Raw genomic sequence first — 57671 nt, 5'->3', positions numbered from 1 at the left:
AGAGAGGAGTTTTTGGCGTCCCTGGCAGGAGTCGAACCTGCGACCTGCCGCTTAGGAGGCGGCTGCTCTATCCTACTGAGCTACAGGGACTTACGGGGCGCATAGTATAGCGTGTTGCTGCGCGACGGCCAACCGGGCCACTTTAAATCCATCCGACTAATCGCAGTGCAAAGATACCAAGCGTTACCGTTAAGCTCGCCATTAAAGTGGTAATCGCGATGATATTAGCCGCCAGGGCGACGTTGCCATTTATGGCTTTCACCATAACAAAGCTTGCCGCGGCAGTGGGGCTGGCGAAGAACAGAAAGAGTAGCCCAAGCTGGCTGCCTGAAAAGCCTATTAGCCATGCGGCTATTGTGGAAAGCACCGGTAAAATCACCATTTTCATACTGCTAGCGCTAAACGCTACTTGGCTTCCTTCACGCATGCTGCTCACAGAAAGCGTCGCGCCGATGCATATCAGCGCTAGCGGCAGCGTCAGGGAAGCAAAGTAGTTGCCAGAAGTCATCACCCAGCTAGGCAACGATATTGAAAATGCCGTGAATGGTAGCGCGGCAAAAACGGATAGGATCAGTGGGTTTTTGACAATATGCCCCAGCAGGCTGCGCCAATCGGTAGATTGCCCCGGTTGATAGGCGGCCAGCGCCACCACGGAAAGCGCGTTGTACATCACAATCACCACGCCCAGCAGCAGGCTACCCGCTGATAATCCATAGTTACCGTACATCCCTGCCGCTAGCGCCAGCCCCACCACTCCGCAGTTACCGCGAAATGCGCCTTGCACGTAGATGCCTCGATCTGCCACCGGCACCCGGAAATGCGCCCACCCCCAGCTGAACAGAAACTGGCCTAATGTGGCTACCGCAAAAAATAGCAAAAGCGGCACATCCAATGCGACGCTCAGGTCAGCTTTGACTAGACTCAGAAAAATCAGCGTTGGTAGCGTGGCTTTAAACACCAGTGCGGAGGCGGTCGATATGAACTCGCTATCAATCCACCCAAGTCGCTTAAGGGCAATACCGATGAACACCATAGCAAAGACTGGCAGGGTGACATCTAATGTGCGGGTAAACAGCTCAAGTAGGTCCACAAAAGCTCTCTCAGTCGAATAAGCATCCCCTTATGTTCTACCGTTGACAGAGATTTGTCGACTCGCTAGACAGTTACCGCGCCATAAGAGAAAGTAAGCACAAACGCGCATCGTCACTTATAGGTCACTTATGGTACTGCCAGGCAGCCCCGAATATGAAGAACAGCGCCTACTTACCCTCAAGCGCTATACTTTGGGTGATCTATCGGCTGACCAACACCTTGATCGTATTACTCGTCTAGCCGCTACTTACTGCGATGTTCCCCTTGCGATGATCACTCTGGTGGATAACGAGCAAGTATGGGTTAAAAGCAGCGTAGGCGACTTTCCCCGTACCCTCGTACGCCAACAATCTTTTTGCGCCACGGCGATCCAGCAGCAGCAGCTGTATGAAGTTGTTGATGCACGCAAAGATCCTATTCACAAGCACTCACCGCTGGTAACCGCATCGCCTCCTATTGTGTTTTATGCGGGCATGCCGCTTGTGGCAGATAATGGCAACGTCATCGGCACGCTTTGTGTGATGGATCGGCAGCCTCGCCAACTATCTGATGAACAGCGTGACTTACTGTTTCAGCTCGCCAAAAGCATCGTGCTTCAGTTTGAGCATTATTTGACCCTGCGTGCTTACCATGCGATTGGCAACGCGGCGATTGGCTTATGGGAAATGGATGTTCCCAGCCGTGCCACGCATTGGAATGAGGTGGTGAACGAGCTGTACGATGTCGATAAGCGCGATACCCGCACATTTGAACAGCGGATGCAGGCCTATACGCTAGAGGACCGTGCGCGCTTAACCAATGCCATCGACGCAGCCATTGAGCAACGCAAAGCATTTAACGATACGTTTCAACTAATCACTGTCTCGGGTGAACCGCGCTGGGTTCGCATTACGGGCAACCCATTAGTGGTCGAGGGCAACGTGGTGCAGCTTATTGGCACCATGCTGGATGTGACACCACGCAAACGGGTGGAAACGCAGCTGCTACGGCAGCAGGCGTTAGAGCGCGCGATTATGCGCGCCCAGGCCAGTTTTATCGATGAACAGGGCAATGCCAAAGCGCTTAACCCGTTGCTGGATGATCTTCTTGCCCTCACCTCAAGTGAGTATGGCTTTATTGGCGAAGTGCTCTATGAGAGCGCTGACAGCCCCTATTTGGTCGCCCATGCGATTACCGATATCACTTGGGATGAACCATCGCGGCTTTTTTTCGCTAAAAACGCCCCAGAAGGCATGATCTTTAGCAATCTCGATACGCTGTTTGGCCATGTCATGCGCCATGAAGAAGTGGTGATTTCAAATACCCCCGCTAGCGACCCAAGGAGCGGAGGATTGCCACCTGGGCATCCTGCGTTAAATGCATTTCTTGGCGTACCAATACACTCCCATGGCCAGTGTATTGCCATGATCGGACTCGCTAACCGCCCAACTGGCTATGATACGGCCCTAGTAGATTTTCTTGCCCCATTGCTAGGCAGTATTGGGCAATTCATTAACAATTTACGTCACTCTCGCCAACAGCACACCGATCAGCAGGCTATCGCTCGTCTTTCGATGGTGGCTAAAAACACCAGCAATGGGGTGGTGATTACGGATGCCCATGGAAAAGTGGAATGGATTAATGATGGCTTCACACGGCTAAGCGGTTACTCGTTTGAGGAAATTGTAGGTAAAAAGCCAGGCCAGCTTGTCCAGGGTAAAGCAACAGACCGCTCGACGACTCAGCGCATTGCCCACGCTATTCGTCATCGCCAGCGCTTTGAGGAAGAACTACTGAATTACCGTAAGGACGGCACGCCTTATTGGGTGCATATTAGCTGTAATCCCCTACCGGCAACCGAACAAACCGGTGGTGGTTTTATTGCTATTCAATCGGATATTACAGAAACGAAGCGCCACGAAGAAGCGCTTTACAAAGCAGCGAATATTGATGAGCTCACCGGCTTGCCTAATCAGCGTTTAGCGCGCGCACAGCTTGAAAAGCTCACTCAGCAGTCCGAGCCAATGTCAGTGTATGTGCTAAACATTGATGACTTTAAGCGGCTTAATGACCTATTTGGCTACCCTGCCGGGAACGATATTTTAAAGCGCATTGCAAAGCGACTTGAAGCACTGGTGGAACCTCTAAAAGAGCTAGGTATGGCAGGTCGGCTAAGTGGTGATGAGTTTGTTATAGCTGCCCCCACCCACCGCATGAGTGAAGCAGCGCTTCATCGAGCCATTAAACAACCACTTCATGTGCATGGGCACACGCTAAAACTGACTACCTGTATTGGTATGACGTGCTATCCAGAGGATAACGCCGACCCAGACACCCTATTCCGCCATGCCTACCAAGCACTGTATCAAGCGAAAACCTTAGGGGTAGCCCAGTGTGTGCGTTACAGCACCGACGAAGAGCACCTAGTGCGTTTACGGCAGCAAGAGCGAAACGCTATTCAACATGGACTAAGCGACAACGAATTTCGACTTTATTATCAGCCCCAGGTAGACCTTAACTCACAAACGGTCGTGGGTGCTGAGGCGTTAATCCGTTGGCAGCATCCCACCTTGGGCCTTCGCTCACCGGCCGAGTTTTTACCGCTATTAGAAGGTAGCGAGCTGGAGTTCCGTTTAGGTGAATGGGTCATCGAAGCCGCTCTTAAACAGCTGCAACACTGGCAAGCACTGGGTGTTGAGATACAAGTGAGTGTGAACATAAGCCCACAGCATTTGCTGCATCAGGGCTTTTTACCCCAGTTAGAACAGTTATTGAATCGCTATTCAGACGTGCCACCTGAGCTGTTGGCTATCGAAATCCTCGAGTCTGCCACTCTTGATGATATGCAGGCTGCACTCCATGTACTCGAAAACTGTCAGCGGTTGGGCATTGACGTCGCTCTGGATGACTTCGGCACGGGCTATTCGTCTCTTGCCTACTTTCGCCACCTGCCCGTGCAGCTCATCAAAGTTGATCGAGATTTCGTGCGCGACATGCTCGATAGCAAAGACGACCGCGCTATTGTTGAAAGCATTGTGTTTTTAGCTAAAAAATTCTCACGGCCTGTGTTAGCAGAGGGGGTAGAAACCTTAGAACATGCACAAGCTCTGTTAGCCCTTGGTTGCCATTTAGCCCAAGGTTACGGAATTGCACGCCCCATGCCTGCCGAACAGTTGCCCGGCTGGTTAAAAACGTGGCGTTTAGATGGCTTTCCTAAAACGCATTAATCAAAAAGCGCCATGGGGTCAAACTCGCTGGGCAGCTTGACTACCACACCGTCCCGGCCTTGCCCTTTCGCTTCGTAGCTTGCTGCATCTGCCCGCGATAAAGCAGATTCTACGGTTTCATCAGACTCATCAAAGGTAGTGACACCAAGGCTCAAGGTAACGGTATATTCTTTGCCTTCATGGGTAACCGATACTTCGCTTACCGCTTGGCGTAACGACTCAGCAATCGTCTGAGCTTGCCCTAACGTACAACTGGGCAGCAGCACGCCAAATTCATCGCCCCCCTGACGGGCCACATGGTCACTTCGGCGCACCTCCCAAGCCACTACCTGCGCAATACGGCGCAGCATTTCATCGCCTAATGCATGGCCACCTTCATCATTAATCGGCTTAAAGTGGTCTAGGTCGAACAGTAGTAGTGCTGAAGGCGTACTGGTCTTCTGGTAGTCAGCAAACGCTTCTTCAAGGCGGCGATCAAACCCACGCCGATTAAGCAGCCCAGTCAACGGATCATGCTCGGCCTCCCAACGCTGCAAGGCTTCCTGCTGGCGGCGTTCGGTGATATCTTTCACTACCCCGACCAACCCTAGCGAATGCCCCCCCTTAGAGAGCATGACAACCCGTGCATGAACATCCAACCAGAGGGTTTCTTTATCGCTACGAATAAAACGTAGTTGGCGCACAAAATCGTTGCCTGTTTTTAAACTATGAGCCCACATATCTTTGGCACCTTCACGGTCATCTGGATGGATTTGATGTATCCAGATATCCGCCTGCGCATCCGCTTCAATCGCTAACATGTGCAGTAACGCTGGGTTCATATAAGTAATGATGCCACCAAAGTTAGCAACAAACATACCTTGTGGGGTGGCACTAAGCACAGAATCCAAAAACGCTTCACGCTCCTGTAAATGACCAAACAGTTGCTGGCGCTCGTTTTCCACGCGATTAAACGTTTCGGCCACCTGCTGCAGTTCCTGCATATTAGTGGCTAAATCCAACCGGGTTCGTTGCCCAACTCCCACCTCACCAATTTGCGTCTCGAGATGTTCTAACGGCTTTAAAATGCGAGCTAATAGCCACCAGAGCAGCGGCATTATCATTAGTGCAAGAACTACCCAAATTCCAAAAAGCTTATAAATAAACCCGGAGAGCGGAAGATACGCTTGGTTGGCCGGCAGAAAAAGGCCCACGACCCAGTCGGCGGGCCATACCTGAGCATATGCCTGCAGGCTTGTGCGACCGTCTGCCAACTCGGTCACTCCCTCTCCCTGCCAGCCATCCAGAGCAAGGTCTAGCAAGGGATTAAGCTGGATTTCATCAACATGCTTGTTTACCAGCTGGTGGTCTGGGTGATAAAGGACTTTTCCATTGGACGTCACCACTGCTGCGTACCCTTCTCGGCCCAGACGTATGGTGTTTAGCCGGTTAAAGAGGCCGCCACTGTCAAGACTAACCATTCCTCCTATTACCCCAGCAAAACGCCCCTCTTCGTCTAGCCTTGGCACGCTTATTATCACTAGGGGTACCCCTCTAGCGCGCCCTATAAAAGGCTCGCTTACATAGGGTTGACGAACCCCACGCACCATTTCGTAGTATTCACTCTCTGAGACTTCCAAACCTATTCGCCCCACAACACTGGGCCAATCAGTCACAATAACGCCTTGTTCGTTACTAATAACCAAACCATCAAACCACGACAGCAACGCATCGTTTTTTTGTAATTCATGGCCAAGCCAAGCTGAGTCATTCGATAGGCCAATGGCCCCACTTAGCCGCTCCAGAGCATCAATGCGCTGTTCAACCTGCTGGGTAATTTCATCGGCAAGCAAGGTTGCCTCGTAGCGCAAATGAGCCATATTGGTCTCATGCACCATACCTTTGCCAACCTGCCAAGCCATCCCCAACACTGCCCCTGCTAAAATGACCAAGGCACAGGAAAGACCCAACAGTAGTCGGCCTTGTAAAGAGCGGAACGTAACAAGCTTGCTAACCAAGGGGGCTAAGCGCACCGGCAATCCCTTTTTTGTTAATTTTCCTTAAATTGAGCTCATTGAAACAGCATCAATCTCGATATAAACGAACAACTTACCAAAAAGATGTGATAGATGCGCGTTGATGAAAATCAACTTAGGCAATTTTATTGATTCAGCACACCTAGCTAATGGCGTATCAAAACGATTCGTCAGGAGTGGATATACATTTTTGAGTACTTCCCCAGACTACAAAGGACGGATTAATAATCTCAGCAGGGTTTCCATAGTGCAGTGGCTCGCCACTCATGGCCTGAACGACACCTCCCGCCTCTTCAATGATCACTTGAGCGGCGGCGGTATCCCACAGACAAGTAGGCCCAAAGCGGGGATACACATCAGCCACACCTTCTGCGATCAAGCAAAATTTCAATGAACTGCCGACTGGATTAAGTTCATGGTCGCCCAGCTGTTTCAGCCAGCCGCATAATTCGGGACTTTTATGTGAGCGGCTACTTACCACTCGCCAAACTCCTGGCGGGTGAGGAGCATTAGCAACGTTTAATTGCTCACGATGCCCATGACAATCAATTTTGTAAGTCCCTTTACCTTTGGCTGCTACATAAGCAATGCCCAAAGCAGGTGCCGTGACGACACCCAGTACGGGGGAATCATTCTCTATGAGTGCAATATTGACGGTGAACTCATTGTTTTTCTTAATAAATTCTTTTGTTCCATCTAAAGGGTCTACTAGCCAATACCGCTTATCATCCCCTGCCCCTGCAAAATGGCTAGTATCTTCCTCGGAAAGTACAGGCAACTTCTCTTTTAATGCTTGTAGCCCTGCAACAATAACATGATGTGCAGCCTTATCAGCTTCGGTGACTGGGCTATGATCTTCCTTGATTTCAACACTATATTCGTTGCCATAAATTGCCATGATGGTATCACCCGCATCATAAGCAATGGTTAACACCTGTTCCAATAACTGTTCCAATAACTCCCCCATGCAACCATCTCCAGAGCAAGCAATGAGGCCGCAAAAACGGCCAGCTAAATAGCCACTCTATGCAGAGTGGCTAGCATGATATAACGCTCAAACGTCGTAACCTGCTTCTCTAGCCAGCGTCGTATTGGCTTGCAACCAACCTTCAATATGCCCGCAGTCAAAGGTACGACCATGCATCCTAAATGCCTGGACGGTTTTACCCTCTTGCATAAGGCGGTCAATTGCATCCGTCAGTTGGATTTCATTACCCGCGCCGGGGGGTTGGTCACGCAACAGCTCCATAATGCGATACGGCAACACATAACGCCCAATCACTGATAGGCGTGACGGGGCCTCTTCTGGCTTTGGCTTTTCGACCACACCACGCATATCGGCGCTTTCACCCGCAGCAGGTTCGTCACAATCCACAATACCGTAACGATATACATCCTCCTGGGGCACTGCTTCTACCATAATTTGCGCTGCTTCGGTCTTTTCCCAGCGCTCAACCATACTGCCTAAATCACACGCGCTGTTGCCTACTTGCGGCTTCACCAATACATCCGGCAAAATCACCGCAAACGGCTCCTCTTTATCGAGCAGATGCGAAGCACAGTAAATCGCATGCCCTAGGCCTTTCGCATTAGGCTGTCGGACGCTGGTGACTTTTAGCTTTTTAGGTGAAATAGCAGAAAGGGTTTCCAGCAGCGCATTTTTCCCCTTACTGGCTAGCGAGTGCTCTAACTCAAAATGTGCATCAAAGTGATCCTCAATAGCCGACTTCCCCGCTCGCGTGACCAAAATGATCTCATTGATACCTGCCGCCAGCGCCTCTTCCACGACATGCTGAATGAGGGGCCGGTCAACAACAGGCACCATCTCTTTCGGAATTGCTTTGCTAATCGGCAGTAGACGGGTGCCAAAACCAGCAACAGGGATAATTGCTTTGCGTACTTGGGTCATCGTTAACGTCCTTTTACTGAGCGTTGCGTTCCAGAATAAGGAAAAATACAGGGCGAATTCACGCTAAACTTTATGCAATTGCTATGCCGAACCGCAGGGCAGCAAGCCTTAACGTATAACAACTGTGGTTACTAATTTTTCAATATGCCTGAAAGCAACACTGTGGCACTTTCAATCAACTCATCTAAATGGTGCGGACCTTTGAAGCTTTCTGCATACACTTTATAGAGCGACTCTGTCCCGCTAGGGCGAGCAGCAAACCAGCCGTTCTCGGTGGTTACTTTCAACCCACCAATCGCCGCATGATTACCCGGAGCCTTTACCAACACAGCAGAAATAGGGTCTCCAGCCAGAACTGTATCGGTCACGCTTTCAGCAGTGAGATTTTTAAATGCGGCTTTCTCTTCAGCCGTACAGGCAGTATCCACACGCTTGTAGAACGGTTTACCGAAGCGCTCGGTCAGGGTCTGATAATATTCACTGGGTGTTTTACCCGTAACAGCCATGATTTCAGCTGCCAAAAGGCACAGCGCAATACCATCTTTATCAGTAGACCACGCCTTACCATCGCGGGTTAATAGACTAGCACCAGCGCTCTCTTCACCGCCAAAGGCCAGCCACCCCTCATGCAAGCCATCCACAAACCATTTAAAACCTACGGGCACCTCATATAGCTCGCGCTTATGGGAAGCGACTACGCGATCAATCATCGACGAGGAGACCAATGTTTTACCGATCTTTAACGACTCACTCCACTCTGGGCGATGGCTAATCAAGTAATCTACACACACTGCCAAGAAGTGATTAGGATTCATCAAGCCATTGGCATCCACAATGCCATGCCGGTCAGCATCTGGGTCGTTGCCAAAGGCGATATCAAAACGGTCTTTAACCTTTAATAAATTAGCCATAGCATCCGCGCTGGAGCAGTCCATACGGATTTTGCCGTCGTGATCTAGTGGCATAAAGCTAAAGCTGTCATCTACGGTGGTATTCACTTCTTCAAGATTCAAGCCATAGTGCTCAGCCACCGCCTGCCATACCGGTAGCGCCGTCCCCCCCATAGGGTCGGCGCCGAGAGTTAAATTGGCGTTTTGGATGGCCACCATATCTACTACTTTGCCCAGCTGCGCTACATAGTGAGCAGTGAAGTCATACTCCTGAGCGTGGGCTAACGCCTCATCTAAAGGTACCAGCGAAACATCACTTAAATGGCGGAGTAAGTAAGCGTTTGCACGCAGCTCAATCCACTTGGTAACGTCAGTATCGGCTGGGCCGCCGTGATGAGGATTATATTTAATACCGCCATCCTCCGGCGGGTTATGGGAGGGAGTAATAATCAAGCCATCAGCCTTGGCAGCCTGATGTTGCTGGGCATTATGTTGCAATATCGCGTGGCTCACCAAGGGAGTTGCCGTGTAGCCATGATCTTTCTCAACCAATACTGGTACTTTATTGGCTGCCAATACTCGCAGCGCGCACTCCCAAGCGGGGCGTGAAAGCGCATGGGTATCCAACCCAAGAAACAATGGGCCTTGATACCCCTCCTCATTGCGAAAATCCACGACCGCTTGGGTAATCGCGATGATGTGTGCGGCGTTAAACGTGCGCTCGGTAGCACGGCCACGGTGGCCAGAAGTACCAAAGGCGACTCGCTCTTTGGCAACATTAGCATCCGGTGTTTGTTCAAAAAAAGCATGAACGATGGCATCCATCCCAACTTCTCCTTCTAACTCGGTTAGTTTGCTGCCCTGCCTGTTATTGGCAGTTTACTGACATAGGGACGTGAAATGCGAGCAGGAATAGCAGGAATCAGCAGTGAGCACTAGAAAGCGTCATAAAAAAACCGACCCCTAAAAGGGGCCGGTTCTATTCTGTCTACAGGGGTTACACCCGTAAGCGTGGTTTAAACCAAGCTTAGAAGTGGTAACGAGCGCCTGTCAGCCAGTATACGTCGTCAGTCAGATCACCCAAAGTGACATCACGATCGACAGTGGGCGCATCGCCATCAGCAAGCTCAACAAATACGTCGAAGTTGCTAGAAACTTTGTAGTAGCCGCCTGCTGCCCAAGCGTTGCTGTCACCGATGTTGTCGCGATCTACGCGGTAGTAGTCAGCAGTGAATGCCCAAGGACCAGTGGTGAAAGTACCACCAAGGCCGACTTTATCGTAGCCGTTTTCACCGGTAGCGCTCGGTACATAGTTGGCGTTATCGTCGCGAGTTTCATAACCTAAGCGCGCAGAGAACTGATCGGTGAAGTCGTAAGAACCGATCAAGCCGTACAGCATCTCGCCGTTACCGCCACCTTCTTCGATATCATCGACAAAACCAAGACCGATAGTAACCGGGCCTTGTGCATAGCGAACTGCACCTTGAGCCGCAACTTCAGAATCTTCTGTCGGCTCAACATTGCCGCGCTCGCTGTAGTGCTTGGCTTGCAGCGCTACAGTGAAACCACTTAGATCAGGTGTGTAGTAACCGATAGAGTCGCCACGAGACTGTTTCGGGTGACCAGCAAACTCTAAACCGCGGTCGATGTATACGTCGAACGGCAGAGAAACGAACTGGTTGTAAAAAGCGTCAAAGTTACCAGCTTGGAAAGTACCGTACTGCTTGCTTTGCAGACCCAGGTAGCTCTGGCGAACTTCTTTGAAACCAGTATTGCCGTTACCGCTTGGGCCGGTACGCTCGTCACCATCAAAACGCCACTCTAGACGACCGAAGGCGGTCAGGTCAGAAGTAACTTCCTGGCTCATGCGCAGGCCGAGACGAGAGTATACGTCTACAAATTCAACATCATCGTTGATACGCTGACCAGCGCTGTTGAACTCTTCGCCGCCACCGGCGATACCCATGGCGATACGGCCGTAGATGTCCAGTTTGGTACCGTCTTGGTCATATACGGTAGCTGCTTGAGCGGCAGCAGAGGCACCCAGGGCGCCAATGATAGCAGTCGCTAAAAGTGTCTTTTTCATGATGTAGGTTCCTTAACTAGCTTACTGTTTCGATCGTTATTACCGGCCTTCTAAGAAGCCAGTATGTGGCTTGCGGGCCATGCTCTTTTTCTCATCCGCCGGTTTTTCCCGGTGGTATGCGACATGTCCTCAACAAAGCCTTGTTATAGTCCAATGCTCGCAGGTCAAACTCTATACCGGGATTCCAGGGAACGCAATAGAAAAAAACAGTGTTTTTTTACGTTTTGTGCTTTTTTATGGAACCCAGACAACTGCTTTTGGTCTCAGTGGCCTTCGAACTTCTGCTGCAAGCCCTTTAGCTTCTCTTCAAGGCTAAGCGGCTTTTTCTGTTCAGTTTTTTCTGCCACTGCGGTTTTTGGGTACTGCTTACTTATCTTCTGTGGCGCTTTTTTTGCTGGCTCTACCGCTTGAGCAGCGTTTTTTGGGGCAGAAGGCGGGGCGCTATCAGCCACCTTTTTTTCCGGCTTTTCATTACGTCGCTCGCTCGCATGCTGCGCGGCTTCTTTATCTACCCTGCCTGCCGGATTACCATCCAAATCGATCCGTTCAGCCCCTTCGCGCATTGATTTTACGTAGCGAGGCAAATTGACGTAATTTGCCAGTGCACGCCGAATTAACTTACCCGGCCAGGGTTCACGTTCAGCTAAATCCTGGTGAATCCCCACCTTCAGCGGTTTGGTGTGTCCTTTAAAAAACGCATTAGGATAGCGTTGATACCACTGCTTTAGCAGCGCCTGCGGCGAGGGTGGCTGAGTAGATGTCTGAGAAGGTATCTGAGCGGATATCTCAGCAGGCGCTTCTTGAGGCGCTTCTACACCTGCTTTAGACGAGGTGCTTAGCGCTGCCACAGCTGCCAACTGCTGCTTTAAACGCTCGTTCTCTTCGCGCAGCGCTGTGATTTCGGCATTTTTTTGCTCAAGCCGAGTTTCTAACGTTTCTAACAGATGCAGTACGCTGGCGGCCATAACCCCCTCCTTTGACCTAATCAGTCGTTGAAGCGCTCGTAAACCACGAAGTCGTAGCGCGGCTGCCCTTCCGCTGGCTGGCCGGGTACGCGCTGCACTTCACGCCACTCATTCGCAGAAATCTCCGGAAATCGGGCGTCACCTTCTACTTCTATATCTACTTCGGTAATGTATAGCCGTTGAGCAAACGGTAAGGCTTGACGATAGATCTCACCGCCCCCCATTACCATAATTTCTTCTGCCGCTTCGATGGTGGCTTGCTGGTCGGCTAGCTCCAGGGCAGCTGGCAGCTCATGACAAATGCGCACCCCTTCTGCGGTGAAGCTTGTGTCCCGAGTGACGACGATATTAAGGCGGTTTGGCAATGGCTTGCCAATGGATGTGTAGGTTTTGCGCCCCATCACTAGCGGCTTTGCCTGGGTCATACGTTTAAAAAATTTTAGATCTTCAGGCAAATACCAGGGCAAATTGCCATCCACGCCAATCACGCGGTTCTTGGCCATAGCAGCAATCATGGCCACCGGTACGAGAGATTCATAGGTATTGGCTGGCTGACTCATACGGCCACCTTCGCTTTGATGTGTGGGTGCGACTCGTAATCTTTGATTTGAATATCATCGAAAGTGAAGTCAAACAGGCTCGTCACGTTAGGATTGAGAACAAGCTTAGGCGGCGCCATCGGCGTGCGGGTTAGCTGCTCCTGCGCCTGCTCTAGATGGTTGCTATACAGGTGGGCATCTCCAAGCGTGTGGACAAACTCCCCCGGCTGCAGGCCGGTTACCTGAGCCACCATGCTCAGCAGCAGTGCATAACTGGCAATATTGAACGGCACGCCGAGGAAAATATCAGCACTGCGCTGATAAAGCTGGCATGAGAGCCGACCATTAGCGACATAAAACTGGAACAAACAGTGGCACGGCGGCAGTTTCATTTCATCCACTTGGCCTGGGTTCCAGGCCGAGACAATTAACCGCCGCGACTGCGGGTTGGTGCGAATTTGCTCTAGCACATTGGCAATTTGATCAACACTTCCGCCGTTGGGGCTTGGCCAACTGCGCCACTGGTAACCGTATACCGGACCTAAATTGCCGTTTTCGTCGGCCCACTCGTCCCAAATACGCACGCCGTTCTCTTGAAGATACCCAATATTGGTATCCCCTTTCAGAAACCACAGCAGCTCGTGGATGATGGAGCGTAAATGCAGCTTTTTGGTCGTCAGCAGCGGAAAGCCGCGTGAGAGATCAAAACGCATTTGATGACCAAAGACCGAACGTGTGCCGGTGCCGGTGCGGTCGCTGCGGTCAACGCCTTGCTCCAGCACGGTACGCATCAGGTCCAAGTAAGGCTGTTCAAGCGCGGGTAACGTTGATGTCATTGCAGGCGTGGGCGTTGTTGCAGTCACAGAAAATCCAGATTAACAGCTAATGTGGGGCTGTATTCTAGGCCGACAGCTGCGTATTGGCTACCAACTCGGGGTGAATGGTGAGCCGTGGAAAAGTTCTATTCACGCCTCACCATTCACCCTCTGCACGCTTAAACCTTGGCGTCGACGGGTTTATTGCGTGACCACGCGATAAAGAACAAGCCGAGAGCGATCATCGGAAGCGTAAGTAGCATGCCCATAGTGACCCAGCCAAAGGCAATGAAGCCAATGTGAGCGTCAGGCATGCGCACAAACTCAACCATAAAGCGGAACACGCCGTATCCCAACAGGAACAGCCCTGAGATAAAGCCACGGGCGCGCGGCTTGGCGGATACCCACCACAGAACCGCAAACAGCACGACGCCTTCCAGCAGGGCTTCGTAGAGCGCGGATGGGTGGCGTGGTTCCGGCCCCATGCCTGGGAATGGCATACCCCAGGGCAATGACGTAATGCGCCCCGGCAGTTCATGGTTGATAAAGTTGCCGATACGCCCAGCCCCCAGGCCAATCGGTACCAGCGGTGCAATAAAGTCGGTTAACGCGAAAAAAGCCAACTGCTTGCGGCGGGCAAATAGCCAGGCGGCCAGCAGTACGCCCATCAAGCCACCATGGAAGCTCATGCCGCCATCCCACACGCGGAAGATCCAGAGCGGGTCGGCCATCCACTGTTCTAATCCGTAAAACAGCGCGTAGCCCAAGCGACCACCGGCGACCACGCCAATGGCACAGTAGAAAAGCAAATCGCCGATATCATCTTTAGTTAAGCCGATACGCGGTGCGCGCTTACAGCCCAGCCACCAGGCGGCGACAAAACCAACTACATACATTAGGCCATACCAATGTACTTGCAACGGGCCTAGGGAAATCGCGACAGGGTCTATCGTTGGGTAGTTGATCATTCACTTTCTCTAATCAAATAAAAGAAACGCTACAGTGTGCCAGAGCGCCATTACGCCAGTATGAAGCGCACTCCCACCACAGCGAGCAGAGCAGCAAAACAGAAACGCAGTACATGGGCAGGCAGCACATGGGCCAAACGCACGCCAATACGGGCAAACGGTACGCTGGTGGCTACGATACCGATAAATGCTGGCCACATAACAAATCCGGTTGCCCAATGCGGCAAGAGCGGGTTCCCCCACCCCACCACGATAAAGGTCACCGCCCCTACCGCTGCTATTGGTAAGCCACAGGCGGCAGAGGTTCCCACCGCTTGTGTCATAGTGGCACCGCAGCGAGAGAGCCAAGGCACTGTCATGGCACCACCGCCTATGCCGAACAGCGCAGAAATCGCCCCAACTACGCCACCCGCAATGGACATTGCTACTTTTCCAGGGGCAATAGTGCCGGGTTTCGGTGTAAGCCCGATGACCATTTTGGTAGCTAATAGAAGTACGAAGACGCCAAAAAGCGTACCCAGCACAGTGCCCGACAAGTTATCAGCAATAAACACCCCAGCAATCGCGCCTAGCATTAAGCCGGGTAGCAGGGCCATAAACCAAGCACGATGCACGCTACCTTTACGAAAATGCCCAAGGGCTGAAGAAGCGCCGGTAATGACGATAGTGGCAAGCGAGGTGCCAACAGCAAGATGCATAGTGATCTCAGGGGAAATGCCCTGTAGCCCGAAGGCAAACACCAGCACAGGAACAATAATGATCCCGCCACCAACCCCAAATAGCCCGGCCATCGTGCCAGCGACTGCCCCTAGCGCCAAGTAACTGGCTAAAATGGCTGCAAAGGTCATTGGTTCGGCTTCTCCAGGGCGTGAGGCAACCATTTATTAATCATGCTATGCAAGGTATCCGGTTGATAGGGTTTGGCTAGAAGGTCATCCATTCCAGCGGCTTCGCAGGTATCTCTGCCCGCGTTATCGACATTGGCGGTCAACGCAATCATCACACTGCGCTGCTTTTGGTTTGATTGCTCAAACTTACGCCAGCGGCGAGTCGTCTCAAGCCCATCGAGAGTGGGCATAAAAATATCCATAAAGACTAAATCATAAAAAGTGGACTGCTGGCGCTCTAGGGCTTGCTCACCGCTACTGACACCTTCCACCTTAAGGCCCTGGGACTCTAACATTTGCCGCGCCAGCATTAAGTTTACCGGCCCATCGTCAACGACCAATACGCGAGGCCGGTGCTCACCGCCCCCTGATATATCGTCACTGCTTGTCTCATTTACACTCTGCTGCACGAAATTAGCTAATAGTGAGCGGATATCAGCAAGGCGTTCACGCACATGGGTAACGTTCTGGCGGCAGCTCTCAGAGGCATCCTCCGTAAGCATGCTGCCAAGGTGCTCAAACAGGCTATCGGCTTCTCGTTGCATCAACGTTAGGTAGCCTGATTTAAGCCGAGACTCCTCTCGTGCCCGCTCCCTACCTGCCATTAAATGTTTGAGTTGCTTCTGCTGGTGATGCAAGTCATCCAACAACGCTTGGTCACTCCTAGCATGACCATCCTGTGTGACCACATGCCCCGCTTTATCAAGCGTTCGAATAACCCCTTCTAGCTGGTCGTTCGCCAGGGTAAGCCGCTGGCAGGGCTGTTCATCGGCCTTCGGCTCAACAAGCGCTGGTAAAGAGTTAAGGGCCACCCTCCTGCGCAGCTCGTCAATACGCTGCTCAAGCTCGCTAAGCCCCTGCGTGAAGAGTGTGTCCTTATACTTGCCCCGCGCTTTGATTAACATTAAAAAAACGCCTACATTCATGCAGCTGCCCAACAGAAGGGCAAGCATTAGCCACACCGTGGTTGCCCATGACGCTTGGCTGGGTGACATTAGCCAGATAACGGCTCCTACCAACACACATAGCAGGACAAGCGCGGCCTGAACCAGTAATAATGGCCATAGAACTGGCCAGATAATGGCATTCCAGAAGTGCTCTCGCTGATAGCGTTGTGTCATTCGCGATGTCCCAGTTGGCAGGGCGTTAGGCTAGTAGAGATAGCCCGCATCATTAATCACGGTGCGAAAGTCAGTGTACGTCTCCACCGGAAGAGTGTCATGTCGCGCCACTTAAGTATGCCCCGAATAATGCCTATTATGAGTCATTTATGTGTTTAATTACGTTTAGTTGGTCACCCGATAGCCACACTCCTCTACGCTTAGCGGGTAATCGTGATGAGTTCCATACACGCCCTACTGCCCCACTGAGTGCGTGGAGCGACAAAGCACTGCTGGGTGGCAGAGACTTGGAAGCGGGTGGTACATGGCTGGCAGCAAATCGATACGGCATTGTGGCGGCACTTACCAACGTACGCGATACCACCTTACACACGCCCCCTAACGCGCCCAGCCGAGGCGAACTGGTGGCGGGGGTACTTGCCAGTGACGACCCTGCCGCATGGCTAGACACCATGGCGAGCCACCAAGCCGAGCGCTACGCTGGCTTTAATTTATTAGTCGCTACCACCCACCAATGCTGGCATCTGCACCGGGGAAGCGATGGCATATCCCTTGTTAATGTGCCGCCCGGGGTGCATGGGCTTTCCAATGCCAGTTTGAACACGCCTTGGCCTAAACTACAGGCTGTACGTTGCGCTATGGAGGGTAGTAATAATCACCTGTGGCGGCCCGCCACGCGACAGGCGCTGCAAAACCCAGGGCAAGCCGCCGATCACTTGCTACCCGATACGGGGGTTGGCGTTACTCTTGAGCGTCAGCTCTCGGCGGCTTTTATCGTCGGCGAGCAGTACGGCACCCGCGCTACTACTTGGCTGACGCTTAGCCACCGGGGCGATGTGGCTATCACTGAGCAGCGCTTTGGGCCGCTCGGGCGCTTTACTGGCGAAACGACACTTACGGCGCTACGCCAACGATAGTAGCTTATTAATCACGAGGGGGCAGCAGGTGCGACAACTGCCACTCATCCAGCCGTTTATTAAGATGCTCATGGACAAGTGCGGGCGTATCCAACTGCATGATCTCTTTGAGCAGCGTTTGTGCATCGGCCAGCGTGACCCGACGAATCGCGGCACGCACTTTTGGCAAGCTGGGTGCGTTCATGGAAAGGCTGGTAAAGCCCATAGCCATCAATAGCAGCGCGCCTGCTGGGTCGCCTGCCAGCTCACCGCACAGCGAAATAGGTTTATTCAACCGCTTGGCATCTTGGGCGAGCTCTTGTAATGCGCCCAGCAGTGCCGGGTGTAGCGCGTCGTACAGGCTAGAGACCCGCGGATTGTTACGATCCACCGCTAGCAGGTACTGGGTAAGGTCATTACTGCCTACCGAGAAAAAATCGACACGCTTAGCCAGCGCGTCCATTTGATAAATAGTCGCGGGCACTTCAATCATGACCCCCACTTTTGGCCGCTCAACCTTAATGCCCTCTTCGCCCAACTCTAAGATGGCGCGATCAAGCAGCCGTATTGCCTCATCGACCTCCTCCACATTGGTGATCATGGGGAACAGCACGTAGAGATTGCCTAAATCGTGGGAGGCTTTAAGCATGGCGCGCAGCTGTACCATCAGAACTTCAGGATGATCCAGGGTAACGCGCATGCCCCGCCAGCCCAGGAACGGGTTGGCTTCCTCAATCGGGAAATAGGGCAAATCTTTGTCGCCACCGATATCTAGAGTACGCATCACCACCGGCAGCGGCGCAAAGCCTTCCAACTGCTCGCGGTACATGCGCATCTGCTCTTTTTCACCTGGGAAGCGCTCGGTAATCATAAATGGCACTTCGGTGCGGTAGAGACCTACCCCGCCAATGCGGCTTTTCAGCAGTGCAGAGGCATCCACCGCCAAGCCAGTATTCACCATCAGCGGCATTTCATGGCCGTCGGGGGTTCTACTGGGCAGATCCTGTTCATGCTCCAGCACTTCGCTGAGCACTTTCTCTTCGGCAATCAGGCTGGCGTAGCGGGTTTGCAGCTCGGCGGCAGGACGCACAAATAGCCGCCCCCGGTGGCCATCTAACACCACGGGCGCACCGTTCAGGCGTGGCAGCGGCAGGTCTACCATTCCTAATACCGTGGGAATGCCCATGGCACGGGCGACAATCGCCACGTGAGACGTACTGGAACCACGTACCGACACCAATCCTTTTAGCTTGTCGCGCGGCACTTCGCCCAGCATGGCCACACTGATTTCATCGCCAACTAAAATGGCGTTGTCTGGATAGGTTTCCGGCGTGGAAGGCGTATCTTCTTGCAGATGCGCCAACACGCGACGGCCCAGGTCGCGAATATCTGCTGCCCGCTCGCGCAGGTAGTCATCATCGACACGTTCTAGGTATTGCACATGGCGGCGAACGACATCGGCGAGCGCCCCCGGCGCCCACTGGCCTTCGCGAATGCGCTTTTCCACCTCTTCAGAGAGCGCGGCTTCTCCCAGCATCTGTTGATAAACATCAAACAGCGCTAGCTCCTGGGAAGAGATCCGGTTAACCAAACGCTCTGCAGCGGCACGAATTTCATCGCGGGCTTTGCCGATGGCCTCTTTTAGCCGGGCAATTTCGTACTCCTGGTCTCTGGGAATAAGATCAGGAACGCTATTGAGGTCGGCGGGAGGAGTGATCACCACGGCTTCGCCCATGGCCATGCCGGGCGAGGCCGCGACCCCTTTGAACATCGCCTGGCCACCGGGTAGCGCGGGGCGAGTGAGATTACCGGTGGCTAAGGCATGAGCCAGCACGCCCGCAAGCTGTGCAGCCATGGTGACCAGGAAGGCTTCATCTTCGTCATCGTAGCGGCGCTTTTCCGCCTGCTGCACCACCAGCACCCCCAACATGTGGCGCTGGTGGATAATCGGCACCCCAAGAAAGCTTGAATAACGCTCTTCACCGGTCGCTTCAAAGTAGCGGAAATGGGAGTGCGACTGGGCATCTTCCAGATTCAGCGGTTCGCTGCGTTTAGCCACCAGACCCACCAAGCCTTCGCCTAACGGCAGCACTACGCGGCCAACGGCTTGGGTACGCAGGCCAATGGTTTCCATCAGAACCAACGACTCCAGTTCTTTATCGTAAAGATAAAAAGAGCAAACATCGGTCTGCATGGCTTTGCGTATGCGGCGAACCATGGTCGACAGCGCGGCGTCGAGGTTCCGTGCGCCATTCACTTCTTGAATAACGCGTCGCAGCACCTCAAGCATGGACGTTTTCCTATTCACTATTATTTGCCTCGCTGAGGGATTGTCCGGCTGGGCTAACACTGCTTTTATCCTGCAATGATGCGCGCGTTATCCTTCGTTATCTTGTGCCAAGCGCTGCACGCGAGGAGAAAGCTCTCTTAGCGCACGCCGATAGACCTCTCGTTTAAACGGCACTACTTGCCCTAACGGGTACCAGTAGCTAACCCATCGCCAACCGTCGAATTCCGGCTTGGGCGTGGCCGTCATACAAATACGGTTTTCTTGGCAACGAATTTTTAGTAAAAACCACTTCTGTTTTTGGCCAATACACACTGGCCTTGAGTGGGTACGAATCATGCGTCGTGGCAGACGGTAGCGCAGCCAGCCCCGGGTGCAGGCGACAATATCAACATCGTCGGCGGTTAGGCCGATCTCTTCGTGGAGTTCACGAAAAAGCGCTTGTTGTGGCGTCTCGCTTGCCTTAATGCCTCCCTGGGGAAATTGCCACGCATTTTGTCCTACACGACGCGCCCAAAGCAGCTGCCCCTGGCTATTGGCAATGATAATGCCAACATTAGGGCGAAAGCCGTCAGCGTCGATCACGGACATCACCTTCATAAATTTTCAGTTATGCCCATTTTTCCACAAGGGAGACAAGCGTATCAATACAATATCACGCTAAGTGGTGAAACCTAGGTGACTCTGCGATAATCCGGCGCTTTGTGTCCGACGACCAACGTCCAACATTAACCATAAGGGGAGCGCCGTGAGTCTGGCCATTTTCGATTTGGATAATACGCTGCTATCTATCGATAGCGATCATGCCTGGGGGGAGTTCTTACTCGAGCAAGGGGCGGTTGATCCGGTTGCCTATCGTGAAGCCAACGAGCGCTTTATGGCCGATTACAACGCGGGCACTCTGGATATGGCGGCATTTTTGGAAATGGCGCTGAAACCGCTGGCTGAAAACACGCCGGAGCAGCTGGCGGCGTGGCATCAGCAGTTTATGGCGAGCAAAATTGAGCCGCATATTCTGCCCAAAGCCGAGGAGCTGCTGGCCCGCCACCGCACCAAAGGCGATACGATGCTGATTATCACTGCCACCAACCGTTTTATTACCGGCCCCATTGCCGAGCGCTTAGGTGTTGATGATTTAATCGCTGTAGACCCGGAAATGGTCGATGGCCGCTATACCGGCCGTGTTGACGGCGTGCCCAGTTACCGCGAGGGTAAAGTCATCCGCCTACAAGCGTGGCTAGAAGCCCAAGATATCACCATGGACGGCGCGTGGTTCTATAGCGATTCTCACAACGATCTACCGCTACTTGAGAAAGTTGATCACCCGGTTGCCGTCGACCCAGATGACACCCTGCGTAAAGTGGCAGAAGAGCGCCATTGGCGGATCATGAGCCTGCGGGACTAATTGAGTAGTAAGACGTAACAAAAAACCCCGCCAGCGCTGAGCTGGCGGTTTTTTTGCTAACTAAGCGCTCATTTAAGAGTGCTAGTAGGCACGTTTAGCCGAGCAGATGCTCAACAGCAGCACGCTCTTCACGCAGTTCTTTCTCGGTGGCTTGCATCTTCTCTTTGCTGAACTCGTCCAGCTCGAAACCTTGTACGATTTCGTATTTGCCACCCTGGCAGCGAACCGGGTAGGAGTAGATGATGCCTTCGGCGATGCCGTAGCTGCCGTCGGAAGGAATCGCCATGCTGACGATGCCTTCGCAACCCAGCGCCCAATCGCGCATGTGGTCGATGGCAGATGACGCAGCAGAAGCGGCAGAGGAAGCACCGCGCGCTTTGATGATCGCGGCACCGCGCTGCTGTATAGTCGGGATGAAGTCGTTTTCGTACCAGTCACGCTCAACCAGATCGAAAGCGGCTTTGCCGTCTACTTTGCACTGGGCCAGATCCGGGTACTGGGTGGCACTGTGGTTGCCCCAGATGATCATGTTTTCAACGTCAGTGACGTGCTTGCCGGTTTTCTGAGCCAGCTGGGTCAGCGCGCGGTTGTGGTCCAGACGCGTCATGGCAGTGAACTGACCAGCGTCCAGATCCGGCGCGTTGCAGGAAGCAATCAGTGCGTTGGTGTTGGCAGGGTTGCCGACGACCAGCACTTTCACATCACGGCTAGCATGGTCGTTCAGTGCTTTACCCTGTACAGAGAAGATCGCGGCGTTGGCTTCCAGCAGATCTTTACGCTCCATACCCGGGCCACGCGGACGTGCACCTACCAGCAGAGCGAAGTCAGCATCTTTGAACGCAACGTTCGGATCGTCAGTAGCAACGATATCCTGCACCAGCGGGAATGCACAGTCGTTCACTTCCATGACCACGCCATTCAGCGCGTCCATTGCTTGCGGAATTTCGAGAAGCTGGAGAATGACAGGCTGATCCGGCCCTAGCATATCGCCAGCGGCAATGCGGAAAATTAAAGAGTAGCTGATCTGGCCGGCACCGCCGGTAATCGCAATACGTACTGGATCTTTCATCATTGCTCCTTGATGGTTCGCCTATTGGAGGTTCGCCTGGTAAAGATTAGCGACATGATGTTATGCCCAGATGCCTAAAAACTCAATCAGACATGAGACGACTACCCATTCCCGAGCGGGCTTGGTACTCGCTGAGTACGGCCAGTTGCGCTATGGTGTCACGGGCTGCGGGCCCATCCTTACCGCGCTATGTATCTTTGTGACCTTTTGGAATAGTGACTCTCCATGCGACGAATCCCCCCCTCTTACGCGCTGGCTAGCCTGCTGGTGCTGGCGTTAGTGGTATGGCTGGCCGTTGGCGATTTTCAGCGTTTTCAATCCACTCCCCCCGACTCGGCAGCGGAGGAGCGCGATGCCCTGCCACGAGTAGAAATCAGCATTCAGCAGAGCACGCCTTATATTCCCCAACAAGTGCTGCAGGGCCAGCTAACCGCTGATCGCGAAACGGTGCTGCGTGCCAACGTCGCGGGTTACGTAGCAGAGAAGCCGATTGAGCAGGGGGAAAGCGTTCGCCAAGGGGATACGCTACTAGTGCTGGATAACGACGCCCTGCCCCAGCGTTTGCAGCAGGCCAGAGATGAGCTGGCGCTGGCCGAAGCCGAGTACGCGGGCGCCCAGAACCTACGCCGTCGTGAGCTGATTTCACAGCCGGAGCTGCTGCGCCTGCAAAGCGCGCTCAGCGCCAGCGCGGCGCAGGTGGCGCAGCTAGAGAAACAGCTGCAAGACACCCGCCCAACAGCGCCTTTTGACGGCACCCTCGACCGAATACAGGTAGAGCTTGGCGACCTACTCCAGCCAGGCGAGGAGTGGGCTCGCTTGATTGATGATCGTCGCTTAACCGGCACTGCCTGGGCTTCACAGCAACAGGTCGGCGAATTGAGCGTTGGCTTACCCGTTACCGCAAGACTACTTAACGGTGACTCCTTAACGGGTGAGGTTAGCTATATCAGCAGCCGGGCAGAAGAGGCTACGCGCACGTTCTATATCGAAGTGTCGCTGGACAACCCAGAGCGTCAACGATTAGCGGGCAGTAGCGCTGAGTTTACGATTACCCAATCTCCCCGCCAGGTACATTCCCTCTCCCCTGCGCTCTTTAGCTTGGATGAGCAGGGCCAGTTAGCCATCAAGCATCTGGATGAAGAGAACCGCGTGGTGCAAACCGCCGTGGAACTGATCAGTGCAGATACCCAGCGTGCCTATGTCACCGGGCTGCCTGATCCGGTCACGCTGATTACCCTTGGCGCTGGCTTGGTCAGCCCCGGCGAAGCGGTAACCCCCGTGCCTGCCCAGGAAGGTGGACATGCGCCAGTTAATTAATGCCGCCCTCACCCATACCCGTACCACGCTGCTGCTACTGGTAGGGCTGCTACTGGCGGGCACTGCCGCATGGCAGGCGATTCCCAAAGAAGCCAACCCCGACGTTACCATTCCGATTATCTACGTCTCTCTCGCGCTGGAGGGCGTCAGCCCCGAAGATGGCGAGCGCCTACTGGTCCGCCCCATGGAGCAGGAGCTGCGTGGCATCGAGGGACTGCGTAAATTCACCGCTCAGTCCAGTGAAGGCCACGCCTCGGTAACGCTTGAGTTCGACCCTGGTTTTGACCCAGACACCGCCCTGGCCGATGTGCGCGAGCGCGTCGATATTGCCCGCAGCAGCCTACCCGATGAAGCGGAAGAGCCACGGGTGATGGAAGTTAACGTCTCCGAGTTTCCCGTTCTGAGTATCGGCCTCTCCGGCGAGCTGGATACCCGGGAGCGGATGACGATTGCCCGGCGCTTGAAAGAGGAAATCGAAGGCATCGCCGATGTGCTCGAGGTAGAGATTGCTGGCGAACGGGAGGACCTGTTGGAGATCGTCGTCGACCCGCTGGTGCTGGAGAGCTACGGCGTTGATTTCGACACCCTGTTCAATCAGATATCGCGCAATAACCGCTTGGTCGCCGCAGGCAGTCTGGATACGGGCGCGGGGCGTTTAGCGTTAAAGGTTCCCGGCATTATTGAGTCGTTAAACGACGTGATGAACATGCCGGTGAAAGTAGAAGGAGATCAAGTGGTCACCTTTGGCGATGTGGCCTGGATTCACCCCACCTACAAAGAGGCCGAAGGATTTGCCCGTATTGATGGCCAGCCCGCCGTGGTGCTGGAAATCTCCAAACGCGCTGGGGCCAACATCATCGCGACCATTGAAGCGGTGCGAGAGCAGTTCGCACTCGCAGAAGACCTGTTGCCCGAACAGCTACGGATAACCACTATTCTGGATGAGTCGGTTACCGTGCAGAACATGCTCTCGGAGCTGCTGAATAACGTGTTAACCGCCGTGGTGCTGGTACTGATTGTGGTGGTGGCGGTGATGGGCTGGCGGATGGCACTGCTGGTAGGGCTGACCATCCCAGGGGCGTTTCTCACCGGCATCCTGCTGGTGTGGGCATTCGGTTTTACGCTCAACATTGTGGTGCTGTTTGCCCTTATCCTGGTGGCGGGTATGTTGGTAGACGGCGCCATAGTGGTCAGCGAGCTGGCAGACCGCCACTTGCACGAGGGGCAAGCCCCTTATCAGGCGTGGCTTAATGCCGCTTCGCGTATGAGCTGGCCAGTGATCGCCTCCACCGCGACGACCGTGGTGGTCTTTATCCCCCTACTGTTCTGGCCCGGCGTGGTAGGCCAATTTATGAAGTACCTGCCCGCCACGGTGATTTTATGCCTGCTGGCCTCCTTGGCGATGGCACTGGTGTTCTTGCCTACGCTGGGCCGCCTGTTCACGCGCACCTCTCATGCCAGTGGTACCGGGCCGATAGATGAAAGCACGGCGCTAGGCCGTGGTTACCGTCGGATACTGAGCCGTCTCCTGCAGCACCCAGCCTGGGTGCTACTGTTTGCCGTACTGCTCATCGCACTGCTGTACACCGGCTATGCACGCTTTAACCATGGCGTAGACTTTTTTCCCAGTGTCGAGCCGGACAGCGCCCAGGTACTGGTACGCGCCCGTGGCGATTTTTCGGCGGAAGAAACTGACGCGATATTGCAGCGCGTGGAGCAGCGCTTGGGTGGTATGGGGGAAGTGGAGGCGCTCTACGCCCGCTCTTACGCTGTGCCCGACCAGCAAATGGGCAGCGATGTGATAGGCATGCTGCAGTTCCAGTTTATCGACTGGTATCAGCGCCGTCCTGCTCGCACTATTCTGGCGGATATGGCTGAGCGCACCCAGGATATCCCAGGCATTACCCTGGAGTTTCAAGAGCAGGAGATGGGCCCCGGCGGCGGCAAGCCGATTGTGCTGGAAGTGAGCGCTACCGACCCGGACATTGCCGATGCAGGGGTTGATCAAATCACAGCGATGATGCGCAACCTTGGCGGCTTTACCGATATTCAGGATAACCGCAGCCTGCCGGGCGTCGAGTGGCAGGTGCATGTGGATCGCGAAGCCGCTGCCCGTATGGGAACCGATATCACCACCATCGGCAGTGCCGTTCAACTGCTCACCACCGGGCTGCAAGTCGCTACTTACCGCCCGCCGACGGTGAATGATGAGGTGGATATACGCGTTCGCCTGCCAGAAAACTGGCGCACGCTAAACCAGCTTGAGCGTTTGACGATTAATACCCCAAGGGGGCAGGTGCCTATTTCGCACTTTGTGGAGCTTACTCCTGCACCAAAAGTGGGCACGCTTAACCGCATTGATGGCCGCCGTGCTATTACGGTGGAAGCCGACTTAGCCCCAGGCTTCTTAGCCGATGAGCGGCTGCGCGCACTGCTAGACGCTGGCCAGGGCCAACTGCCCGATGGGCTAATGGTGAATGTGGCCGGTGAACAGGAGGATCAGCAGGAATCGATGCAGTTCTTAGTGGGCGCTTTTTTGATTGCGATTGGCTTAATGGCACTGATTTTGGTGACCCAGTTCAATAGCTACTATCAAGCAGTGCTGGTGCTATCGGCGATTGTGTTCTCAACGGCAGGGGTATTGATGGGACTACTCATCACCGGCCAAGCGTTCGGCATTGTGATGGTAGGCATGGGGGTCATCGCGTTGGCAGGGATCGTGGTGAACAACAATATCGTATTGATCGATACCTACAATGAGCTGCGCGCAGATGGGATGACATCCGTTCAAGCAGCACTGGAATCAGGCTGCTTGCGCTTGCGGCCCGTACTGCTCACCGCCATTACCACCGTGCTGGGCTTAATGCCGATGGTGCTGGGTGTAAACGTTAACCTGTTCGCCCCAGCGCTAGGCTTTAACGCTCCTTCCGCCCAATGGTGGACCCAGATGTCCAGCGCGATTGCCGGTGGCCTTACCTTTGCCACCGCCCTCACGCTGCTGCTCACTCCCTGCATGCTAGTGATTGGCGGCAAGCTGCGCCGCTAAGGATGCGAGTGAGTTATTAGCAAGTCAGCATCCGCTAAGGCAGCCAGAAATGCTGCCTTAGCGGAAAATTAGGCGGGAGATTTCACTTGCTTGGGGCTATGGACGGCGTGCAAACGAGCAATGAGCTGATCTTCTAGCGCAAAGCGTTCAGTCAGGCCTTTGGCGAGACGGTCAATCCAAGCGGGTAACCGCGCTAGGTTTTGTTGGCAGCGCACCGGGGATGCGAAGTCTTCATCAAACTCCAGCACCATGGCAGTAGACATTTCCAGGCGCTCTAGCAGTTGTGCGGCAATGTGAAGCGCGCTTTCGTCATCAAAGGCTTTCGCTTCTTCCGCAAGCTGCGGGTAAATCTCAAAGTGCCCAGCACTGATATAGTCCATCAGCAGTTCGCTGAAGGTATCAATGCGCGCCTTGCTCACGTCTTCCAACTCCGCATCGCAGGCTTCTTTTAGTTCGATAAAGCTCACGAGTAGCGCGCGACGCTGATCAAGCCAGCGATCAATCAAGCTGTGTACGCCTCCCCAGCGCTCCAGGGCATTTTTGCAATCGTCGAGCATGGGGCTTTCTCCTTGCAGATAGCCGCCTTTAACAGGGCTAGACTCGCCTTTCCCTCTACCTCTGTCAATCTTGGCGGGTATGGTTTCCTTGATACTGAATAGTGCGCCGTCAATAGTCAACGCCGATATTAAGCAGCCGGTGGGCTACCGGCTGCCATTACCCATCCTAGCGCTTAATAGCTAGCCATAAAATACGCAGCGGCACCAACGCCAGCAATAAAAAGCCGATGAGGGTCCAGGCGGGCAGCGATAGTCCTAACAGCATGAAATCGATTTCAGCGCACTCCCCAGAGCCGGTAAGCACCATGGCGACGACTTCCTGCATAGGTAGGATATCCATCATGTAATCCAGCCCTGGGCCACAGCTAGGCACCTCATCTGCTGGTAAGCCCTGCAGCCATACATGACGCCCGGCGATAAAGGCACCGGTGCCCACGGCAGCTAGCCCCAACAAGCCATAAATGCCTCTACCCACGCCCCCTTTAGGGTTGTGAATGGCTGCCACAGCTAGCACTAGCCCGGCGGCGATAACCGCTACTCGCTGAAAAATACATAGCGGGCAGGGCTCTAAGCCCACAATGTGCTCAAGGCTCAGCGCTACGGCCATCATCAGTACGCAAAACGCGACACCGGCGAGCGCCGTCGGACGAATGGCTGATGATGTCATTGCGCATCCTCGGGTGGCAGTGCAGAAAGCGCCCGAGACTCTCGCGCTTTGGTGAAATAACTCTCTAGGAACTCGCTAAAGCTCTCTTGGTCGGCATCCTCAATATCCCGCTGCTGCTGGTGAGAGGTGTCGATCAGTTGAGCGAGTAGCGCTTCGCGGGAACGCAGCATCGGCGTGGCTTTCAGCTTATCGGCTTGGGCCTGCGCCATGCTCAGTAGCGTGTCGCTTAGTGATCCATTGCTCTCTTGCAAGCGCGCCAGCATTTGCGCCGAGGGGGTCAACGAAGGATCTTTCAAGCGTGGTGCAAGAGCTTCAAGCGCTGCTGCATGGGGTTCGCCCTCCTCGACAGCATCCAGCAAGCGTGCCACCTCAGCCATTTCAGCAAAAATTTGCTCGCCCCAAGCAGGCAGCGTGACCGATTCCCCATTGCGAGTTAGGCGCAGTTCCGGGTCGCGGCCGCGCTCTACGACCAGCCGACGGTTATCGTCTAGGCGGTCACACTCTTCATCGGAAATCCAGGGGCTGTCGCTGAGTAGGCACCACATCAGGAAGGTATCGACAAAGCGCATCTGGGATTCCGTGACGCCCAACGGGTCGAACGGATTGAGATCCAGGCAGCGCACTTCGATGTATTCGACGCCTCGGGCCTCCAACGCCTGGCTTGGCGTTTCGTTGTGCTTGGCTACGCGCTTGGGCCGAATATCGCTGTAGTACTCGTTTTCGATCTGCAGGATATTGGCGTTAAGCTGCTGCCACTCGTCGCCGTTTCTCACGCCCAGCGCTTCGTAGTCGGGCCAGGGGGTGGAGATGGCATGGCGCAACGTATTGACGTAGTTCGACAGCGAGTTGAAGCAAATTTTAAGCTGCGACTGCACCTTGTTCTGATAGCCCAAATCCGACATGCGCAGCGTGGTGGCATAAGGCGCGTAGTAGGTATCGTCGCTAAGCGGCTGCAGCTTATCCGGCACTTGGCCATTCGGCAGGAAGCTTTTATCTATCGCTGGAGACGCGCCAAACAGGTAGAGCAGCAGCCAGCTATGGCGGCGGAAGTGGCGGATCATCCCGAAGTAACGGGTCGAGCGGTAGTCGTTAAACGGGATGTTGGTGGCTTTTTCCATTTCCCGCAGCGCGTGCCACATATCTTCCGGCAGCGACACGTTGTAATGCACGCCCGCAATGGCCTGCATAATACGGCCATAGCGTACGTCTAAGCCCTTTCGGTACACGTGTTTCATGGTGCCCACGTTGGAGCTGCCGTAATCTGCAATCGGCACACTATCGTTACCTGAAAGCCGCGAGGGCATGCTGCCCGGCCAGATCCACTCGTTTTCCAAGTGGTGATAGGTAAAGGTGTGCAGATCAGATAAAAACGCCAGCGCCTCTTTGGGCTCGGAGTACACCGGAGTGATGTACTCCAGCAGCGCCTCAGAGTAATCGGTGGTGATGTGCGGATGAGTCAGTTTTGACCCCAGCGCCTGCGGATGAGCCGTTTGGGCAATATGGCCGTTGGCATCAACACGCAGACCCTCTTTCTCCAACCCGCGACGCAAGCGCCCTAAGCGCCCAAGTCGCGCGCTTGGCAGCAGCCGCTCTACCTGGGCGGTGAGCGAAGATGGCACAGTGAGAGGTTCAGACAAGGTGAACACTCCTTGTTAGTAAGGCCTGCATTAAGCAGGCCTTGTTGAAGTCAACTGGCATCGCCATAACCATTACCCTGCTTTCTAATCGAGAATAGACAGCAGGATATGGCGGCAATGGTTAAATATTCAAGACGCGCGACTATTTGCCCCGCTTGGCTTTCATTAAGGCAGCCCCAAGCGCACCCATCGCAGCAGGGGGTTCGCTCTGCTGGTTCCCCTGGCGCTGCCCACCTTGGCGGCTGCTGCGAGCGGGTTTGTGCGGCGCTGCCGAGGCCGTGCTGCCTGGTGCTTCGGGCTGTTCCGGCTCGTCATCCAAACGCATGGATAGCCCTACCCGTTTACGCGGAATATCCACGCTCATCACTTTCACCGTGACAATATCACCCGCCTTAACAACGCTACGTGGGTCATCGATAAAGCGGTCGGAAAGCGCCGAGATATGCACCAAACCATCTTGGTGAACGCCAATATCCACAAATGCCCCGAAGTGGGTCACGTTGGTAACGGTGCCTTCCAGCACCATGCCGAGCTTGAGGTCTTTGAGTGTTTCGACGCCCTCGCGGAATTCAGCGGCTTTGAACTCTGGGCGCGGGTCACGGCCGGGCTTATCCAGCTCTTTGAGGATGTCGCTGACCGTCGGCACACCAAAACGCTCATCGGCGAAATCGGCGGGCTTGAGCGCCTTCAGGGTGGCGCTGTCGCCAATCAGGCCTTTCACATCACGGCTATTCTGCTTGGCGATGCGCTCCACCAGCGTATACGCCTCTGGGTGAACGGCGCTGGCATCCAGCGGATTTTCGGCATTGCTAATACGCAAAAAGCCTGCGCACTGCTCGAAGGTTTTCGGGCCAAGGCGGCTCACTTCAAGCAGCTCTTTACGGCTCTTAAATGCCCCCTGCAGGTTGCGCTGGGCGACGATATTTTCGGCAATAGCGGCGCTTAGGCCTGCCACACGGGAAAGCAGCGCGCTGGACGCGGTGTTGAGATCCACGCCCACGGCGTTAACACAGTCCTCAATCACGGCTTCCAAGCTGCGAGAGAGCTGCACTTGGGAAACATCGTGCTGGTACTGGCCCACACCGATGGATTTGGGCTCGATCTTCACCAGCTCGGCCAAGGGGTCTTGCAAGCGGCGGGCGATAGAGACAGCGCCGCGAATCGTCACGTCCAGATCCGGCAGCTCGCGGGAAGCATACTCTGAGGCAGAGTAAACAGAAGCGCCCGCTTCAGAGACCATCACTTTGCTGACCCGGTGCTCTGGTGCAAGCGCTTTAATCAGTTCCCCTGCCAGCTTGTCGGTTTCGCGGCTGGCGGTGCCGTTACCCACAGCAATCAGCTCCACACCGTGCTGTTTTACTAACTTGGCCAGCACGTTAAGCGATTCATCCCAGCGGTTTTGCGGCGCATGGGGGTAAATCGTTGCTTGGTCAATAAACTGACCGGTGGCGTCGATCACCGCTACTTTACAGCCAGTACGCAGGCCTGGGTCTAGCGCCAGCGTTACTTTCTGCCCGGCAGGCGCTGCCAGTAACAAGTCTTTCAGGTTAGCGGCAAATACGTCGATGGCGGTCTGCTCGGCGTGTTCACGCAGGCGGCCCAGCAGCTCAGTTTCCAGCGCGGTGTAAAGCTTCACACGCCAGGTCCAGCGAACTACTTCGCTTAACCATTTATCCGCCGCGCGCCCCTCATCACTAATGCCTACTTGCTTGGCAATCGCCACTTGGGCGGGGTGAATGGGTGCGTCATCTTCGCCCGGCAAACGGATCGCTAGGCTTAAGATACCTTCGTTGCGGCCACGGAACATGGCCAGCGCCCGATGCGAGGGCACTTTCGCCAGTTTTTCATCGTGCTCGAAGTAGTCGGAGAACTTCGCGCCCTCCTGCTGTTTGCCATCCAGCACGCGCGCACTGAGCTCGCCCTCTTGCCATAGCCGCTCCCGCAGTTGACCAATCAGCTCGGGGTCTTCTGCAAAGCGCTCCATCAGAATCTGCTTGGCACCATCAAGCGCCGCCTTGGCATCTTCAATGGCGGGGATATCCCCTTCGGCTTCGCGCAGGTATTGGGCGGCTTCACTTTCGGGGTCAAGCGTTGGGTTCGCTAACAGCGCATCCGCCAGCGGCTCTAACCCGGCTTCACGGGCAATTTGGGCTTTGGTGCGGCGCTTTTTCTTGAAGGGGAGGTATAAATCTTCCAAACGCTGCTTGGTATCGGCGGCTTGAATGGTCGCTTTGAGTGTGGGGTCTAACTTGCCCTGCTCATCGATGGCGGCCAGTACCGCTTCACGACGCTCTTCAAGCTCGCGCAGGTAGCGCAGGCGTTCGTCCAACTGGCGAAGCTGCGTATCATCCAGTGCGCCGGTGACTTCTTTACGGTAACGGGCAATAAAAGGAACGGTAGCGCCACCATCCAGAAGCTCTACCGTTGCGGCGACCTGTTCAGGCCGGACGCTTAGCTCTTCGGCCAAGCGTGCAGTAATGCGTTGTTTGACATCCATAACGTGCAACTAACTCATGCAGCATTCGAGGTGCCGACAAGGTACCACAAACCACCTAGACTGGCATGGATTGCCCTTCGCCCCACCGTTAGGCGGGCACAAAGCGCAGCGCAACGCCGTTATTGCACCAACGCAGGCCGGTAGGTTCTGGGCCATCTTCAAATACGTGGCCCTGGTGGCCGCCACAGCGGGCGCAGTGGTATTCGGTGCGGGGCCAAACCAGCTTGAAATCCAGTTTGGTCAGTAAGTGACCCTCTACATGTTCGAAGAAGCTCGGCCAGCCAGTGCCAGAATCGTACTTCATGGCGCTGGTGAACAGCAGCAAATCGCAGCCTGCACAGTGGTATGCGCCTTCATCGTACTGCTTATCCAACGGGCTTGAGAATGCTGCCTCTGTACCCTCTTCGCGCAGCACATTAAAGGCATCATCAGAAAGGCGCTCGCGCCATTCATCTTCGCTCAGCTCCAGTTTTTCTAAATCTGGGGCAGCCTCAAGATCAAGGCGCGGAAAGCCAAACGAGACACCCGGCAAAACACCCGCTAAGCCGGTTAACCCTGCTAAGCCTAAAAAGTGACGACGTTTCATTGGCGTAACTCCCATCGACAACGGTTGGATAGTAAAGAGAAACAAGCAGATATGAAAAAGGGACAGTGCCGTGGCACTGTCCCTTTCTGACTACTTAGTTGTCCGTACGTTCGACAACTTACACTTGGGTGTAAAAATTATGTCAACTGCGGGCCTGCTTTGATGATGGCTTCGTTAACGCCTTCAAACTTCTTGAAATTATCAACGAACTTGGTGGCCAACTCTTGCAGGTGGCGGTCATAAGCGTCGCGGTCTGCCCAGGTCTCGCGAGGGTTGAGCAGGCTGGAGTCTACACCCGGCACGGCGACCGGTACGTCGAGGTTCAGGCCTTCGATGTGCTGAGTTTCCACATCGCGCAGAATACCTGACTGAATAGCACTGATAATGGCGCGAGTGGTCGGGATGGAGAAGCGCGAGCCACCTTCACCGTATGCGCCGCCGGTCCAGCCAGTGTTGACCAGGTAAACCTGGGCATCTTTCTTCGCCACTCGCTTGATCAGGAGATCGGCGTATTCACGCGCCGGACGCGGGAAGAACGGAGCGCCGAAACAGGTAGAGAACGTCGCCGCCAAGCCTTCGGAAGAGCCCATTTCAGTGGAGCCAACTTTCGCTGTGTAGCCTGACAGGAAGTGGTAAGCCGCCGCTTCTTTCGACAGCACGGAGACCGGCGGCAGAACGCCCGACATATCGCAGGTCAGGAAGACGATGGCATTCGGCTCGCCTGCCAGGTTTTCTGCGACGCGCTTCTCAACGTGCTCCAGCGGGTAGGCAGCACGAGAGTTCTGAGTCAGGCTGTCGTCGGCATAATCCGGCTCGCGGCGGTCGTCGAGTACGACGTTTTCCAGCACGGTGCCAAACTTGATCGCGTTCCAGATGACCGGCTCGTTCTTCTCAGAAAGGTCGATGCACTTGGCGTAGCAGCCGCCTTCCATGTTGAAGACAATGCCGTCACCCCAGGCGTGTTCGTCATCACCGATTAAGTAGCGTGCTTGGTCAGCGGAAAGCGTGGTTTTACCGGTGCCAGAGAGGCCGAAGAAGAGGCAAGTTTCGCCGTCTTCACCCACGTTGGCCGAGCAGTGCATCGGCAGCACGTCGGAAGCGGGCAGCAGGAAGTTCTGCACAGAGAACATGGCTTTCTTCATTTCGCCTGCGTAGCGCATGCCAGCGATCAGCACTTTACGCTCGGCGAAATTGATAATTACACAACCATCGGAATTGGTGCCGTCGCGGTTCGGGTCACACTCAAAGCCTGCGGCGTTAAGAATGGTCCACTCCTCTTTCGCCGCTTGGTTGTAGGCCAAAGGGCGAACAAACATGGTGCGACCAAACAGGTTCTGCCAAGCGGTTTCAGTGGTCACGCGTACCGGCAGGTAGTGAGTGGCGTCGCTGCCCACGTGCAGCTCAGAAATGAAGTGCTCGCCGTTACCCAGGTGATCTTCAACCCGCGCCCAAAGAGCTGAGAATTTTTCAGCGTCGAAGGGGCGGTTAACGCTGCCCCAATCAATGCTGTCACGGGTGGAAGGCTCATCGACAATATAACGATCTTTCGGTGAACGCCCAGTGCGCAGGCCAGTGTTTACCACCAGGGCACCGTTTGCTGACAGGCGGCCTTCACCACGGGCCACGGCGCGCTCGATCAGTTCGGCGCTGCTGAGATTAACGTGGGCTTGGGGAGCGGCTTGAGTCGTGGTCATGTCGATTCCTGGGTCTCTAATTTTCCGGGCGTCGCCGACGCCTTAAGAAATCATCCTAGCCCCTGTTATAGCGGTCACAGCAGGCTAGGTGCGCTGAAGTTTGGCGCATTATGGCAAAAAGAAAGCCCCCGGGAAACGGGGGCTTTTACCAAATATCTTGTAGTTAAACTACTACAATAGCACTACATTTTGTGTTGCGGCGCAGTATATTTTTCAAACATCTGTTTGGCTTTTCGGCTTAAAGCACGATGTGCTCTAGGGTAACAGCAAAAGACCTGAACAGAGCTGGCCCTATGCGCCGACTACACAATTAGTGAATCACCGGCGGTGGCGCGCCCGGGTCTTCCAACAAAATTTCAATATCCGCTGCGGTGTAGTGATATTTCGTATGACAAAAGTGGCATTGGGTGTCAATCGCGCCCTGTTCGCGCAAAATACCCCGAAGTTCATCCTTGCCAAGGGTATAGAGCGCATGACTCATGCGCTCCCGCGAGCAGGTGCATCCAAAGCGCAGCGCTTTGGGGTCGAAGACCCGCACGGTCTCTTCATGATAGAGGCGATACAGCACTTCTCGCTGCTCTAAGCCCAGCAGCTCTTCTTGCTTGATGGTATCGGCTAGGTGAACGCTGCGCTCCCAGGCGTCTACATCCTGGTTTTGCGACGCATCCGGTAAGCGCTGGAGAAGTAGCCCTCCTGCCCGTTCGCCGTCAGCAGCTAGCCAAAGCCGCGTGGGCAGTTGCTCCGACTGGCCGAAGTAGGCTTCCAGACAGCCGCCCAGAGTATCGTGATCCAGCGCGACGATGCCCTGATAGCGATGCCCCTCTTTAGGGTCTAGGGTAATCACGATTTGGCCGTCCCCTACCAGCTCGCGGAAGCTAGCGTGTTCGCTGGGCAGTGCGGCGTCTTCGGCAATACGTGCAATGGCCCGCAGCTCGCCGCCGGGGTTGGACTCTGCCATTAACAGGGCGAGCGCTCCCTGGCCGCGCACTTCGATACTGAGCGTACCATCCAGCTTAACGGTATCGGTCAATAGGGCGACCGCCGCTAGCAATTCACCCAGCAGTTGGTTAACTGCGGGTGGGTAGGCGTGGCGGTCGAGCACTTCGTGGTAAGCCGTGCTGAGCGTAACGATCTCGCCACGCACGTTGGTTTGGTCAAACAAAAAACGTTGAATTTGATCAGACATAAAAAGACCATAGGAGGAGAAGTAGTAGGAGAGCACAGCAGGGTAAGCGGCTGCTTACTCCCCTTGCTGACGCTGGAAGCGCTGGATATCACGCCGCTGTTTTTTATCAGGGCGTTTAAGCGGGTGCTGCATGGCTTCGTTGGTTAAGCGGCGCGCCTCGGCCTCTTTGGCACGACGTTTAGCGCTCTCTTCGGTTTCCGCATAGAGCTTACGCGCTTCCGGTGCGCCTCGACGCTGGTCGGATAGCGCGGTAACTTCCACCTCGAAGATATCCCAGCCTTGCGGCACACGGATCAGCGCACCCAGCTCAACGTTCTTACTGGTTTTTACACGAGCTCCGTCGTAATGGACTTTGCCGCCTTCAATGGCTTTTTTGGCCAGAGCACGGGTTTTAAAAAACCGCGCTGCCCATAGCCACTTATCCAAGCGAACGCTGTCACTCATTCACGCTCTCCTAATGTGTGTGAACTCAGATGTGTGAGCGTTGCCCTGGCAACTCTGCGGGTAGCAGCTGGGCAAATCGGTCAAGGGCAATAAATTCCTGTAGCTCTTTCTCTGGGCGCTGGCTGTCAGGCTGCTTAATCCCTAACAGATGCTTGATGCCAAACTCGCGAGCGCTCTCTAGCACCCGGGCATTATCATCAATAAACAGGGTGCGGGCGGGATCGAATGGCTCGCGTTCTTGAAGTGCAAACCAGAAGGCTTGCTCCTCTTTCGCAGCCCCCACGTCTTCTGATGAGATGATGGCGTCTAGGTAGTTTTCCAACCCTGTCAGCGGCAGTTTTAACGCTAGGCTGGCGCGGTCGGCGTTGGTAGCGAGCACCACGCGAGGATGCGCTTGCTTGAGCCATGTTAGAAAGTCTAAAGCATCGCTGCGTAGCCCAATCAAGTGCTGCACTTCGCGCTTGAGCGCGACGATATCCACGTTGAGCTCGCGGCTCCAGTAGGCAAGGCTGTACCAGTTCAGTGTGCCCTGCTCACCCATGATACGCGCCTTGAGGGCCTCCTGGCTGGCCTGATCAAGCTGGTGCAGCTCTACGTAGCGCCGAGGCAGGTGCTCAAGCCAAAAGTGGCTGTCGAAGTGAAGGTCCAGCAGCGTGCCGTCCATATCAAGTAGGACGGTATCGATCTCGCGCCAATCAATCATTGCCGCTCCAGTCTTAAAGAGTAAGCGTGCTATTGTAGCGTAACCCGTTTTTTGCAGCCACGGAGGCATGATGTCACGCGACGATACAGCAACAGGCGATACGCCAACCGGCTATCCGCGCAAGCCGCAAATCTTAGGCCGCCAGCGCGTCGCCCAAAGCCGTTTATTTCAAATTGAGTCACTGGATTTGCGCTTCTCTAATGGGGAAGAGCGACAGTTTGAGCGTTTAACCGGTGCTGATCGCGGCGCGGTGATGATTATTGCCATGCCCGACCCGGACCACGTGCTGCTCATTCGGGAGTATGCTGCGGGGTTTGAGGACTATGTACTGACCTTGCCAAAAGGCTTAGTCGACCCAGGCGAAGACATCATTACCGCCGCCAACCGCGAGCTGATGGAGGAGTGCGGCTTCGGTGCGCACCGCATTGAGCCGTTGGTGGAGCTGTCGCTAGCGCCCAACTATATGCGCCACCGCATGCAGGTGCTAATGGCAACGGACCTCTACCCCAAACGCTTACCGGGTGACGAGCCCGAACCGCTGATTGTAGAGACCCATGCCATCGAAGAGCTGCCTGCCCTACTCATGCGCGAAGACTTCCATGAAGCCCGCGCCATCGCTGCGCTCTATATTGCGCGGGATAAGCTGCGCGAAGAGAAGCGCAGCAGCGAGATGGATTTGCTGTAAAGCATGAGATAAATAGACAGGGTGCCCACGCGGCACCCTTAATGCTTAGAAAGCGCAGACGCTAAAGATGATGCTTCAGCGCTATCCAACGGCGCTGGCGGTGGCTGTCCAAACCTGCCTCCAGCAGTGCCATGCAACGCAAGGCGTCATCGATATCCACGGGAAGCGGCGCTTTATCACGAATCGCCGCGCTTACCCCTTGGTAATAGGCGAGATAGTCGCCGGGCAATGTGGGGTGGTCGTGACGGACGAGCGGCGCGTCTTCGCCTTCTCCCTCGCGCAGGGTCAGCGTTCCAGGGCTATCTTCTCCCCAGGCTGAAGACGGCGTTTCCCCGGCTTTCAAACGATCTTCCTGCGGGTCTAAGCCGTACTTGATATAGCTGCCTTTGGTGCCATGAATGCGGTAGCGCGGCGTGGGTTCTGCCACCAGCGTACCGGCACTCAAGCTCACTCGGAAACCGTCGTACTCCAGCAAGGCCAGGAAGTCGTCATCGGCTTTGGCGCCGTCACGGCGTACACCTAGCTCTAGCAAAATGGCGTTGGGCGTGCCGAATAGCTCGCAGGCCTGATCTAGCAGGTGCGGGCCTAGGTCGTACCAAATACCGCCCCCTGGGGTGGCTTTTTCCCGCCAGCGGTCACGCACTTCAGGGCGAAAGCGATCAAAGCGCGACTCAAAGCCGGTCATGCGTCCTAGCGTGCCTTTCTTTAAGAGCGCTTGAATGGTCAGGAAGTCACTATCCCAGCGGCGATTATGAAATACCGAAATCAGCCGTTCTTTATCCACCGCCAGGGCTTTTAGCTGTTTTGCTTCTGAGAGCGTGACGGTAAAGGGTTTATCCACTACCACATGCTTGCCCGCAGCGAGCGCTGCTTTGGCTAAGGGGAAGTGGGTATCGTTCGGCGTGGGAATTACAATGAGATCAAGGTCAGGGCGCTTACATAGTGCCAGCGCTTGGCTCTCTATTTCCACATTGGGCAGGTCCGCCTTCACCTTGGCCGCATCGCTTGAGGAAACGGCCACTAAATCTAGCCCTTCGGTCGCTTGAATCAAAGGGGCGTGAAACGTCTTGCTTGCAAACCCATAGCCAACAAGGCCAACGTTGATGATCGCCTTCATTACAATCCTTAGTCGATGTGACGGTTCAGGTTGGCAAAAAAACAGCCCGTACGAGACGGGCTGTGATGTCGCTTAATCCAGCTTGGAGAGGTCGCGTACCGCGCCTTTGTCGGCGGAGGTGGCGAGTAGCGCATAGGCCTTGAGCGCTGGAGTGACCTTACGTGGGCGCTGTTCGACCGGTTTCCAGGCGTCTTTGCCTTTGGCGTCCATCGCTTCCCGGCGTTTGGCCAGCTCGGCGTCGCTCAGCTGCACGTTGATCGAGCGGTTGGGAATGTCGATCAGGATGGTATCCCCTTGCTCGACCAAACCAATGGCGCCCCCTGCTGCCGCTTCCGGGGAAACATGCCCAATCGACAGGCCTGATGTGCCGCCGGAGAAACGACCATCGGTGAGCAGTGCACAGGCCTTACCCAACCCTTTCGATTTCAGGTAAGAGGTCGGGTACAGCATCTCCTGCATACCGGGGCCGCCTTTGGGGCCTTCGTAGCGGATGACGACCACATCGCCCTCTTTCACTTTGCCATCTAACACGTTGGCCACCGCTTGGTCTTGAGACTCCACCACGTGGGCTTTGCCTTCAAATACCAAAATGGAGTCATCAACCCCTGCGGTTTTCACCACGCAGCCATCCAGCGCGATATTGCCGTACAGCACGGCCAAACCGCCCTCGCGGGAGAACGCGTGCTCCAAATCGCGTATACAGCCGGTGGCGCGGTCGCCATCCAGGCTTGGCCAGCGGGCGCTTTGGGAGAAAGCGGTTTGAGTCGGTACACCGCCAGGGCCAGCCTTAAAGAACTCAACCACTTCTGAGCTAGGCGAGCGCATGATATCCCACTCTTCCAGCGCGGCCTTCAGGCTATCGCCATAGACAGTCGGTACGGAGGTATCCAGCACGCCTGCCCGGTCCAGCTCACCCAAGATGGCCATAATGCCACCCGCGCGGTGCACATCTTCGATATGGTACTTCTGGGTATTAGGAGCCACTTTACACAGCTGCGGCACTTCACGGGAAAGGCGGTCGATATCCGCCATAGTGAAGTCAACTTCTGCTTCCTGGGCGGCTGCTAATAGGTGAAGAATGGTATTGGTGGAGCCGCCCATGGCGATGTCGAGCGTCATGGCGTTTTTAAACGCCGACTTATTGCCAATCGCACGGGGCAACAGGTGGGCCTCGTCGCCTTCGTAGAAACGTTTAGCGAGTTCGACAATACGTTGACCGGCATTTTCAAACAGCCGACGACGGTCTGAATGGGTTGCCAGCACGGTGCCGTTACCGGGTAGCGCCAGCCCCAATGCTTCCATTAAGCAGTTCATGGAGTTGGCGGTGAACATACCTGAACAGCTACCGCAGGTGGGGCAAGCACTGCGCTCTACTTCCGCCAGCGTTTCATCATCCACGCTGTCATCGGCAGCCATGACCATTGCATCTACCAAGTCTAGGCCGTGGTTGAGCAGTTTGGTTTTACCGGCTTCCATCGGGCCACCTGATACAAAAATCACCGGAATATTGAGGCGCATCGCGGCCATCAGCATTCCTGGGGTGATTTTGTCGCAGTTGGAGATACATACCAGCGCATCGGCACAGTGGGCGTTACACATGTACTCGACGCTGTCGGCAATGATATCGCGGCTCGGCAGCGAATAGAGCATGCCGTCATGACCCATGGCGATGCCGTCGTCCACGGCGATGGTGTTGAACTCTTTGGCTACGCCGCCCGCTTTTTCAATCTCACGCGCCACCAGCTGGCCCATGTCTTTTAGATGCACATGACCGGGTACAAACTGGGTGAAGGAGTTGGCGACCGCAATAATCGGCTTATGAAAGTCGTCATCTTTCATACCGGTGGCACGCCAAAGGGCACGGGCGCCAGCCATATTGCGGCCAGCGGTGGTGGTACGGGAGCGATACTCGGGCATGGTGTCCTCTACATCTTTATCATGGCCTGCCGCATACATGGCGGCAGGCAGTTGAATCCAGCGGCCTTAGATTGTGGCATGAGCGCACCGCTGAGACTAGATGTAGAGGGCAACCAAAGGCGGGAGGAAGCCGCCCGTCGGTTATTAGAAGGTTTCCCACTCCTCTTCAGCAACAGCGGCTGCAGGGCGCTTCAGTGCCGAACGCGGCTCTTTTGGCGGTGAAAGGTTTTGTTGTGAGGGGTCCTGGTGTGACAGGCTCGGCATCAGTGAACTGTCCCGAGACAAACGCTGACGAGCCGTTTCACTACTCTCTTCGCCCGCCCCTTCCAAACGGAACGCAGCAATCACGTTAGCCAGGTCCAACGCTTCGTTGGTTAAGCGCTGTGCAGCACTGGAAATTGATTGAACCTTGCTAGCGTTCTGCTGTGTGACGTGATCCATTTCAGAGACCGCCGTATTGATCTGAGCGATACCACTACTCTGCTCGTCAGAGGCGGTGCTGATCTCTCCCATGATATCACTCACGCGCATGACCTGATTGACCACCTGATCAATAGCCTGCTCGGCCTCTTTCACAGCGTCAGCACCTCCGGCAATTTCCTGGGAGGAGGTATCGATCAAACGGCGGATCTCACCCGCAGCATCGGCACTGCGGCCAGCCAAGTTACGTACTTCATTGGCGACCACGGCAAAACCGCGGCCCTGTTCACCCGCTCGAGCAGCTTCCACCGAGGCATTCAGCGCCAGGATGTTGGTCTGGAAGGCGATGCCGTCAATCACCGTGATGATATCGTTCATCTTATTGGCACTCTCGGCAATTCGTTCCATGCGCTCCACAAGCGCCTGCATGCGTTCGCCTGTTTCGCGGCTGGTGGTCGCATTTTGCATCGCAAGCTGGTTGGCTTGGCGGGCATTTTCGGTATTTTGCTGAACCGTCGCGGTCATTTGATCCATGCTGGAGGCAGTTTGCTGCAGCGAGGAAGCCTGCTGCTCGGTGCGGGAAGCCAATTCCTCATTCTGCTGCTTAATATGCTCCGAAGCGGGGGTAACGACCTCTACCTTACTGCCTACCTCAGTAATCAGCCCTGACAAGCTGGCCCGCATCGTTTCCAGAGATGCCAACAGTTCACCCAGCTCATCATCACGCTTGAGGGTCACCCGATTGGCAAGGTTGCCCGCTGCAATTTGGAAGGTGACACGGCGGGCTTCGTTCAGCGACTTCAGCAATGATTTCAGGACGGCCACACTCAGCCAAACCATCAAGATAATGCCGAACAACAGAACGCCTAACTGCCCCCATAGTAGCCACTGCTGCTGACGCTCCGCATTGGCCATTAACGCTTGGGCAGCGGCACGTTCGTTATCCACTAGCAAATTAATGGTGGCACTAATGCTGTCTGAGGTGGGCTTCACCACATCGTTAAACGCCTCAAAGGCGGCAAACCCATTTCCATCGCGTATAGCAGTAAAGGCCGTTTCAGCACCGGTTAAAAATGTGGCCAAATGCGCCGTGAGCCCCTGCTGCACGCCGCTGGCTTCCGTACGCTCATCGGTAAAGCCTTGCCATGTTTGGTTGATATCGGCTTGGAGCGTGGTTAACTGCTCTTCAAGTAGGTCTAAATCAGCTCGGCGGGGGTTGCGCACTGCGGGCTCTAGTGCCTGCAATAGCTGTGCGGCACCTTGCTCGATTTGTTGAAGATCGGCTACCCCTTCAAGTCCGGTTTGGTTAAGGATACGCAGTCGCTCGGCTGAGCTGGTCAAGCCATAAACACCGGCTGCTCCTGCCACGGTTAGCAGCACAATCGCAGCCACCACCATGCCCATGAGCTTAGCTTGCATACTGCTAAAGCTAAAGCGTTGCACCCAACCGCGCAGCCCCGTGCGGCGTAATGCACCATAATGGAGCGCAAAGCCTCTCCCCCGCCCGTGCTGCATAGCGCCGTACCCCTTTACCGCGCGAGCAATGGCTTTTTGTGCTGCTTTACGGCGAATAGCGGTATAGCCAACCACACGTACACCATCCAGCAGCGGCGCTACCGTGGTGTGTACCCAGTAAGTATCACCATTCTTACAGCGGTTTTTCACCACCCCTTGCCAAGTTTTTCCTTTCTCGATGGTGTCCCACATATTTTTAAACACCAGCGATGGCATTTCCGGATCGCGAAAAATGCTATGAGCCTCCCCCATTAGCTCTGCCTGCGAGTAACCACTCACTTCTATAAAGGTCTGGTTGACGTAGGTAATCTTTCCCTGACGATCAGAGCGTGAAATCAACACTTGATCGTCTGAAAGCTCAAACGTTGCTTGGCTGGATGTGCTCATTAAGAACCCCTACTTTTTATATGCCTTTTTTTAAAAGACATGTTTTTCTAAGGAAGGCATGTTTTGCCGATGGCTTGGCGGCCAGAGCTACTAAGCCTATTTAATACGCTTGTATTAATTAAATAGGCAAAAAATATGCCACCGTAAGGGTGGCATATTCAAGCGGTCTGCTTTGGTTTGAGTAGATGCTGGTTAACAGGGGTTAAAATTCATCCCACTCATTGGTGCTTGCGCTGGAGCTTTGCATGCTGGCCTGCTGCTTAGACGGCTTGCTATTCGTCAGACGAGGCGCTGCTTGCTTGGCCATTTTCTGAACGTTGCCAAGCTTCTCACGAGCCACACTCGTACTTTCCGCCTGCGCTCCTTCCAGGCGGAAAGCATCGACCACATTGGCTAGCTCAAACGCTTCTAGGGCAAGATTATCTGCTGATGCTGCTATGGACTGCACTTTCGAGGCATTTTGCTGGGTGACGCCATCCATCTCGGCAATGGCCGAATTGATCTGGCCGATACCGCTACTCTGCTCGCTTGAGGCAGTGCTAATAGAGGCCATCAGCTCGCTCACTCGATTAACCTGCTTCATTACATTTTCGATGGCATGCTCAGCCTGTTCAACAGCACTACGACCACCACTGACCTCTTGCGAGGTACTGTCGATCATTTTGCGAATTTCTTGAGAGGCATTGGCGCTGCGGCTTGCCAGCGTGCGCACTTCGCTTGCCACCACTGCAAACCCGCGGCCATGCTCACCGGCTCGGGCGGCCTCGACGGAGGCATTGAGCGCCAGAATGTTAGTTTGAAAAGCAATGCTATCGATGACACCGATCATTTCGGTCATCTTCTCAGCACTTTTGGCGATGCGCTGCATGCGCTCTACCAATTGTTCCATCTGCTGGCGGGTATCGCGGGTACTAGTAGCATTTTGTTGAGCAAGCTCGGTAGCTTGACGCGCATTATCAGTATTTTGCTGCACGGTAGAGGTCATCTCCTCCATGCTAGAGGCAGTTTGCTGCAGCGAGGAAGCCTGCTGTTCGGTGCGTGACGCCAGCTCTTCGTTTTCAGCCGCAATCCGCTGAATAGCAGGCGTCACTACGGAGACTCGGTTTTCCAGATCGCTGACGATACTGGCCAAGCTAAACCGCATGGTATCCAGCGAATAGAGCAGCTCACCTAGCTCATCATTACTTTGGCGGCGCTCCCGGGCAGCCAGATTACCTGCGGCGATTTGGAAGGTCATATGCCTTGCGCCTTCCAAGCCGCGTAACACCGATTTAAATATCACCACGCTCAAGCCGACCATAATGAGCAGGCCAATTAACATCAGCACCAGTTGAGCAATCAACATATAGTGACGCCCTTGCTGAGCTTCAGCCACCAGCGCCTGCGCTCCTGCGCGCTCTTCACTGACCAGTTGGCTGCTCAGTTCACGCAGTTGATCGGTGGTGGGTTTTACGATGTCATTAAAGGCCTCAAACGCAGCAAACCCTTGCGCCTGCTCTATCGCCGTGGCGGCAGAGGTGACGCCGTCATTCCAACGTGTCAACGCCTCATTGAATGTCTGTAGTGCATCTGGAGCCGCATGGCTGGTGGCACGATACGACTCCCATAAGCTATATATGGATTGGCTGCCACTCTCTAGAGAGGCTGATAAGGCCTCCAAATCCACCCGCCTGGGGTTGCGCACGGCAGGCTCTAGCAACTCAACGGACCTACCTAGCTGGCGTTCTAGACGCTGTAGTTCCGCCACCGCCTCCAAACCTGAACGATTAAGCGTATCCAGACGCTCACCGGATACCACTAGGCCATACACCCCCAAGCCGCCCGCTAACCCCAACAGCAGCAAAGACGCCACTACCATGCCAGTCAACTTGGCCTTCAGGCTGGTAAACTGAAAGCGGGCAAAAAAGCCGCCAAGGCCTCGGCGTGTTAACGCCCCTTGGTGGAGAGCATAGCGGCGGGATTTGCCTTTCTCACGTATCTCGGCATAGACCTGCTCTGCCAACGCGACACGTTTCGCTCCTGCCTTGCGGCGCAGCGAGGTGTAGCCAACAATGCGGTCACCGTCGCGCAGCGGTGCTACGGTGGCATGCACCCAGTAGTGGTCGCCATTCTTACGTCGGTTTTTAACCGTTCCCTGCCAGGTTTTACCCGCTTGAATGGTTTTCCAAAAGTTCGCATAAGCGGCTTCAGGCATATCCGGGTGGCGTATTAGATTATGGGGTGCGCCAAGTAACTCGTCTCTCGTATAGCCGCTGACCTCCACAAAGGCCGCGTTAGTATAAGTAATGTTGCCTTTCAAATCCGTACGTGAAATAAGTACGGTTTCTTCCTCAAGCACATATTCGCGTTGGGTAACGGGCTGGTTGTTGCGCATAGAAGGTTCCCCAGGGTAGCTATTTTTTAATATTTTGATTTTTCACTATTATCCAGGTTAAGCGATGCTTTTCACCAGTAAACAGATGTAAAAAAGCGCCGCTCTTTTCAGAGCGGCGCTAATCAAACCCTATTGCCTAAAGCAAAAACCAGCGAAGAGAGCTACTTAAATACCACGTTAGCAACATCCCGATAACGGTTAGCGAAGTGAACCGTCATACCCTCTTTCAGGTACTCGGGCAGCTCTTCGTAATCACGGCGGTTAGCCTCAGGCAAAATGACCTCAAAAATATCGCTGCGCCGTGCTGCAATGATTTTTTCTCTAATACCACCGACTGGCAATACCTGGCCGGTAAGGGTTAGTTCCCCAGTCATCGCCAGCGGGCGGTTAATCGACTGATGTTTAGCCAGCGACAGCAGTGCAGTCGTCATGGTCACGCCTGCCGACGGACCATCCTTGGGCGTCGCCCCTTCCGGTACGTGCAGGTGTACAAAAGCGGAGTCAAAGAAGTCAGCATCGGCTCCATACTCAGCCAAATGGCCAAGCGTATAGCTGTAGGCGATATTAGCCGACTCTTTCATCACGTCGCCCAATTTACCGGTCAGCTTGAAGCCACGATCTAACGAGTGGACTTTGCCTGCCTCAATAGGCAAGGTAGCGCCACCCATCGAGGTCCAAGCAAGGCCTGTCACCACCCCTTCGCCTTTAAGCACTTTCTCTTTACGGAATAGCGGCGCGCCCAGGAACTCTTCCAGGTTCTTGACCGAGACTTTGACGGTTTCAACGTCCTCTTCCAGCAGCTTCACTGCAGCTTTGCGCACAATACGGTGCAGCTGTTTTTCCAACTGGCGAACGCCTGCTTCACGTGCATAGCCGTCGATCACCTGCTTCAGCGCCGCATCGCTCAAGTTAATGCGCTTTTTCGTCAGGTTGTCGCGTTTGAGCAGCTTCGGCCAGAGGTGATGCTTGGCGATTTGCAGCTTCTCTTCGGCGATATAGCCTGACAGGCGAATTTGCTCCATGCGATCCAGCAGCGGGCCGGGGATGCTGTCCAGCGTGTTGGCGGTACAGACGAAGAGCACCTTGGAGAGATCCATCCGTACGTCGAGGTAGTGGTCCAGAAAGTCGACGTTTTGCTCGGGGTCGAGGACTTCGAGCAGCGCCGAGGCGGGGTCACCCTGGAAAGATTGACCCAGCTTATCGATCTCATCAAGCATGATGACCGGGTTTTCTACCTCAACCTCTTTGAAGGCCTGAACGAGCTTGCCGGGCATCGCGCCAATGTAGGTACGCCGGTGGCCTTTTATCTCAGCCTCATCCCGCATACCGCCCACAGAGAAACGATAAAACTCACGCCCCAACGCTTCCGCAATCGAGCGCCCAATGGAGGTTTTACCCACCCCTGGCGGGCCAACCAGCAGCACAATCGAGCCGCCCACATCGCCTTTAAAGGTGCCCTCGGCAAGGAACTCGACAATCCGCTCTTTCACGTCTTTTAGGCCATCGTGGTCGCGGTCGAGGACTTCTCGAGCATGGGCAAGATCCAGCTTATCCTGGCTGGTTACTCCCCAAGGCAGCGAGGTTAACCAGTCCAGATAGTTGCGGGTGGTGCCATACTCCGGCGAGCCCGTTTCCAGCACGCTGAGTTTATTCAGCTCCTCATCAATACGTGCCTGAACTCGCTCTGGCACCACCAAGGATTCCAGCCGGTTTCGGAAAGTATCCACGTCGTTTTCGCGGTCATCTTTAGAGATGCCCAGCTCACGCTGAATCACCTTCAGCTGTTCGCGTAGGAAAAATTCCCGCTGACGCTCCTGCATCTGGGCATTGACCTGCTCGCTGATTTCGCTTTGCAACTGGGCGACATCGATCTCTTTACGCAGCAGCGGCAGCACTTTGTGCATGCGTTCAGCAACAGGCAGTGTGGCCAGTACATCCTGAAGCTCTGGACCTTTGGCCGAGGTAATCGCTGCAGCGAAGTCGGTCAGCGGGCCGGGCTGATGGGGGCTAAAACGGTTAAGGTAGTGTTTTAGCTCCTCCCCATAGAGCGGGTTAATGGGCAGCAGCTCTTTAATGCCGTTGATGATCGCCATGGCATAGGCACGGGTCTCTTCATCTTCGGCATTGACCGGCTCTTTCGGGTAAGTCACTTCCACCAAGTAAGGCGGCTCTTTGGAGAGCCAGCGCTGGATTTTAAAACGCTGCAACCCCTGAGCAATGAACTGAATCTGTTGATCTTCGCCTTTGAGCTTATGCACCTTCACTGCGGTGCCAATCTCGGGGAAGCCTTCGTGATCCAGCGACTCAACGCCATGCTCCCCAACAAACGCAACGCCGATGGTGTGGTGTGGCGTGTTATTGACCCGGCGCATGGTCTCTTCCCAGCGCTCGCGGTTAATGACCAGCGGCTGAACCTGGGCAGGAAAGAAAGGACGGTTATGAATCGGTAGCAGGTAGATGCGCTCGGGCAGCATCTCACTGGCAGGCACTAGCGAATTTACCCGCTCACCATCAGAGCGGTAATCGTTGCTTTTGGGGTTATCTTCTTGGGAATCGTGCGACTCACTCTCAGTAAGCCAGTCTTGATGTTCGTGTTCTCGATCGTAATCCTGGTCGCTCATGCGCCCTCCCATCAACAGTCACTAGCGGCTTGGGCCACTCAGCATTGCTAAAGGAATGTGGGCACACAGGGAAAACTTCAACCCTCAAGGCAATTTAGCCAATGGTTGTGAAAGCATTCATGGCCAAAGCGTCGGCATAGGGCGGCCATTCACACGCCATACTCCACGAACGACATCAAACTGCAGATCCCGCGTGCCTAGCGGCAGGCCTAGCCATAGGGCAGCCACCGTGGGCGCCTCGTGCCACACAAAATCGCCATCAATACGCTCTAACCAGCGAGCACGTTCATCGGATTTACCAAGAGCTGTGATACTTAACTCATCCAGGCGGCGCGCATCAAAAAACAGAGCCCCCTCGGCATCCACCTGCAAGCCAAGTAACGGGCTATCAATATCAATCGCGGTGACATCTAAGCGCGGAGAATCACTGAGTACCTGGAGCAAATCTGGCTCTAAGCGTGACAATAAGCCTTCTGCCATAGGCAGGCTGGCATCGCCCCAAGCAGCCTCCTGACGCAGCCGACGAATGGTTGCCCGCACTGCATCTCCGTTTAGCCGGGAAAGCTCCGCTTCTATACGGCCGCTTAACAGCGAGGTATCAGGTGCTTCGCTAGGCACACGCACATCGCCAATAATCAGCTCGCCCTTCAAGCGCAGCTCACTCTCATCCAGCTCCATATGGCTATGCACATCTAAGGGTGTGACATGAATATCGTAAGCGGGATAGCGCAGCGCTAAACTTTCAATATGCAGATGGTCGCGCTGAGCAAAATGGTAGGCATCTTCAATATAGGTATAACGGCTCTCTAGCTGGGTTGGCCCCAGCGTGAGTTGGGCAAGGCCATCGGTCAGCGTGAGCTGTTCCAGCAACCCGCGCAAACGCCAGTCACCAAACAGCCCCTCTAGCCGAACGCGAGCACCACGAACCGCCAGCTCACGCCCGCTCTGCTGAATCACAAAGGGCGCCAGGGCCAGACGCAGCTCGGTGTGCCCACTCAACGTTTGGTAGCGGCCTTGCCAGCGTGGCACCGAAGGCGCCGAGACCTCACCCACCGCTTTCTGCAATACACTATCCAAGCGCGGCAATAGGGTGCCTTCAACATCCGTGCTGAGCACACCATGACGGGCCCGGTAGGTCAGTTCCAAACGCCAAGGCCGACCTAAAAGAGGAGAAAGAATCAGCCTTCCACGGGAGGTTAGCCACCCCTGGTGGTTCTCAATTCGACTGACACGCCATTCGCCCCGCGCCTCCAGATCTTCCAGCGCTTGGCGTAGGCTACGTTCAAAAAGAACGCTGGATAGCAGTTGCGCGACCATCCAGATCACGGCCACGGCCGCGAGGATAGGCACGATCAAACGTTCCTTGCGCATGCTATCTCCTTGAATAGCCTCCCCAAGAAGGCTTCACTCCATGCAAGCAGTAGGCGTGCAACACAGTAAGCATAGCAGTTGATGCGCAGGCTTAACTTAATGCAGCCAAAACCAAAGGTGCATAGTACTCCAGGCGTAGACCCCTGCCATCACATCATCAATCATAATGCCAAAACCACCGGCTACTCGGCGGTCAGCCCAGCGAATGGGCCATGGCTTAAAGACATCGAAGATGCGAAATACCACAAACCCCCACAGCGCTGCCTCCCAGGAGAAAGGAACCGCTGCCATGGTAATCCAGTAACCAACAAACTCATCCCATACGATCCCTGAGTGATCATGCACCCCCAGGTCATGAGACGTTTTATCGCACAGCCATACGCCAACCACAAAGGCTGCCAACACAATGCCTAGGTACCAGCCTAACGTCAGGTCGGCCATCATCCAGTAGAAAGGAATCGCAGCCAGGGTACCGAAGGTGCCCGGTGCCCAAGGCACCGTGCCACTGCCTAAGCCAAAAGCAAAAAAGTGGGTGGGGCGCCGCCAGACGCTCGCCGGTGCTCGGTTCATTGGGCACCCCCACGAAAATGCTGCCAGCCAGTCGCCCCTTCTACAGGCACTCCCGTCACTCCAAGCGCTTCGGTGCAGCGGCCAATAATGCTAAGCGAAAGGCCTAACTCGGCCAGCTGCATTTGCGCTTGAGCAACCTTGGCGGGAGGTAGTGTCACCAGCAGTTCGTAGTCATCACCGCCAGATAGCGCTGCGGTTAAGGCCGCTTCGCTGCCCAGCACTTCGGCTAATCCTTCGGCTAGGGGTAGCGAGTCGGGCTGCAAAGCGACACCTACCTGGGACGCTTCCCGCAGATGCGCCAGATCTGCTAGCAGGCCATCAGAGATATCCATCGCCGCTGTGGCCAGTCCGCGTAGCGCAATGCCGGCCTTTAGCCGGGGCTGAGGCAAGAGATAGCGCTGTAGCAACGGGTGTTTCAGATCCCGTTCACCCTGTTGCCACAACGCTAGCCCGCCAGCACCGCCACCTAATGCACCGGTCACGGCCACCACATCGCCCACCTGCGCGCCCGAACGCGTTATAGCCGTGCCAGTAGGCACTTCGCCCATCACGGTGACGCTAATGCTGAGCGCGCCAGAGGTAACATCGCCTCCAGCGAGTGTCGTCGCGTGCTGCTGGCAAAGCGTGTGAAAACCGCTGGCATAATCGGCAAGCCACTGCTCAGCGGCAGTGTCATCTTTAAAGGCGCGCTGATCCAAGGTGATAGCCATCAAGCACCAGCGCGACTTAGCCCCCATCGCGGCTAAGTCGCTGAGTGCCACGGCTAACGCCCGGTGTCCTATCGCATAGGCGGGGGCATCGTGGGGAAAGTGAACATCGACGACGGATGTATCAACACTCACCGCCAGCTGCTGCCCCGCCTGGGGTACCAATAGAGTGGCGTCATCGCCGCATCCTAGGGCAACGCCATCTGTCGCTTGTGCCTCCTGCGGCGACATAAAGTAACGTCGAATCAGATCGAATTCGGCAAGCACAAAGGCCCCTTAAACGCTTGATCAGGCGGCCCGCTTACAAGCGGCGGGCGCTGACTTCGGCACTTCGTAAGCGGTTTGCCAGCTTATCGAGAATGCCATTCACGTATTTATGGCCGTCGGTGGCGCCAAATGATTTTGCCAGCTCAACGCCTTCGTTAATCACTACGCGGTAAGGCACCTCCATTCGCCGGGATAGCTCGTAAGCGCCGAGACGAAGAATCGCCAGCTCCACCGCGTCCAAATCTTCCAAACGGCGATCAAGCAATGGGGCAATTTCACGGTCCAGCTCGGTTTTGAAACGCACCGTGTTATGCAGTAGCTCATGGAACAGCGCTTTGTCCGCGATTTCCATGACCTTTACCCAGTTCTCATGATCTTCTAAGTCATCGTCAGCCACCTGGCTACGAAACTCAGCTTCAATCGTGGTAATGGACTTACCGGTCATCTGCCACTGGTAAAGCCCCTGTACCGCTAACTCCCTTGCGGCGTGACGCCCCTGCTGTGCCGCAGAGGGCTTGCGCTCACGACGCTCGCTCATTGAGAATCTCCTACCGGCAGCGCGCGCAGCAGAGACACCATTTCCATCGCGGCCATCGCCGCTTCGGTGCCTTTATTACCGGCTTTGGTGCCTGCACGCTCAATGGCTTGCTCAATAGACTCAACGGTCAATACGCCATTGGCTACGGGCGTATCACACTCAAGCTGGAGATGGTTAATAGCCGTGTTGCAGCCACCCGCCACGTACTCAAAATGCGGCGTGCCGCCACGAATGACCGCACCAAGAGCGATTACCGCATCCGGCTTCATCACATTGAGTACACGCTTCACGGCCAGGGGCAGTTCCCACGCGCCCGGCACATGAACGATATGAATATTTTCCACATCCACACCGTGGCGTGTCAGGCTATCGACGGCACCTTCCACCAAGCTATCGACCACGTGGTGATTAAAGCGGCCCACCACGATGACATAGCGTCCATCAACGTCTACAAAAGTGCCTTCAATTTGCGAAAGGGGTTGCATCAATTTATTCCTGCTGAAAAGTTGGCTCATACGCCGTGTCATTGGGCCCCAGGCGCTCGACTACTTCAAGATCAAACCCAGAGAGCGCCGAGAATTTCCACGGAGAGCTGAGTAGCCGCATTTTACCAACGCCTAAGTGGCGCAGAATCTGCGAGCCAGTACCAATCGTTAAGTAGTTGCCAGAACCGTCTGAGTCGCTGGTACGCGGCTGGCGTACGCGATCCAGGAAGATATCTAGCTGGTCTTTCAAATCTTGGTTAGGACGCCCATCATCAATCAGTACAAACACACCGGCCTGGGCTTGGGCAATTTCATGAATAGCGCGGTTGGCATCCCACCGACACAGCTCACCCTTCATTAAGCCCATCACGTCGCGCAGCGTATCGGCAAGGTGCACGCGTACGGTGGTGGCCTGCTCTGGAGTTGGCTGCCCTTTTACCAGCGCCAAATGGTGCGCACCTTGAATGCGATCACGGAACACATGTAGCGCAAGCTTGCCGTGAACGGTAGACACCTGAGAGGTTTCTACATGGTCCACCGTTTGCTCGTTCACAATACGGTAGTGGATCAGATCGGCAATGGTGCCCATCTTAATGCCATGCGCCTTCGCAAACACTTCCAGTTCCGGACGACGCGCCATGCTGCCGTCATCGTTCATAATTTCACAAATCACACCGCTGGGGTCAAAGCCTGCCAGCGCTGCCAAATCACAGGCCGCCTCCGTATGACCGGCACGGCGAAGCACGCCGCCCGGCTCGGCCATCAGCGGGAAAATATGCCCTGGCTGAACGATATCCGACGGTTTAGCGTTGGGTGCAACGGCTGCTTGCACAGTGCGCGCGCGGTCAGCCGCTGAAATACCGGTCGTGACGCCTTCGGTTGCCTCAATAGAGAGCGTGAACTTGGTGCCAAAGCCTGAGCCGTTGTCGCGCACCATGAGCGGCAAGTTGAGCTGCTCGCAGCGCTCACGGGTCATCGGCATACAGATCAAGCCGCACGCGTATCGTGCCATGAAGTTGATATGCTCAGGCTTCACCATTTCGGCGGCCATGATGATATCACCTTCATTCTCGCGATCCTCATCATCCATGAGAATCACCATTTTGCCCTGGCGAATATCGTCCACCAGCTCAGCGATAGGGGATAAGCCCTCAGAAGAGGAGTGCGCCATGGAATCTCCAAAAAATGTGGTCGCATCGTATGCGATTTCGGGCGTCAGGGTACCTTGCAATGGCAGCTTGCGCTAGTCAGCGTGAGGGGTGGCGATGATCCACCAATCTTGCCCAACAGTTCGCGACTCTTTAATCGTTAAACGTTTTTGATCGGCCATCTGGGTAATTCCCGGCAGTGCAAAGAGTGGCCTTGCTTGACCGCCTAATAGCGTAGGAGCGACAAATAGCTGCAGCTCGTCGACTAAATTCGCCTCCAGTAACGCTCCCGCTAGCGTTGCGCCGGTCTCTACCAACAGCTCGTTAACCTGCTCATTATCCGCCAGCCAACGCAGCATGTCAGCCAGCGCAATCCGGCCTCCTTCGGCAGGAAGCACCTGAATCTCAGCACCCGCCGCCGCCAGTTTACGCCGTTTCTCTTCGCTATGCTGATCGGTGGTGATAATCAGCGTGCGCCCTGGCTCTCGTAGGCAGGCCGCAGCAAGTGGTAAGCGAAGGCGCGAATCCAAGATCACTCTTAGCGGCTGGCGCTGCACGATCTCGGCGGCGTTATCCAGTGCCAGTTGGTCGGCACGCAGCGTTAAGCGTGAATCATCCATAATGATAGATTCCACGCCGCTCAGAATAGCGCTTGAGCGGGCGCGCAGCCGCTGTACCTGGGTGCGCGCTTGCGGGCCGGTAATCCACTGGGACTCCCCCGACCCCATGGCGGTACGGCCATCCAAGCTCATCGCCATTTTCAGCCGCACAAAGGGGCGCTGACGCTCCATACGGGAAATAAAGCCCGGATTCAGCGCCCGGGCATCTGCTTCCAACAGGCCTACCTGCACCTGAATGCCTGCTGCTTTCAAATGCTCAATACCGCCACCGCTGACCTGGGGATTAGGGTCCCCCATCGCCACCACCACGCGCGCAACACCCGCTTGCGCCAGCGCCACCGCGCAGGGCCCTGTTCGCCCGGTATGTGAGCAAGGCTCTAGAGTGACATAAGCGGTGGCACCCTGGGCGGCGCTGCCTACCGCCTTTAGGGCGTGAATTTCTGCATGGGGCTCTCCCGCACGCACATGGTATCCCTCGCCCACAATGCTACCTTCCGCGCTGCCATCAAAGCGCACCATCACACACCCCACCCTGGGATTGGGGTCGGTGGTATAAAGCCCGCGTTTGGCTAGCTGGATAGCGCGAGCCATGTAGCGATAGTCGGCGGTGGAGAATTCACCCATTACGATGCTCCGTGTTGTGTCCCACTGCCCTCTGGCTCATCCGTGGGCTCTTGGGAGAGGCGGTCGATTTCCGCCCGGAACTCGTCTAAATCCTGAAATTTACGATATACCGAGGCGAAACGAATATAGGCCACTTGATCCAAGCTACGCAGCGCTTTCATAACCGCTTCCCCAATCTCACGCGCGTTTACTTCACGGTCGCCACGGGCGCGCAGCGTCTGGCGAATACGCTCTACCGACGCTTCAATCGCTTCAGCGCTTACCGGGCGTTTTTCCAGCGCGCGTAGCATACCGTCGCGTAGTTTCGCCTCATTAAAGCTCTCGCGGGAGCCGTCGGATTTTACGACCCGCGGCATAATCAGCTCAGCGGTTTCATAAGTCGTAAAACGCTCTTGGCAGTTGGCACACTGACGGCGGCGGCGCACTTGGTCGCCTTCCGCCACCAGCCTGGAATCTGTCACTCGGGTATCATTTGCACCACAAAAAGGGCAATGCATGGCAGTCAACCTATTATCAGTACGCACTAGTAGCTGTGCGTGCAGCGTGTCAGCCTGTACGAATAAAAAGCGCTACAAGGCTTCATGCCCTGCCCGTTATTCGCCATTTTATAAACTGTTTTATCGCCTATTGTCAGCGGCAGCCTTATCGCTGCCCTTACGGCGTAGCTGTGTTATACAACGCGTATCAACACGGTATTGTAACGATTTGGCACACAAGCTGCAGCGTTTGTCGAAGGTTGATTGATAGGACGCCCTTTATGACCATTTTCGAGCAGACCGTTCACCGTTACCTAACCCACCTATATGGCCCCCGTGCGGGGGAGGTACAGCGGCGCATAGGCCAGCATATTGAGCATTTCCGCACCACCTCGACAGCTGCTCTACCGGTGAGCGCAACATCTAAAAACGCACCAACATGGAGCGAAAAAGATCAGTGGGTCATCTGTTACGGTGACTCCATCGTAGAAGATGACACGCCACCATTAGCGGTACTGGACACCTTTCTGCAGCGCTACCTGGGGGATGCCATCAGCGGGGTTCACGTGCTGCCCTTTTTCCCATGGAGCAGTGACGACGGCTTTTCGGTGATTCACTACCGCGAGGTCAATAGCGAGCTGGGCGAGTGGGCGCATATCCAAACGCTAGCCAGCCACTATGACTTGATGGCTGATTTAGTGCTGAACCATGTCTCCAGAGAGTCGCTCTGGTTTGTGGATTACCTGACCGGCAGCCTGCCCGGTCGCGACTACTTTATAGAAGTTGATGCGGATACCGATGTCTCCCAAGTCACCCGCCCGCGCAGTAGCCCACTTCTAGTGCCGATCTCTACGCGCCGGGGTACGCGCCACGTGTGGGCGACTTTCTCGGAAGACCAAATAGATCTCAACTTCGAAAACCCGGATGTGTTGCTAGAGTTCGTGGGTATTCTGCTGTTCTACCTACAGCAAGGGGTGCGCATTATTCGCTTGGACGCGGTGGCGTTTTTGTGGAAGCGATTGGGCACCTCCTGCATTCACCTGCCGGAAACCCATACAGTTGTGCGCTTACTTCGCGCCATCGTGGATGAAATAGCCCCCGGCACGCTGCTGATCACCGAAACCAACGTGCCCCATGCCGAAAACATCAGCTACTTTGGCTTGGAGCGATTAGCGAAAGGCGCGCCCGATGAAGCCCACATGGTGTACCAGTTCGCCCTGCCGCCCCTGCTGCTGCACACCCTCACCCGCGGCGAAGCGACGACGATACAAACGTGGTTAAACAGCCTGCCGGTGCTGCCTGAACAGTGCACCTACTTAAACTTCACCGCGAGCCACGACGGTATTGGCGTACGGCCGTTAGAAGGCCTGCTGCCTGACCATGAACGCGACGCGCTGCTGGAACTGATGCATCGTTTTGGTGGGTTTGTCAGCATGCGCAGCAACCCTGATGGCAGCGATACACCCTACGAAATCAACATTACCTGGTTTGAGGCCATGCGCGGCACCCGCCGCGGGCCAGACCCGTGGCAAATTGCGCGCTTTCTATGCAGCCAAGCGATCATGCTGAGCCTGCAAGGAATACCCGCGCTCTATATCCATACGCTCACCGGCACGCTAAACGATGTCGAAGGCGTGGAGCGCAGCGGCCGCTTACGCTCGATTAACCGTCGCCGCTGGCAGCTTGATGAGCTGGCACTGCTGATAGAGAGCCCTTCCACCCCAACCCATGACGTTTTTCGAGCTCTTCACCGGCTGCTGGAACAGCGTCGCCAAGAGCCCTGCTTCCACCCCAACGCCCCGCAGCGCGTGATAGAAACGCCACCCGAACTGCTAGCCATTGAGCGCGGGCCAATCCATAACGGGCGACGCCTGCTCGCGCTGCATAACGTTACCGATGGTAAGTTTGATCTCGCTCACGCAGGCGATGCCCTGAACCAAGCGCTCACTCAGCACCACTGGCAGCCGCTTGACCCGCTGACAGCTCACCACGAAGAAACACTGCCGCCCTATGCCGTACGCTGGCTGGTTGCTGAAGCGTAAGGCTTGCGACATAACGACTCAGGGTAGCGAGAGATAATCGTTAAATAATCTTGTTCTGACACACTCACGCTAAACCACTGGTGAAAGCGTGAGTGACTATGTTGCAGCAAAGCGTTGCGATTGGCCCCATGGGGTTTAGTCTGCATCAATTGATGATTGGATTTGCCTTTTTACTGGCCCTGCTAGCGGGTGCGCTTATTGGCCAGCGGCATCGCGTGGCGGTCAGCGATACGTTATTTACCCTTCTATTTGTGGCGATGGTGGCCGCACGCCTCGTCTTTGTTGTGCGTTACTGGAGCGACTATGACGGCTTGCTGTCGCGCCTAGATATTCGCGATGGCGGCTTCGATATACTCGGTGGCATAGTGGCGGGCCTTAGCTACGCCGGTTGGGCACTATGGCGCTCACCTCGCCAACGAGTGCCGCTGGCAGGGGCGCTTTTGGTAGGCGGTTTAGCCTGGGGCTTGACGGCTGGCAGTACGCTACTGATCGAACAGCAGGCACGCCCGCTGCCCACTACCCCGCTTGCTACGCTCAGCGGCGAGCCTATTACCCTGCCCCAACTTGCTCAGCAGCAGCAACAGCCCATGGTAGTTAACCTCTGGGCAAGTTGGTGCCCGCCATGTATTCGTGAAATGCCGGTGTTTGAAGAGGCCCAGCAACAAGCGCAAGACATCACCTTTGTGTTCGTTAACCAAGGTGAAAGCCTTCAGCAAATCGAAGCTTTTATGAGCAAAAACGGCTTTGATTTGAATAATGTGTGGCAGGATCCGAGCAATGCCCTGAGCCAAACCACCGGAGCCCATGCCATGCCCACAACGCTTTACTACAACGCGGATGGCCAGCTCGTGAGCACCCATTTTGGCGAGCTTTCCCGCGCCACTCTGCAAGATGGCCTTACGCGTATTCGCTAATATATTTTGCCTCGCGGCACCCACACCAAGCCGTTTTCATAAGGATAGTGCTATGCAACGTGTTTTCTTACCCCATATTAGCCGTTTCGCTTTACTTGCCGCGCTGGGTAGCGCAGCGGCAGCCAGCCATGCCGACGAGCTACCAGCCCCGGTGCAAGCGCTGGCCAACCAGGGCTTAACGATTCATGGACAGTTTGATGCGCCAGGTGGAATGCGCGGCTTTGGGGCAAGCGTGCAAGGACAAGATATGGCGATTTATTTAACGCCTGATGGAGAGCACGCCATTATTGGCACGCTGGTAGACAGCGAAGGCAGTGACCTGACAGAGGCACAGCTAGATGAGCATGTGCGAGCCCCGCTGGAAGCCGAAACTTGGGAGCTGCTTGAAG

45 protein-coding genes, 1 tRNA gene and 1 pseudogene (1 of these 47 only partly in view) are annotated in these 57671 nt (G+C 55.1%); 9 read left to right on the top strand and 38 right to left on the bottom strand.

What is annotated here, in order from left to right; all coding sequences use genetic code 11:
* Window positions 1-13: 13 nt before the first annotated feature.
* Window positions 14-90: transfer RNA gene (locus ACIGG6_RS10085), tRNA-Arg, on the bottom strand.
* 52 nt (window positions 91-142) lie between these two features.
* On the bottom strand, window positions 143-1090 hold the full coding sequence (locus ACIGG6_RS10080; protein WP_399844269.1) for an AEC family transporter: 948 nt from the start codon (window positions 1088-1090) through the stop codon (window positions 143-145).
* Window positions 1091-1220: 130 nt separating this feature from the next.
* Here ACIGG6_RS10080 and ACIGG6_RS10075 point away from each other — a divergent pair, with 130 nt between their 5' ends.
* Window positions 1221-4298, top strand: coding sequence for an EAL domain-containing protein (locus ACIGG6_RS10075; protein ID WP_399844268.1), 3078 nt, complete (start codon window positions 1221-1223; stop codon window positions 4296-4298).
* Here ACIGG6_RS10075 and ACIGG6_RS10070 read toward each other — a convergent pair.
* From ACIGG6_RS10070 to ACIGG6_RS10020, 11 genes and pseudogenes are all read right to left on the bottom strand, one after another.
* Window positions 4295-6199: a sensor domain-containing diguanylate cyclase gene (locus ACIGG6_RS10070; protein WP_399844267.1), complete on the bottom strand. Its 1905-nt coding sequence runs from the start codon at window positions 6197-6199 to the stop codon at window positions 4295-4297. The genes ACIGG6_RS10075 and ACIGG6_RS10070 overlap by 4 nt on opposite strands.
* A 271-nt stretch (window positions 6200-6470) precedes the next feature.
* Window positions 6471-7280 (bottom strand): 3'(2'),5'-bisphosphate nucleotidase CysQ, encoded by an 810-nt coding sequence (gene cysQ / locus ACIGG6_RS10065; protein ID WP_399844266.1) that lies wholly within the window; start codon window positions 7278-7280, stop codon window positions 6471-6473.
* Window positions 7281-7367: 87 nt separating this feature from the next.
* A complete protein-coding gene (locus tag ACIGG6_RS10060; RefSeq protein WP_253506498.1) occupies window positions 7368-8222 on the bottom strand; it encodes a UTP--glucose-1-phosphate uridylyltransferase in 855 nt (284 codons plus the stop codon).
* Between the two features lie 131 nt (window positions 8223-8353).
* Window positions 8354-9988 (bottom strand): annotated as a pseudogene (gene pgm, locus ACIGG6_RS10055) (phosphoglucomutase (alpha-D-glucose-1,6-bisphosphate-dependent)); the annotation flags it as partial.
* Window positions 9989-10139: 151 nt separating this feature from the next.
* Complete coding sequence (locus ACIGG6_RS10050; RefSeq protein ID WP_399844265.1) at window positions 10140-11198, bottom strand: porin; 1059 nt, start codon at window positions 11196-11198, stop codon at window positions 10140-10142.
* Window positions 11199-11461: 263 nt separating this feature from the next.
* Complete coding sequence (locus ACIGG6_RS10045; RefSeq protein WP_399844264.1) at window positions 11462-12163, bottom strand: ProQ/FINO family protein; 702 nt, start codon at window positions 12161-12163, stop codon at window positions 11462-11464.
* A gap of 20 nt (window positions 12164-12183) precedes the next feature.
* A complete protein-coding gene (locus ACIGG6_RS10040; protein WP_399844263.1) occupies window positions 12184-12723 on the bottom strand; it encodes a dihydrofolate reductase in 540 nt (179 codons plus the stop codon).
* Complete coding sequence (locus ACIGG6_RS10035) at window positions 12720-13538, bottom strand: thymidylate synthase (RefSeq protein ID WP_399844272.1); 819 nt, start codon at window positions 13536-13538, stop codon at window positions 12720-12722. Before ACIGG6_RS10035 ends, ACIGG6_RS10040 begins: the two co-directional genes overlap by 4 nt.
* A gap of 158 nt (window positions 13539-13696) precedes the next feature.
* Window positions 13697-14485: a prolipoprotein diacylglyceryl transferase gene (gene lgt, locus ACIGG6_RS10030; protein WP_399844261.1), complete on the bottom strand. Its 789-nt coding sequence runs from the start codon at window positions 14483-14485 to the stop codon at window positions 13697-13699.
* A 50-nt stretch (window positions 14486-14535) separates the two neighbouring features.
* Window positions 14536-15333, bottom strand: coding sequence for a sulfite exporter TauE/SafE family protein (locus tag ACIGG6_RS10025; protein ID WP_399844259.1), 798 nt, complete (start codon window positions 15331-15333; stop codon window positions 14536-14538).
* Window positions 15330-16493 (bottom strand): response regulator, encoded by a 1164-nt coding sequence (locus ACIGG6_RS10020; RefSeq protein WP_399844258.1) that lies wholly within the window; start codon window positions 16491-16493, stop codon window positions 15330-15332. The genes ACIGG6_RS10025 and ACIGG6_RS10020 overlap by 4 nt, the downstream gene beginning before the upstream one ends.
* Window positions 16494-16642: 149 nt before the next feature.
* Here ACIGG6_RS10020 and ACIGG6_RS10015 point away from each other — a divergent pair, with 149 nt between their 5' ends.
* On the top strand, window positions 16643-17410 hold the full coding sequence (locus tag ACIGG6_RS10015; protein ID WP_399844257.1) for an NRDE family protein: 768 nt from the start codon (window positions 16643-16645) through the stop codon (window positions 17408-17410).
* Window positions 17411-17417: 7 nt separating this feature from the next.
* Here ACIGG6_RS10015 and ptsP read toward each other — a convergent pair whose 3' ends face one another.
* Both ptsP and ACIGG6_RS10005 read right to left on the bottom strand, forming a co-directional pair.
* The gene (gene ptsP, locus ACIGG6_RS10010) at window positions 17418-19679 is read right to left on the bottom strand and encodes a phosphoenolpyruvate--protein phosphotransferase (RefSeq protein ID WP_399844256.1); all 2262 of its coding nucleotides are present in this window, start codon (window positions 19677-19679) and stop codon (window positions 17418-17420) included.
* An 87-nt stretch (window positions 19680-19766) separates the two neighbouring features.
* Window positions 19767-20261: an RNA pyrophosphohydrolase gene (locus tag ACIGG6_RS10005; protein WP_009096477.1), complete on the bottom strand. Its 495-nt coding sequence runs from the start codon at window positions 20259-20261 to the stop codon at window positions 19767-19769.
* 163 nt (window positions 20262-20424) lie between these two features.
* Here ACIGG6_RS10005 and ACIGG6_RS10000 point away from each other — a divergent pair, with 163 nt between their 5' ends.
* On the top strand, window positions 20425-21081 hold the full coding sequence (locus ACIGG6_RS10000; protein ID WP_253501896.1) for a histidinol-phosphatase: 657 nt from the start codon (window positions 20425-20427) through the stop codon (window positions 21079-21081).
* Between the two features lie 94 nt (window positions 21082-21175).
* Here the strand turns inward: ACIGG6_RS10000 and ACIGG6_RS09995 are convergent, their stop codons facing one another.
* Window positions 21176-22150, bottom strand: a complete 975-nt coding sequence (locus ACIGG6_RS09995) for a malate dehydrogenase (RefSeq protein ID WP_399844254.1) — start codon at window positions 22148-22150, stop codon at window positions 21176-21178.
* A 225-nt stretch (window positions 22151-22375) separates the two neighbouring features.
* On the opposite strand from ACIGG6_RS09995, the gene ACIGG6_RS09990 reads away from it, so the two are divergent.
* Together ACIGG6_RS09990 and ACIGG6_RS09985 are read left to right on the top strand one after the other, a co-directional pair.
* Complete coding sequence (locus ACIGG6_RS09990; protein WP_399844253.1) at window positions 22376-23467, top strand: efflux RND transporter periplasmic adaptor subunit; 1092 nt, start codon at window positions 22376-22378, stop codon at window positions 23465-23467.
* A complete protein-coding gene (locus ACIGG6_RS09985) occupies window positions 23451-26513 on the top strand; it encodes an efflux RND transporter permease subunit (protein WP_399844251.1) in 3063 nt (1020 codons plus the stop codon). Before ACIGG6_RS09990 ends, ACIGG6_RS09985 begins: the two co-directional genes overlap by 17 nt.
* Window positions 26514-26581: 68 nt before the next feature.
* On the opposite strand, the gene rsd is transcribed toward ACIGG6_RS09985, so the two are convergent.
* The 9 genes from rsd to yrfG form a co-directional block, all read right to left on the bottom strand.
* Window positions 26582-27070: a sigma D regulator gene (rsd, locus tag ACIGG6_RS09980; protein WP_399844249.1), complete on the bottom strand. Its 489-nt coding sequence runs from the start codon at window positions 27068-27070 to the stop codon at window positions 26582-26584.
* Between the two features lie 166 nt (window positions 27071-27236).
* Entirely contained in the window at window positions 27237-27737 is a 501-nt protein-coding gene (locus ACIGG6_RS09975) for a disulfide bond formation protein B (RefSeq protein WP_253501910.1), read from the bottom strand.
* Window positions 27734-29374 (bottom strand): glutamate--cysteine ligase, encoded by a 1641-nt coding sequence (gene gshA, locus ACIGG6_RS09970; RefSeq protein WP_399844247.1) that lies wholly within the window; start codon window positions 29372-29374, stop codon window positions 27734-27736. The genes ACIGG6_RS09975 and gshA overlap by 4 nt, the downstream gene beginning before the upstream one ends.
* A 142-nt stretch (window positions 29375-29516) precedes the next feature.
* Window positions 29517-31871, bottom strand: coding sequence for a Tex family protein (locus ACIGG6_RS09965; protein ID WP_399844246.1), 2355 nt, complete (start codon window positions 31869-31871; stop codon window positions 29517-29519).
* Between the two features lie 88 nt (window positions 31872-31959).
* Entirely contained in the window at window positions 31960-32457 is a 498-nt protein-coding gene (gene msrB, locus ACIGG6_RS09960; RefSeq protein ID WP_083022890.1) for a peptide-methionine (R)-S-oxide reductase MsrB, read from the bottom strand.
* A 137-nt stretch (window positions 32458-32594) separates the two neighbouring features.
* Window positions 32595-34151 (bottom strand): phosphoenolpyruvate carboxykinase, encoded by a 1557-nt coding sequence (locus ACIGG6_RS09955; protein WP_399844244.1) that lies wholly within the window; start codon window positions 34149-34151, stop codon window positions 32595-32597.
* Window positions 34152-34461: 310 nt separating this feature from the next.
* Complete coding sequence (gene hslO / locus ACIGG6_RS09950) at window positions 34462-35337, bottom strand: Hsp33 family molecular chaperone HslO (protein WP_399844242.1); 876 nt, start codon at window positions 35335-35337, stop codon at window positions 34462-34464.
* Between the two features lie 54 nt (window positions 35338-35391).
* On the bottom strand, window positions 35392-35781 hold the full coding sequence (hslR, locus tag ACIGG6_RS09945) for a ribosome-associated heat shock protein Hsp15 (protein ID WP_062361748.1): 390 nt from the start codon (window positions 35779-35781) through the stop codon (window positions 35392-35394).
* Window positions 35782-35806: 25 nt separating this feature from the next.
* Window positions 35807-36484, bottom strand: coding sequence for a GMP/IMP nucleotidase (gene yrfG, locus ACIGG6_RS09940; RefSeq protein ID WP_253501923.1), 678 nt, complete (start codon window positions 36482-36484; stop codon window positions 35807-35809).
* 70 nt (window positions 36485-36554) lie between these two features.
* Here yrfG and nudE point away from each other — a divergent pair, with 70 nt between their 5' ends.
* Complete coding sequence (gene nudE, locus ACIGG6_RS09935) at window positions 36555-37169, top strand: ADP compounds hydrolase NudE (RefSeq protein ID WP_399844240.1); 615 nt, start codon at window positions 36555-36557, stop codon at window positions 37167-37169.
* A 61-nt stretch (window positions 37170-37230) separates the two neighbouring features.
* Here nudE and ACIGG6_RS09930 read toward each other — a convergent pair whose 3' ends face one another.
* From ACIGG6_RS09930 to nrdR, 13 genes are all read right to left on the bottom strand, one after another.
* Window positions 37231-38286, bottom strand: coding sequence for an oxidoreductase (locus tag ACIGG6_RS09930; RefSeq protein ID WP_399844238.1), 1056 nt, complete (start codon window positions 38284-38286; stop codon window positions 37231-37233).
* A 72-nt stretch (window positions 38287-38358) separates the two neighbouring features.
* The gene (gene ilvD, locus ACIGG6_RS09925) at window positions 38359-40203 is read right to left on the bottom strand and encodes a dihydroxy-acid dehydratase (RefSeq protein ID WP_399844236.1); all 1845 of its coding nucleotides are present in this window, start codon (window positions 40201-40203) and stop codon (window positions 38359-38361) included.
* Between the two features lie 144 nt (window positions 40204-40347).
* Entirely contained in the window at window positions 40348-42525 is a 2178-nt protein-coding gene (locus ACIGG6_RS09920; protein ID WP_399844234.1) for a methyl-accepting chemotaxis protein, read from the bottom strand.
* Between the two features lie 202 nt (window positions 42526-42727).
* Window positions 42728-44899, bottom strand: coding sequence for a methyl-accepting chemotaxis protein (locus ACIGG6_RS09915; RefSeq protein WP_399844232.1), 2172 nt, complete (start codon window positions 44897-44899; stop codon window positions 42728-42730).
* A 161-nt stretch (window positions 44900-45060) separates the two neighbouring features.
* On the bottom strand, window positions 45061-47520 hold the full coding sequence (gene lon, locus ACIGG6_RS09910; protein ID WP_399844231.1) for an endopeptidase La: 2460 nt from the start codon (window positions 47518-47520) through the stop codon (window positions 45061-45063).
* A 117-nt stretch (window positions 47521-47637) separates the two neighbouring features.
* Entirely contained in the window at window positions 47638-48891 is a 1254-nt protein-coding gene (locus ACIGG6_RS09905; RefSeq protein ID WP_083025635.1) for a DUF945 family protein, read from the bottom strand.
* Between the two features lie 96 nt (window positions 48892-48987).
* On the bottom strand, window positions 48988-49461 hold the full coding sequence (locus tag ACIGG6_RS09900) for a phosphatidylglycerophosphatase A family protein (protein ID WP_044630377.1): 474 nt from the start codon (window positions 49459-49461) through the stop codon (window positions 48988-48990).
* Window positions 49458-50435: a thiamine-phosphate kinase gene (gene thiL / locus ACIGG6_RS09895; protein ID WP_399844228.1), complete on the bottom strand. Its 978-nt coding sequence runs from the start codon at window positions 50433-50435 to the stop codon at window positions 49458-49460. Before thiL ends, ACIGG6_RS09900 begins: the two co-directional genes overlap by 4 nt.
* A 34-nt stretch (window positions 50436-50469) precedes the next feature.
* Window positions 50470-50973 carry a transcription antitermination factor NusB gene (gene nusB / locus ACIGG6_RS09890; RefSeq protein WP_044630379.1) on the bottom strand — a complete coding sequence of 168 codons (504 nt, stop codon included), beginning with the start codon at window positions 50971-50973 and terminating at the stop codon, window positions 50470-50472.
* Window positions 50970-51458: a 6,7-dimethyl-8-ribityllumazine synthase gene (gene ribH, locus ACIGG6_RS09885; RefSeq protein ID WP_399844226.1), complete on the bottom strand. Its 489-nt coding sequence runs from the start codon at window positions 51456-51458 to the stop codon at window positions 50970-50972. Before ribH ends, nusB begins: the two co-directional genes overlap by 4 nt.
* A 4-nt stretch (window positions 51459-51462) precedes the next feature.
* Window positions 51463-52629, bottom strand: a complete 1167-nt coding sequence (gene ribBA / locus ACIGG6_RS09880) for a bifunctional 3,4-dihydroxy-2-butanone-4-phosphate synthase/GTP cyclohydrolase II (RefSeq protein ID WP_399844225.1) — start codon at window positions 52627-52629, stop codon at window positions 51463-51465.
* A 72-nt stretch (window positions 52630-52701) separates the two neighbouring features.
* Window positions 52702-53850 (bottom strand): bifunctional diaminohydroxyphosphoribosylaminopyrimidine deaminase/5-amino-6-(5-phosphoribosylamino)uracil reductase RibD, encoded by a 1149-nt coding sequence (gene ribD / locus ACIGG6_RS09875; RefSeq protein WP_399844223.1) that lies wholly within the window; start codon window positions 53848-53850, stop codon window positions 52702-52704.
* Window positions 53850-54347, bottom strand: coding sequence for a transcriptional regulator NrdR (gene nrdR, locus ACIGG6_RS09870; RefSeq protein WP_399844221.1), 498 nt, complete (start codon window positions 54345-54347; stop codon window positions 53850-53852). Before nrdR ends, ribD begins: the two co-directional genes overlap by 1 nt.
* A gap of 260 nt (window positions 54348-54607) precedes the next feature.
* On the opposite strand from nrdR, the gene ACIGG6_RS09865 reads away from it, so the two are divergent.
* The 3 genes from ACIGG6_RS09865 to dsbG all read left to right on the top strand — a co-directional run.
* On the top strand, window positions 54608-56368 hold the full coding sequence (locus ACIGG6_RS09865) for a sugar phosphorylase (RefSeq protein ID WP_399844219.1): 1761 nt from the start codon (window positions 54608-54610) through the stop codon (window positions 56366-56368).
* Window positions 56369-56466: 98 nt separating this feature from the next.
* On the top strand, window positions 56467-57282 hold the full coding sequence (locus ACIGG6_RS09860; protein ID WP_399844217.1) for a prolipoprotein diacylglyceryl transferase family protein: 816 nt from the start codon (window positions 56467-56469) through the stop codon (window positions 57280-57282).
* A gap of 52 nt (window positions 57283-57334) precedes the next feature.
* Window positions 57335-57671 carry the beginning of a thiol:disulfide interchange protein DsbG gene (gene dsbG / locus ACIGG6_RS09855; protein ID WP_399844216.1) on the top strand. Its footprint extends 446 nt past the window's final position, so only the first 337 of its 783 coding nucleotides appear in the window; the start codon lies at window positions 57335-57337; the stop codon falls past the right edge of the window.

This window comes from Vreelandella lionensis (assembly GCF_044543515.1).
Taxonomy (GTDB): Bacteria; Pseudomonadota; Gammaproteobacteria; order Pseudomonadales; family Halomonadaceae; genus Vreelandella; species Vreelandella lionensis.
Note: the sequence above shows the minus strand (reverse complement) of the source record. Positions and strands in the feature narration are given on the sequence as shown.

Excerpts from the sequence above, each read along its gene's own strand:
- ACIGG6_RS09955 (WP_399844244.1), bottom strand. The coding sequence starts at position 34,151 with ATGACCACGACTCAAGCCGCTCCCCAAGCCCACGTTAATCTCAGCAGC.
- ACIGG6_RS09905 (WP_083025635.1), bottom strand. The coding sequence starts at position 48,891 with ATGCGCAAGGAACGTTTGATCGTGCCTATCCTCGCGGCCGTGGCCGTG.
- ACIGG6_RS10045 (WP_399844264.1), bottom strand. The coding sequence starts at position 12,163 with ATGGCCGCCAGCGTACTGCATCTGTTAGAAACGTTAGAAACTCGGCTT.
- hslO (WP_399844242.1), bottom strand. The coding sequence starts at position 35,337 with ATGTCTGATCAAATTCAACGTTTTTTGTTTGACCAAACCAACGTGCGT.
- ACIGG6_RS10070 (WP_399844267.1), bottom strand. The coding sequence starts at position 6,199 with ATGGCTTGGCAGGTTGGCAAAGGTATGGTGCATGAGACCAATATGGCT.
- ilvD (WP_399844236.1), bottom strand. The coding sequence starts at position 40,203 with ATGCCCGAGTATCGCTCCCGTACCACCACCGCTGGCCGCAATATGGCT.
- lgt (WP_399844261.1), bottom strand. The coding sequence starts at position 14,485 with ATGATCAACTACCCAACGATAGACCCTGTCGCGATTTCCCTAGGCCCG.
- ptsP (WP_399844256.1), bottom strand. The coding sequence starts at position 19,679 with ATGCTTGAGGTGCTGCGACGCGTTATTCAAGAAGTGAATGGCGCACGG.
- ACIGG6_RS09965 (WP_399844246.1), bottom strand. The coding sequence starts at position 31,871 with ATGGATGTCAAACAACGCATTACTGCACGCTTGGCCGAAGAGCTAAGC.
- ACIGG6_RS09985 (WP_399844251.1), top strand. The coding sequence starts at position 23,451 with ATGCGCCAGTTAATTAATGCCGCCCTCACCCATACCCGTACCACGCTG.
- nudE (WP_399844240.1), top strand. The coding sequence starts at position 36,555 with ATGTCACGCGACGATACAGCAACAGGCGATACGCCAACCGGCTATCCG.
- lon (WP_399844231.1), bottom strand. The coding sequence starts at position 47,520 with ATGAGCGACCAGGATTACGATCGAGAACACGAACATCAAGACTGGCTT.
- ACIGG6_RS09900 (WP_044630377.1), bottom strand. The coding sequence starts at position 49,461 with ATGAACCGAGCACCGGCGAGCGTCTGGCGGCGCCCCACCCACTTTTTT.
- ACIGG6_RS09930 (WP_399844238.1), bottom strand. The coding sequence starts at position 38,286 with ATGAAGGCGATCATCAACGTTGGCCTTGTTGGCTATGGGTTTGCAAGC.
- ribH (WP_399844226.1), bottom strand. The coding sequence starts at position 51,458 with ATGCAACCCCTTTCGCAAATTGAAGGCACTTTTGTAGACGTTGATGGA.
- nusB (WP_044630379.1), bottom strand. The coding sequence starts at position 50,973 with ATGAGCGAGCGTCGTGAGCGCAAGCCCTCTGCGGCACAGCAGGGGCGT.
- ribD (WP_399844223.1), bottom strand. The coding sequence starts at position 53,850 with ATGGGTGAATTCTCCACCGCCGACTATCGCTACATGGCTCGCGCTATC.
- ACIGG6_RS10020 (WP_399844258.1), bottom strand. The coding sequence starts at position 16,493 with ATGACACAACGCTATCAGCGAGAGCACTTCTGGAATGCCATTATCTGG.
- ACIGG6_RS09990 (WP_399844253.1), top strand. The coding sequence starts at position 22,376 with ATGCGACGAATCCCCCCCTCTTACGCGCTGGCTAGCCTGCTGGTGCTG.
- ACIGG6_RS10060 (WP_253506498.1), bottom strand. The coding sequence starts at position 8,222 with ATGACCCAAGTACGCAAAGCAATTATCCCTGTTGCTGGTTTTGGCACC.
- ACIGG6_RS10040 (WP_399844263.1), bottom strand. The coding sequence starts at position 12,723 with ATGAGTCAGCCAGCCAATACCTATGAATCTCTCGTACCGGTGGCCATG.
- ACIGG6_RS09920 (WP_399844234.1), bottom strand. The coding sequence starts at position 42,525 with ATGAGCACATCCAGCCAAGCAACGTTTGAGCTTTCAGACGATCAAGTG.
- ACIGG6_RS10035 (WP_399844272.1), bottom strand. The coding sequence starts at position 13,538 with ATGACATCAACGTTACCCGCGCTTGAACAGCCTTACTTGGACCTGATG.
- ACIGG6_RS10015 (WP_399844257.1), top strand. The coding sequence starts at position 16,643 with ATGTGTTTAATTACGTTTAGTTGGTCACCCGATAGCCACACTCCTCTA.
- ACIGG6_RS09995 (WP_399844254.1), bottom strand. The coding sequence starts at position 22,150 with ATGAAAGATCCAGTACGTATTGCGATTACCGGCGGTGCCGGCCAGATC.
- nrdR (WP_399844221.1), bottom strand. The coding sequence starts at position 54,347 with ATGCATTGCCCTTTTTGTGGTGCAAATGATACCCGAGTGACAGATTCC.
- yrfG (WP_253501923.1), bottom strand. The coding sequence starts at position 36,484 with ATGATTGATTGGCGCGAGATCGATACCGTCCTACTTGATATGGACGGC.
- ACIGG6_RS10025 (WP_399844259.1), bottom strand. The coding sequence starts at position 15,333 with ATGACCTTTGCAGCCATTTTAGCCAGTTACTTGGCGCTAGGGGCAGTC.
- ACIGG6_RS09975 (WP_253501910.1), bottom strand. The coding sequence starts at position 27,737 with ATGACATCATCAGCCATTCGTCCGACGGCGCTCGCCGGTGTCGCGTTT.
- cysQ (WP_399844266.1), bottom strand. The coding sequence starts at position 7,280 with ATGGGGGAGTTATTGGAACAGTTATTGGAACAGGTGTTAACCATTGCT.
- ribBA (WP_399844225.1), bottom strand. The coding sequence starts at position 52,629 with ATGGCGCACTCCTCTTCTGAGGGCTTATCCCCTATCGCTGAGCTGGTG.
- hslR (WP_062361748.1), bottom strand. The coding sequence starts at position 35,781 with ATGAGTGACAGCGTTCGCTTGGATAAGTGGCTATGGGCAGCGCGGTTT.
- ACIGG6_RS10050 (WP_399844265.1), bottom strand. The coding sequence starts at position 11,198 with ATGAAAAAGACACTTTTAGCGACTGCTATCATTGGCGCCCTGGGTGCC.
- ACIGG6_RS09915 (WP_399844232.1), bottom strand. The coding sequence starts at position 44,899 with ATGCGCAACAACCAGCCCGTTACCCAACGCGAATATGTGCTTGAGGAA.
- ACIGG6_RS09865 (WP_399844219.1), top strand. The coding sequence starts at position 54,608 with ATGACCATTTTCGAGCAGACCGTTCACCGTTACCTAACCCACCTATAT.
- ACIGG6_RS10075 (WP_399844268.1), top strand. The coding sequence starts at position 1,221 with ATGGTACTGCCAGGCAGCCCCGAATATGAAGAACAGCGCCTACTTACC.
- ACIGG6_RS09860 (WP_399844217.1), top strand. The coding sequence starts at position 56,467 with ATGTTGCAGCAAAGCGTTGCGATTGGCCCCATGGGGTTTAGTCTGCAT.
- rsd (WP_399844249.1), bottom strand. The coding sequence starts at position 27,070 with ATGCTCGACGATTGCAAAAATGCCCTGGAGCGCTGGGGAGGCGTACAC.
- msrB (WP_083022890.1), bottom strand. The coding sequence starts at position 32,457 with ATGAAACGTCGTCACTTTTTAGGCTTAGCAGGGTTAACCGGCTTAGCG.